Origin of the sequence: Dyella flava (genome assembly GCF_016904955.1) — a bacterium.
Taxonomy (GTDB): domain Bacteria; phylum Pseudomonadota; class Gammaproteobacteria; order Xanthomonadales; family Rhodanobacteraceae; genus Dyella_B; species Dyella_B flava.
Map to the genome: position 1 here is coordinate 457,019 of NZ_JADIKE010000039.1, position 55,613 is coordinate 512,631.

Annotated in this window: 56 protein-coding genes and 1 tRNA gene; 41 read left to right on the forward strand and 16 right to left on the reverse strand. The window is 59.2% G+C overall.

Annotated elements, in window-relative coordinates; genetic code table 11:
- Positions 1–76: 76 nt before the first annotated feature.
- Together ISP19_RS20415 and ISP19_RS20420 are read right to left on the reverse strand one after the other, a co-directional pair.
- Positions 77–1,069 (reverse strand): transporter, encoded by a 993-nt coding sequence (locus tag ISP19_RS20415; RefSeq protein WP_204684245.1) that lies wholly within the window; start codon positions 1,067–1,069, stop codon positions 77–79.
- Positions 1,069–1,656 carry a hypothetical protein gene (locus ISP19_RS20420; RefSeq protein WP_204684246.1) on the reverse strand — a complete coding sequence of 196 codons (588 nt, stop codon included), beginning with the start codon at positions 1,654–1,656 and terminating at the stop codon, positions 1,069–1,071. The genes ISP19_RS20415 and ISP19_RS20420 overlap by 1 nt, the downstream gene beginning before the upstream one ends.
- Before the next feature lie 113 nt (positions 1,657–1,769).
- Here ISP19_RS20420 and pdxR point away from each other — a divergent pair, with 113 nt between their 5' ends.
- The 18 genes from pdxR (at position 1,770) to ISP19_RS20510 (ending at position 18,300) form a co-directional block, all read left to right on the forward strand.
- Positions 1,770–3,251, forward strand: coding sequence for a MocR-like pyridoxine biosynthesis transcription factor PdxR (gene pdxR, locus ISP19_RS20425; RefSeq protein WP_204684247.1), 1,482 nt, complete (start codon positions 1,770–1,772; stop codon positions 3,249–3,251).
- A 124-nt stretch (positions 3,252–3,375) separates the two neighbouring features.
- Positions 3,376–4,374, forward strand: a complete 999-nt coding sequence (locus ISP19_RS20430; RefSeq protein ID WP_204684248.1) for a putative periplasmic lipoprotein — start codon at positions 3,376–3,378, stop codon at positions 4,372–4,374.
- Positions 4,375–4,620: 246 nt separating this feature from the next.
- On the forward strand, positions 4,621–5,406 hold the full coding sequence (locus ISP19_RS20435; protein WP_204684249.1) for a DUF5672 family protein: 786 nt from the start codon (positions 4,621–4,623) through the stop codon (positions 5,404–5,406).
- An 82-nt stretch (positions 5,407–5,488) separates the two neighbouring features.
- Positions 5,489–6,298, forward strand: coding sequence for an ankyrin repeat domain-containing protein (locus tag ISP19_RS20440; RefSeq protein WP_204684250.1), 810 nt, complete (start codon positions 5,489–5,491; stop codon positions 6,296–6,298).
- 596 nt (positions 6,299–6,894) lie between these two features.
- A complete protein-coding gene (locus tag ISP19_RS20445; RefSeq protein WP_204684251.1) occupies positions 6,895–10,266 on the forward strand; it encodes a LysM peptidoglycan-binding domain-containing protein in 3,372 nt (1,123 codons plus the stop codon).
- Position 10,267: 1 nt separating this feature from the next.
- Positions 10,268–10,573 (forward strand): hypothetical protein, encoded by a 306-nt coding sequence (locus tag ISP19_RS20450; protein WP_204684252.1) that lies wholly within the window; start codon positions 10,268–10,270, stop codon positions 10,571–10,573.
- 135 nt (positions 10,574–10,708) lie between these two features.
- Positions 10,709–10,984 carry an HNH endonuclease gene (locus tag ISP19_RS21660; protein ID WP_204684253.1) on the forward strand — a complete coding sequence of 92 codons (276 nt, stop codon included), beginning with the start codon at positions 10,709–10,711 and terminating at the stop codon, positions 10,982–10,984.
- Positions 10,981–11,463 carry an SMI1/KNR4 family protein gene (locus ISP19_RS20460; protein WP_204684254.1) on the forward strand — a complete coding sequence of 161 codons (483 nt, stop codon included), beginning with the start codon at positions 10,981–10,983 and terminating at the stop codon, positions 11,461–11,463. The genes ISP19_RS21660 and ISP19_RS20460 overlap by 4 nt, the downstream gene beginning before the upstream one ends.
- Before the next feature lie 21 nt (positions 11,464–11,484).
- On the forward strand, positions 11,485–11,922 hold the full coding sequence (locus ISP19_RS20465; protein WP_204684255.1) for a hypothetical protein: 438 nt from the start codon (positions 11,485–11,487) through the stop codon (positions 11,920–11,922).
- A 1-nt stretch (position 11,923) separates the two neighbouring features.
- On the forward strand, positions 11,924–12,187 hold the full coding sequence (locus ISP19_RS20470; protein WP_204684256.1) for a hypothetical protein: 264 nt from the start codon (positions 11,924–11,926) through the stop codon (positions 12,185–12,187).
- A 101-nt stretch (positions 12,188–12,288) separates the two neighbouring features.
- Positions 12,289–12,654, forward strand: coding sequence for a hypothetical protein (locus ISP19_RS20475; RefSeq protein WP_204684257.1), 366 nt, complete (start codon positions 12,289–12,291; stop codon positions 12,652–12,654).
- A 261-nt stretch (positions 12,655–12,915) separates the two neighbouring features.
- The gene (locus ISP19_RS20480; RefSeq protein WP_188801370.1) at positions 12,916–13,329 is read left to right on the forward strand and encodes an Imm70 family immunity protein; all 414 of its coding nucleotides are present in this window, start codon (positions 12,916–12,918) and stop codon (positions 13,327–13,329) included.
- 111 nt (positions 13,330–13,440) lie between these two features.
- The gene (locus ISP19_RS20485; RefSeq protein WP_204684258.1) at positions 13,441–13,821 is read left to right on the forward strand and encodes an HVO_A0114 family putative DNA-binding protein; all 381 of its coding nucleotides are present in this window, start codon (positions 13,441–13,443) and stop codon (positions 13,819–13,821) included.
- Between the two features lie 522 nt (positions 13,822–14,343).
- Complete coding sequence (locus ISP19_RS20490) at positions 14,344–15,297, forward strand: hypothetical protein (RefSeq protein ID WP_204684259.1); 954 nt, start codon at positions 14,344–14,346, stop codon at positions 15,295–15,297.
- Positions 15,298–15,366: 69 nt separating this feature from the next.
- A complete protein-coding gene (locus ISP19_RS20495; protein ID WP_204684260.1) occupies positions 15,367–16,341 on the forward strand; it encodes a hypothetical protein in 975 nt (324 codons plus the stop codon).
- Positions 16,342–16,897: 556 nt separating this feature from the next.
- Entirely contained in the window at positions 16,898–17,338 is a 441-nt protein-coding gene (locus ISP19_RS20500) for a transposase (RefSeq protein ID WP_204684261.1), read from the forward strand.
- A 173-nt stretch (positions 17,339–17,511) separates the two neighbouring features.
- Positions 17,512–17,973 (forward strand): type II toxin-antitoxin system Phd/YefM family antitoxin, encoded by a 462-nt coding sequence (locus ISP19_RS20505; protein WP_204684262.1) that lies wholly within the window; start codon positions 17,512–17,514, stop codon positions 17,971–17,973.
- Positions 17,974–18,300 (forward strand): Txe/YoeB family addiction module toxin, encoded by a 327-nt coding sequence (locus tag ISP19_RS20510; RefSeq protein ID WP_379945850.1) that lies wholly within the window; start codon positions 17,974–17,976, stop codon positions 18,298–18,300. It begins immediately after the preceding gene.
- 285 nt (positions 18,301–18,585) lie between these two features.
- On the opposite strand, the gene ISP19_RS20515 is transcribed toward ISP19_RS20510, so the two are convergent.
- The 3 genes from ISP19_RS20515 to ISP19_RS20525 form a co-directional block, all read right to left on the reverse strand.
- Positions 18,586–18,855 carry an XAC0095 family protein gene (locus ISP19_RS20515; RefSeq protein WP_204684263.1) on the reverse strand — a complete coding sequence of 90 codons (270 nt, stop codon included), beginning with the start codon at positions 18,853–18,855 and terminating at the stop codon, positions 18,586–18,588.
- A gap of 43 nt (positions 18,856–18,898) precedes the next feature.
- Positions 18,899–19,171, reverse strand: coding sequence for an XAC0095 family protein (locus ISP19_RS20520; RefSeq protein ID WP_204684264.1), 273 nt, complete (start codon positions 19,169–19,171; stop codon positions 18,899–18,901).
- A gap of 867 nt (positions 19,172–20,038) precedes the next feature.
- Positions 20,039–20,115 (reverse strand) — tRNA-Pro (locus ISP19_RS20525).
- 165 nt (positions 20,116–20,280) lie between these two features.
- Between ISP19_RS20525 and hisS the strand changes: the two genes are divergently transcribed.
- Genes hisS through ISP19_RS20545 form a run of 4 tightly spaced genes read left to right on the forward strand, consistent with a single transcriptional unit; the run spans position 20,281 to position 24,391 of the window.
- On the forward strand, positions 20,281–21,654 hold the full coding sequence (gene hisS, locus ISP19_RS20530) for a histidine--tRNA ligase (protein WP_204684265.1): 1,374 nt from the start codon (positions 20,281–20,283) through the stop codon (positions 21,652–21,654).
- A 26-nt stretch (positions 21,655–21,680) separates the two neighbouring features.
- Complete coding sequence (locus tag ISP19_RS20535) at positions 21,681–21,923, forward strand: hypothetical protein (RefSeq protein WP_204684266.1); 243 nt, start codon at positions 21,681–21,683, stop codon at positions 21,921–21,923.
- A gap of 49 nt (positions 21,924–21,972) precedes the next feature.
- Entirely contained in the window at positions 21,973–22,449 is a 477-nt protein-coding gene (locus ISP19_RS21545; RefSeq protein WP_343214687.1) for a GIY-YIG nuclease family protein, read from the forward strand.
- Between the two features lie 52 nt (positions 22,450–22,501).
- Positions 22,502–24,391, forward strand: a complete 1,890-nt coding sequence (locus tag ISP19_RS20545; protein WP_204684267.1) for an HAL/PAL/TAL family ammonia-lyase — start codon at positions 22,502–22,504, stop codon at positions 24,389–24,391.
- Between the two features lie 155 nt (positions 24,392–24,546).
- On the opposite strand, the gene ISP19_RS20550 is transcribed toward ISP19_RS20545, so the two are convergent.
- Positions 24,547–25,194, reverse strand: coding sequence for a DUF998 domain-containing protein (locus ISP19_RS20550; protein WP_204684268.1), 648 nt, complete (start codon positions 25,192–25,194; stop codon positions 24,547–24,549).
- A 207-nt stretch (positions 25,195–25,401) separates the two neighbouring features.
- Here ISP19_RS20550 and ISP19_RS20555 point away from each other — a divergent pair, with 207 nt between their 5' ends.
- From ISP19_RS20555 to hisIE, 9 genes are read left to right on the forward strand one after another with little or no spacing between them, the layout of a single operon-like run.
- Positions 25,402–25,737: a YerC/YecD family TrpR-related protein gene (locus ISP19_RS20555; RefSeq protein WP_204684269.1), complete on the forward strand. Its 336-nt coding sequence runs from the start codon at positions 25,402–25,404 to the stop codon at positions 25,735–25,737.
- Entirely contained in the window at positions 25,734–26,627 is an 894-nt protein-coding gene (hisG, locus tag ISP19_RS20560; protein ID WP_204684270.1) for an ATP phosphoribosyltransferase, read from the forward strand. Before ISP19_RS20555 ends, hisG begins: the two co-directional genes overlap by 4 nt.
- 12 nt (positions 26,628–26,639) lie before the next feature.
- Positions 26,640–27,947, forward strand: a complete 1,308-nt coding sequence (gene hisD, locus ISP19_RS20565; protein WP_204684271.1) for a histidinol dehydrogenase — start codon at positions 26,640–26,642, stop codon at positions 27,945–27,947.
- A complete protein-coding gene (gene hisC / locus ISP19_RS20570) occupies positions 27,944–29,020 on the forward strand; it encodes a histidinol-phosphate transaminase (protein ID WP_204684272.1) in 1,077 nt (358 codons plus the stop codon). The genes hisD and hisC overlap by 4 nt, the downstream gene beginning before the upstream one ends.
- On the forward strand, positions 29,017–30,081 hold the full coding sequence (gene hisB / locus ISP19_RS20575; protein ID WP_204684273.1) for a bifunctional histidinol-phosphatase/imidazoleglycerol-phosphate dehydratase HisB: 1,065 nt from the start codon (positions 29,017–29,019) through the stop codon (positions 30,079–30,081). The genes hisC and hisB overlap by 4 nt, the downstream gene beginning before the upstream one ends.
- Complete coding sequence (gene hisH / locus ISP19_RS20580) at positions 30,081–30,671, forward strand: imidazole glycerol phosphate synthase subunit HisH (RefSeq protein WP_204684274.1); 591 nt, start codon at positions 30,081–30,083, stop codon at positions 30,669–30,671. Before hisB ends, hisH begins: the two co-directional genes overlap by 1 nt.
- 4 nt (positions 30,672–30,675) lie before the next feature.
- The gene (gene hisA / locus ISP19_RS20585; RefSeq protein WP_204684275.1) at positions 30,676–31,404 is read left to right on the forward strand and encodes a 1-(5-phosphoribosyl)-5-[(5-phosphoribosylamino)methylideneamino]imidazole-4-carboxamide isomerase; all 729 of its coding nucleotides are present in this window, start codon (positions 30,676–30,678) and stop codon (positions 31,402–31,404) included.
- The gene (gene hisF, locus ISP19_RS20590; RefSeq protein WP_204684276.1) at positions 31,398–32,189 is read left to right on the forward strand and encodes an imidazole glycerol phosphate synthase subunit HisF; all 792 of its coding nucleotides are present in this window, start codon (positions 31,398–31,400) and stop codon (positions 32,187–32,189) included. The genes hisA and hisF overlap by 7 nt, the downstream gene beginning before the upstream one ends.
- Positions 32,182–32,814, forward strand: a complete 633-nt coding sequence (hisIE, locus tag ISP19_RS20595; protein WP_204684277.1) for a bifunctional phosphoribosyl-AMP cyclohydrolase/phosphoribosyl-ATP diphosphatase HisIE — start codon at positions 32,182–32,184, stop codon at positions 32,812–32,814. The genes hisF and hisIE overlap by 8 nt, the downstream gene beginning before the upstream one ends.
- A gap of 51 nt (positions 32,815–32,865) precedes the next feature.
- Here hisIE and ISP19_RS20600 read toward each other — a convergent pair whose 3' ends face one another.
- The 4 genes from ISP19_RS20600 to ISP19_RS20615 all read right to left on the reverse strand — a co-directional run bounded on the left by ISP19_RS20600 (position 32,866) and on the right by ISP19_RS20615 (position 36,032).
- On the reverse strand, positions 32,866–33,885 hold the full coding sequence (locus ISP19_RS20600; protein WP_204684278.1) for a C13 family peptidase: 1,020 nt from the start codon (positions 33,883–33,885) through the stop codon (positions 32,866–32,868).
- Positions 33,886–33,894: 9 nt separating this feature from the next.
- Positions 33,895–34,581 (reverse strand): acireductone synthase, encoded by a 687-nt coding sequence (gene mtnC, locus ISP19_RS20605; RefSeq protein ID WP_204684279.1) that lies wholly within the window; start codon positions 34,579–34,581, stop codon positions 33,895–33,897.
- 246 nt (positions 34,582–34,827) lie between these two features.
- On the reverse strand, positions 34,828–35,388 hold the full coding sequence (locus ISP19_RS20610; RefSeq protein WP_204684280.1) for a 1,2-dihydroxy-3-keto-5-methylthiopentene dioxygenase: 561 nt from the start codon (positions 35,386–35,388) through the stop codon (positions 34,828–34,830).
- Complete coding sequence (locus tag ISP19_RS20615) at positions 35,385–36,032, reverse strand: methylthioribulose 1-phosphate dehydratase (RefSeq protein WP_204684281.1); 648 nt, start codon at positions 36,030–36,032, stop codon at positions 35,385–35,387. The genes ISP19_RS20610 and ISP19_RS20615 overlap by 4 nt, the downstream gene beginning before the upstream one ends.
- Before the next feature lie 435 nt (positions 36,033–36,467).
- Between ISP19_RS20615 and ISP19_RS20620 the strand changes: the two genes are divergently transcribed.
- On the forward strand, positions 36,468–36,800 hold the full coding sequence (locus ISP19_RS20620) for a high-potential iron-sulfur protein (RefSeq protein ID WP_204684282.1): 333 nt from the start codon (positions 36,468–36,470) through the stop codon (positions 36,798–36,800).
- Between the two features lie 415 nt (positions 36,801–37,215).
- On the opposite strand, the gene ISP19_RS20625 is transcribed toward ISP19_RS20620, so the two are convergent.
- The 3 genes from ISP19_RS20625 to ISP19_RS20635 all read right to left on the reverse strand — a co-directional run bounded on the left by ISP19_RS20625 (position 37,216) and on the right by ISP19_RS20635 (position 41,434).
- Positions 37,216–38,670, reverse strand: coding sequence for an amino acid permease (locus ISP19_RS20625; protein WP_204684283.1), 1,455 nt, complete (start codon positions 38,668–38,670; stop codon positions 37,216–37,218).
- A gap of 78 nt (positions 38,671–38,748) precedes the next feature.
- Positions 38,749–40,233 carry an amino acid permease gene (locus ISP19_RS20630; RefSeq protein WP_204684284.1) on the reverse strand — a complete coding sequence of 495 codons (1,485 nt, stop codon included), beginning with the start codon at positions 40,231–40,233 and terminating at the stop codon, positions 38,749–38,751.
- Between the two features lie 229 nt (positions 40,234–40,462).
- The gene (locus ISP19_RS20635) at positions 40,463–41,434 is read right to left on the reverse strand and encodes a transporter (protein ID WP_204684285.1); all 972 of its coding nucleotides are present in this window, start codon (positions 41,432–41,434) and stop codon (positions 40,463–40,465) included.
- Positions 41,435–41,660: 226 nt separating this feature from the next.
- Here ISP19_RS20635 and ISP19_RS20640 point away from each other — a divergent pair, with 226 nt between their 5' ends.
- On the forward strand, positions 41,661–42,191 hold the full coding sequence (locus ISP19_RS20640) for an NUDIX hydrolase (protein ID WP_204684286.1): 531 nt from the start codon (positions 41,661–41,663) through the stop codon (positions 42,189–42,191).
- On the opposite strand, the gene ISP19_RS20645 is transcribed toward ISP19_RS20640, so the two are convergent.
- From ISP19_RS20645 to ISP19_RS20655, 3 genes are all read right to left on the reverse strand, one after another.
- A complete protein-coding gene (locus tag ISP19_RS20645) occupies positions 42,188–42,709 on the reverse strand; it encodes a 3-hydroxyanthranilate 3,4-dioxygenase (protein WP_204684287.1) in 522 nt (173 codons plus the stop codon). The two genes, ISP19_RS20640 and ISP19_RS20645, sit on opposite strands and share 4 nt — an antisense overlap.
- 203 nt (positions 42,710–42,912) lie before the next feature.
- Entirely contained in the window at positions 42,913–44,802 is a 1,890-nt protein-coding gene (parE, locus tag ISP19_RS20650; RefSeq protein ID WP_204684288.1) for a DNA topoisomerase IV subunit B, read from the reverse strand.
- 247 nt (positions 44,803–45,049) lie between these two features.
- Positions 45,050–46,849, reverse strand: a complete 1,800-nt coding sequence (locus ISP19_RS20655; RefSeq protein WP_204684289.1) for an aminopeptidase P family protein — start codon at positions 46,847–46,849, stop codon at positions 45,050–45,052.
- Between the two features lie 243 nt (positions 46,850–47,092).
- On the opposite strand from ISP19_RS20655, the gene cyoA reads away from it, so the two are divergent.
- The 8 genes from cyoA to ftsB all read left to right on the forward strand — a co-directional run bounded on the left by cyoA (position 47,093) and on the right by ftsB (position 55,596).
- Positions 47,093–48,019 (forward strand): ubiquinol oxidase subunit II, encoded by a 927-nt coding sequence (cyoA, locus tag ISP19_RS20660; protein ID WP_204684290.1) that lies wholly within the window; start codon positions 47,093–47,095, stop codon positions 48,017–48,019.
- Positions 48,020–48,022: 3 nt separating this feature from the next.
- Positions 48,023–50,038: a cytochrome o ubiquinol oxidase subunit I gene (gene cyoB / locus ISP19_RS20665; protein ID WP_204684291.1), complete on the forward strand. Its 2,016-nt coding sequence runs from the start codon at positions 48,023–48,025 to the stop codon at positions 50,036–50,038.
- Between the two features lie 3 nt (positions 50,039–50,041).
- Positions 50,042–50,668: a cytochrome o ubiquinol oxidase subunit III gene (cyoC, locus tag ISP19_RS20670; RefSeq protein WP_204684292.1), complete on the forward strand. Its 627-nt coding sequence runs from the start codon at positions 50,042–50,044 to the stop codon at positions 50,666–50,668.
- Position 50,669: 1 nt separating this feature from the next.
- Positions 50,670–51,038 (forward strand): cytochrome o ubiquinol oxidase subunit IV, encoded by a 369-nt coding sequence (cyoD, locus tag ISP19_RS20675; protein WP_204684293.1) that lies wholly within the window; start codon positions 50,670–50,672, stop codon positions 51,036–51,038.
- A 196-nt stretch (positions 51,039–51,234) separates the two neighbouring features.
- Positions 51,235–52,905: a CTP synthase gene (gene pyrG, locus ISP19_RS20680; RefSeq protein ID WP_204684294.1), complete on the forward strand. Its 1,671-nt coding sequence runs from the start codon at positions 51,235–51,237 to the stop codon at positions 52,903–52,905.
- Positions 52,902–53,735: a 3-deoxy-8-phosphooctulonate synthase gene (kdsA, locus tag ISP19_RS20685; protein WP_204684295.1), complete on the forward strand. Its 834-nt coding sequence runs from the start codon at positions 52,902–52,904 to the stop codon at positions 53,733–53,735. Before pyrG ends, kdsA begins: the two co-directional genes overlap by 4 nt.
- Positions 53,736–53,954: 219 nt before the next feature.
- Entirely contained in the window at positions 53,955–55,253 is a 1,299-nt protein-coding gene (eno, locus tag ISP19_RS20690) for a phosphopyruvate hydratase (protein ID WP_204684296.1), read from the forward strand.
- A 19-nt stretch (positions 55,254–55,272) separates the two neighbouring features.
- Positions 55,273–55,596 carry a cell division protein FtsB gene (gene ftsB / locus ISP19_RS20695; RefSeq protein ID WP_204684297.1) on the forward strand — a complete coding sequence of 108 codons (324 nt, stop codon included), beginning with the start codon at positions 55,273–55,275 and terminating at the stop codon, positions 55,594–55,596.
- Positions 55,597–55,613: the final 17 nt, after the last annotated feature.

The following is a 55,613-nucleotide window of genomic DNA, read 5'->3' on the forward strand; positions in this document are numbered from 1 at the left end:
GTTTCGAGCGTATAGGGAATGTGTGTATCGATGGCCGTCCACTTTACCCTCGATGGTCATGGGGTAACAAAAAACATTAATACACGTAATTGATTGCAATAGCCGGCGTCACCGTGTTGACGGAGTTATGTCCACCGAATGTCACGCGCGTGCCAAGCAGTACGCCAATCGCCGGTGACCAGTTGTATTCAATCGCCGGCGCCAGCCCGAATGCCGTGCTCGTACCCGAATTCAGCCGCACGTTTTGCGGATAGGGAATATTGCTCGGATCCAGCATGTCTTCACCCGCTACATGGGTATTGCCGTTGTGGCTGTAGATCGCATCCAGCGCCAATACCCAGCGTTGAGTAAGACTGTATTCGAACGCCAGATCGGCGAAGAAACCATTGCCAGGTTTGACGTTACCCTGGAAACCCGGTCCGGTGCCGTAAACGCTGACACCTTGCACATCGGCGCTGCGGGAGAACGCTTCCGACACATCGAAGCGCATGCGCAGAATGCGGCCGTTCGGCAGCCAGAAATACATCTGCGAATTGAGCGCCAGCGTCGTGGTGTAGGTGCCGCTGCCGAGGCCATCGCTGGGCCGGTTGCCCAGTTGATCGTATTTGCCGGTCGGCAGTGTTTCCTGCAATTCAATGGCCGTCGTCGGCACCCCGTTGCCCGGCTGGAATTCCGTCAAGCGGTATTGCGCCTGCACCGTGATATCGCCCATGCCGATGCCGGCACTGTTCGGTCCATTGCTGACCCGGTTATAGCCGAAAACCGGAATGATCCCGACCGACAACCGGTTGACCAGGCCATAAAGGATGTACGTGCGCGAGCCGAAGCTGTTCGTGTCCTGGCTGTGGATGTCGTAGAGATAGGGCTCGAACAGAAAATGTCCGGGCGGCAAGGTTTCGGCTGAGTTGGCCAGCATCGGCCCGGTCCACCAGGCCTCGCTCATCGATTCTTCGCTGATCGGAGCAGGCGGCAGCGCTGGTGTGGTCTGCGCACCTGCGGGAAATGACCACCACAGGCAGCCATGCAGGCACAACAGGCAGGCGATACCAGCGCGCCGCCGCGCGTTCATTATTGGATCCGCGTCAGGTTTGCGACGAAGTTCGGTTCCCAGGTCTTGCCGTTGTCATCCGAGAACGACTGCTCGAAATGATGCGAGTTGGGTTTGATCTGCGACCACACCGTGCGTACCAGAATCATCCGTCCCTGATAGGTTTCCTGATCGATCAGTTCACCGCGTCCATCCTTGAATTCACCAAACGCCGTTGTTTCGAGCACACCATCCTTGCTGCTGGCGAACGTCTGGTCCCACTGATGCGTCTGCGGGTTGTAAAGAAACAGCGTGAGTCCTTCCAGATGTTCGGTGGGACCACTGGCCTCGATTTCTTCCATCGATGCCTTGCCACCCCAGATTTTCCGCACCGTCACCGTGCCGTTGAGTTCGGCCCAGGTCTTCGAGCCGGTCAGCGGGTGCTGGAGGGTCATGATGTGCGTGTGCCAGGTGCCGATGTTGAAGTCGAAATCGTGTGTGCCATCGCGGAGGACCGGCGCGGCGGTGGCGCTGGACGCGGTGTCCCGCGCGCCTGCCGGGGTGGGCAGAGTGGCCGTGGCCGCGACCCAGGCAGCGCTGAGGAAAAGAGCCCTTCGGAACAGCTTCATGGCAAACCTCCCAGGTGAGCATCCGTATGCGTGGAGCGAAAGTTAGGCCGACTAGTGGTTTACGAAAATAGCCACTTGGGTATGATTCGATATAACCACTTGAGGCCAATCGCATGAAACGGATATCCGCAGGTTTCCTGCCACCGGTTGCGTTGGATGCGGCGGCTGGCACGCCCATGTACGACCAGTTGTCCGAGTGGTTCCGGCGCGCCATCGTCGGCGGCCATCTGCGGCCGGGGCAGCGTGTACCGTCGACACGCAGCCTGGCCAAGGAGCTGAGGATTTCCCGCGTACCGGTGCTTAGCGCTTACGAGCAACTGTACGCAGAGGGTTATCTCGAAACCTTCGTGGGCGCCGGCACCTGTGTTGCGCGATCGATACCGGGCCAGACGCTGAAACCGCACGGCGCAACCGAACGGCACACGCAGCTGCCAAACACGACGCAAACCGCGCCGCGCAAAATCGCGCAACGCGTGGATGGTTTACGCACACCGCCGCAAACCTGGGCGAATAATCAAGGCGCATTCCGCGTCGGCTTGCCGGCCATCGATCACTTCCCGGTCACAACATGGTCGAAGCTATTGCATCAGCATGCCCGCAAGCCGCCCATCGAGCAGATGGTGTACGGCGATCCGATGGGCTATCTGCCGCTGCGCGAAGCCATTGCCGAATACCTGGGCACCGTACGCACCGTACGCTGCGATGCATCGCAGATACTCATCACCACCGGCTCCCAGCAAGGCTTGCAGGTCTGCGTGCACGCCTTGCTCGATGCAAAGGATCGCGTCTGGATGGAAGACCCCGGCTATCCCGGTGCGAGGCAGGCATTAGGTACGATCGGCGCGGAGATCATTCCGGTTCCGGTCGACGAAGAAGGCTTGAATGTCGAGGAGGGCATTCGACGTCAGCGCAATGCACGTGCGGTCTACATATCGCCATCGCATCAGTTTCCCCTCGGCTACACCATGAGTGCCACGCGGCGCATGCAACTGCTCAGCTGGGCCTCGCGCAGCGGCGCATGGATCATCGAAGACGACTACGACAGCGAATACCGCTTCGGTGGCCGCCCGCTTGCATCGCTGCAGGGCATGGATACCGACGACCGTGTCGTCTACGTCGGCACATTCAGCAAGGTGATGTTCCCCGCCTTGCGCGTCGGCTACATCGTTGTGCCCAAGGACCTGGTCGGGGCGTTTGCTGCCGTCCGCGACGCCCTCGATACGTTTTCCCCCATGCTTTACCAGGTCGCGCTCACCGATTTCATCCGCGAAGGCCACTTCGCCCGCCACATTCGCCGCATGCGTGCACTTTACCTGGAGCGGCGAATTGCGCTGCTCGACGCGATCGACCAATACATGGATGGCCGGCTCGAAGTCATCGGCACCGAAGCCGGCATGCAACTCGCCGCCTTGTTGCCGCACGGCGTCGATGATGTAGCCGTGTCGATCAAGGCAAAGCAACTAGGCATTTCAGCCCGGCCGCTGTCCATCTCCTACGCCGAGCGGCCGGCGCGGGGAGGGGTCATTCTTGGGTATTCCGGAGTGGGGGTGCATGAGCTTCGCGAGGGCATTCGGAAGCTTAAAACGTGTATCTAGAGAGCAGCATGCCATCAGAAAGTGCATGGTTCGTTTTACAGGCTCTTCACAAATTTCGTGTCACGCCATTGCTAGTATCGCCAGCAAGGTAATACGGTTCCAGGGAAGACGAGCAGGGGGAAAAATGAAAAGGTCACTCATCATGGCGGCAATCGCCATGTTACTTGCCGGCTGCGCGCCGGTTTCGACAAAAAGCATCAATGCCGCCCAGGATTTGCAGGGTAAAAAACTCATCGTAACCAATCACGCCATACCGGATTTCAGCGCCAATACAGCAGGCAAGGCCATGTTCGGCTTGGTCGGCGGCCTTGCGATGATTTCTTCAGGCAATGAATTGGTAAGAACAGACGAGATTCCTGATCCCGCCGTTCGCATCGGCAATCGGCTGGCCAACGATCTTGCACAAAATCAAGGCGTCACCCTGGTGCCTTCGAGCGGCTTGGTTGCACCCAGTGGCAGCTCTGCCGACCTGATAAAAACCTATCCAGGCGCGGATTTATTGCTCGACGTCAAGACTTACGCCTGGTCCTACATGTACTACCCGACCAAGTGGGCGACTTATCATGTCTTCTATGCGGCGAATATACGTTTGTTAGACGGTAAAACCGGTGACGTCATTGCGCAGCAGACCTGCAAAACAGATCCAGTCGACCCGAACAACGCGCCTTCACTTGACGAGCTACGTGCAAATCAAGGTGCATTGCTAAAAAAGTTCTTTGTTCAAGCGGCGGATACCTGCGTGAGCAATGCCGAGCAGCAGATTTTAAATTTGGCTAGCCATTACAAGGCCGGCGCTCCACAAGTGGTGGAAACCCAGTCCATTGCGACTCCGGTAAGCACGGTCAATACCGCGCAACCCACACTCGCAGAGGCCGCTGCAAGTCCCCAGGCATCCGCGGCGCCCGTGACGCAAGTCGCCTCGATGTCGTCATCCACTTCTCAGGCTGACACCGCGGTCCTGCCATTGGCTCAGAATGTTGCAACTCAAATGGGTTGTGGCACGGTCCAGCCCAATGGCGACTCCACCTTCGTTGCTTCTTGCGGAACCTATAGCGTTGTGATCGGTTGTGATGGTGGCCAATGTCGCCCCATGCATACCGTCAACGTCAAGAACGACGAATAAGCAGTCTGCCGAAACTTAAAAGGGCCGTGCGGCGCTTAGCTGTGCGGCCTTTTTATAATGATGCCTTGATATCCGCATCTGGCTTTGGACGGACGTGTATACCCTTCAAATACCTTGTACGATGGCGCGCTCGGCTGATTGGATAAGCGGCCTGGCGGGGGCTGTCGGAGTGGAATCACTCGGGCCCTGTTGCTAGCTCAGGAGAGCGTTGTCCGCCCGGCATCCGGCAAGCTTTAAGGTCATGGTATGAAGAACGCAGTCGTTGTCATTCCGCTCTATAAAACGGATCTAAACGACAATGAATTATTGTCGCTGAAGCGATCACTGAAAGTGCTCGCCCAGCACCCTTTCGCCATTGCATGCCCCGACAGTCTGGACTTGAGTCCGCTGAATGCGATTCTCGATACGGTCAACCATGTTGTTAAACGGTTCCGAGACGATTATTTCAAAGGGCTCTCCGGCTATAACCAGTTGATGCTTTCCAGCACCTTTTACGAGGCGTTTGCCGAATACGAATACATCTTGATCTGCCAGACGGATGTGTTTGTCTTTGAGGATCGTCTAGAGCACTGGTGCAATCAGGGATACGACTACATTGGCGCCCCGTGGCTCGCATCAAGGCAGACGTTCTTCAACCGCCTGTTGTTCCGGATCAACAACGCGTTCAAGAAGAGAAAGAAGTCCACGGAGCACTACTTCAAAGTGGGCAATGGCGGTTTTTCTCTCAGAAAAACCGACGCGATGCTCCGCGCTGTCCAGCGCCGAAATGAGGGCATGGAGCAAGGCTTGCCCACGCTATCGAAGTGGCATCCGCAGAATCTTTATATCGAAGATCTCTACTTTTCGTTGGTGGCCCCCACACTGACGGAAATGAACATTCCCGACTATTTAAGCGCGGTGGACTTTTGCTTCGACCGGAAGCCCGATCTTGCCTTGAAGCTCAACCACGGCAAGCTGCCGTTTGCCTGTCATCGCTTTTATGATCCGAAGGCTAGTAAGTTTTGGCAGCCGATTGTCAGTAAATACATATAGTAATTAGCGTTGCGATGAGTCGGGAAAATGTTTTGACCCCTTTGGTCTTAGAGTCAAAGATCAAACCTTCGTTTACGTGTCCATGAAATCGAGAGCGGCCCAGTTTCTCTTTGATGAAGGCATTGAGATCATGTTTACATTGGTTCGTAAAGTTGGACTATGCATGGTTTTATTCGCCCTATCTATGCTTTGTCAGGGGCGTGACACGATGGAATTGGCCGGAAAGTCGACGAAGGATGTGTTCCATGATCCTCGCGTCGTAACCCTGATTGATGCGGTTGCCGACAACGATATGGATAAAGCCAAAGCGCTCCTAGCGGCGGGGAGTGATATCAATGCGACCGGCGAGGCGGGTCTGACGCCACTGATTTGGATGATTGGCCAGCACAACAACAAAGCTATTCATGAACTGTTGGAGCTGGGTGCAGACCCCAACAAGCCGTGGCAGCGAGGGGAGGCTCCTGTTTACATAGCTGCTTCCGGCGGTAACTTGCCGTTGCTGAATATGCTTTTGGACTATCACGGCGATCCTGATTCTCCGGCTCATGGAAGAAGTTCCATGATGATTGCAATGATGCAATTGCACTTTGATTGCGCGGAATTGTTGGTCAAACGTGGTGCTGACATCAATTTCCATGATGGCGTTATTTCCAGCATTTTCGCGCCTCTTTCAGTAGGGCGTTTCGACTGGGTGGTATGGATGCTTGAAAATGGCTATAGCCATGATCTGCAGCAGGCGCGCCGCGGTGTTATCCATCGCGTGGCTTCCAGTACACAACTGGAATGGAAGAATAAGGCGTTGGAAATTCTTAATCAGCGCATTGCGGATCAGGCCGAATCGGGGGGCCGAATCGGGGCCACCGGGGCCGAATCGGGACCACCCATGAATTAGCCCTTCGCTGATGCGGAATCGGGGGCACTCAGGTCAAAGCGAAGCGGGTCAAAGCGAAGCGGGGCCACCCACGGTCAAAGCGGAGCCAAAGCGGGCAAAGCGAGCAAAGCGGGGCGGCAGCAAAGCGGGGCCACCCATGAATTACGCTTGCTCGTGCATTGCGCTTGGCGTTTAAATAGTGGATGTCCCTGTTTTGTGCTAGTACAACCGGCACCACAACATCAACGTCCGCGCTAACGCCAACGCCGACGCCCGCACCAACGGCGACTCCCGCGCCAGCTCCTACGCCGGCACCGACGACCCTTAATCCTTCGCTGGTGGCGAGCCCCGACCTGCTGCCGCCACCGGGTGGTCCATCGCCAAGCCCCACCCCGGCGCCTACGCCCACGCCAACTCCCACGCCCACTCCGACACCTACCCCGGCGCCCGCACCCACGCCGGCCCCATCCACGACGCCCAACGTCGTTGCCAACTGGTACACCTACGATGCGGATGGCCGGGTAGAGATCGCTAACGGCAGTCTGGAGAATGGTCAGATTGTTGTCACCAGCGCGCTCAATTCCGGTGAGAACTGGTACGACGCGGCAGGCAATGTCATGCAGTACGAGTCCTATCAAACCCTCAACTCGCAGTCGCAAGAGATCGTCCAGAAGGGTTTCTATAATCAACTGAGCCAAATGGTGCTGGTACAAACGCAGACCGCGTCTGGAAGTGCTTTCGCGAATCAACAGGCCGATAGCTATGACACGGCCGGGCAACTCATCAGCCAGGTCACCTATCAGCTGCCCGGCAATACGGAAGAAGGCACCTTCGATGGCTCCCTCGTCTCATTCGACGATGGCGGATGGGTCAAGAGCGATGTCGTCTACACTTACAACGCCGACGGCGAGCTGACCGACCAGAGTACCTATGCCGAAGAGGCTGCGCAGACCCTGATCAATGAATATGTAACGTCCTCCGGGGTCACCAGCAGCAGCTATGCCACGGAAGATCAAGAGATGCCGGGCATGCCCACATCGGTGGGGTCTTGGTCAGATGGCGCACTCCTCCTGGACTCGGAAGTCGAGTACAACTCCTACGATGCCGACGGCAACCTGATTAGCTACCAGACCTCATACATACCGCAGGAGACGGTGCTCAATCCGAGCGGCACACAGAGCACGGATGACTACACCAATACCTATGTATGGCAGAACGCGGCGCTCAACAGCGGCACCGCAGAGACAATCACGAGCGATGGCAGCACCAGTACACAAAGCAACACCAATACGTACAACGACCTGGGTGAGCTTGTTGCGACCAATGGCGGTGTGAACGGGAGTTCGCAGACCAACTACATGGCATACACCGCCGATGCCCAGCTTCTGCAACAGACCACTACACCCACTGGTTCCAGCAGCAGCACCAGCGTCATAACGATGTATGCCAACCAGCAAAGTCTCGGTAGCGTCAATAGCGACGGCGCCATCAACGTGCTGGCGACCACCGGCGGTTTCACCAACAGCACCAATGGTACGCAGAACTACACGGTGAAAAGTGGCGACACGCTGCAATCGCTGGCGCAGGAGATCTACGGCGATAGCAACTACGGCTACATTATTGCGGAGGCCAATGGCCTGGAGCCGGGCAGTTCATTGACGGTAGGGATGACGCTGCAGATTCCGCAAGTCACGACCACGGCCAATAACGCAAATACCTTCCAGCCTTCCACGCAAAGTGCCGTTGCCAACGCGGGCCCCTCAGCCTGTGAAACGACGGCGGAAATCGTGGCGGCCTCGATTGAGACGGTGCTCAATCAGCAGTCGGCGTTTGCGCAAACGGTGGATCAGGCCGAAGAACAGGAGAGCGTGGCAGCGGCGGCCGCCGCTGCCCAAGCTGCCCGGCTAGCCGCTGAAAAGGTCGCGAACGGGGCCTATCGCTATGAATATGAGGAGATCCAGCAAACCCTGTCGACGCAAGCCAGCAAAGAGGCTGACCTCGCGACCCAGTATGCCCAGGCCTCCCAGCAGGCGCTCGCGCAAGGCAACCAGCAGGCGGCTGCGCAAGCCGCTCAGCAGTCGCTCGCCGCCGCCGCAGCGGCGCAGCGGGCCATACAGGGGTTGGCTGCTCAGGATCAGCCGGTTCATACGGACCTTTTGTCTGATAGTGGGGCTGTGCCCGACGGTGTGTATGGTACGGACGACGACGATAATGACAATTACTACTCGGGTCAGTTGGGAGCGCCTTCTTTTACTCCTGCTCCCCCTAGTGTTTGGGTGCCGCCTGGCTATAGCTTGGGCAGTTGGGGCAACGGTACGTCACCGGCACCCACTCCCGCGCCAGTATTAGCGCCAGCACCCGTATTACCAACAGCACCAGTACTACCATCGGCACCAGGATTGGGTCTCACTTTCAATAATCCGCTGCCACCTATACAGGTAAGCCAAAACATTGGGCCTGAGACGATTACTGCTGCGCCGCTGATCGTTCCTTCTGAGTCAGACTTGAATGATTTGGGGTCTACGATGCCTACGGCGTCGTTGGTTTCATTGGCAGGGAGTGATGTAACTGATCTCGAAGGGGGCTATCCGGCTGGGATTACCTATGGCAGCGAGATGCCACTGAACGGTCAAGCAGGTGGCCCGATGGTGGATTTCTGGAATGCGCCGGAAGGCTCGTTGATGGGGGTGGTTAACAATGCAAACAGCAGCGGAATATCAACCACAACATATGCAGGTCAAACGAACTTTACTGCTGCTCAGCAGGACGATATCAATAATGATTTAGTGGCTCCCGCTGGAACAGATGGGACGATATGGCCCGCTTATGTCGACGCTAATGGCATCGTAGAGCCTGTAGGTGTTCCGGAAACAGTCAATGGTAATCCGGTCACAGTCGACGGCAGAGATGTTGAGAATATCCTGGGGCCATCGGTAACGGCTGATGTCAACGCTCCCTATGGCTTGGTAGATCCAGATATTGCGGTGACGTTTACGGCACCAGACTTGGCCCCGCCTCCGTCTCCCAATCTCTACACCTATAGTAGTCCGGGGGGAGATCAAGCGATTTCATATGCGTCTATTTCTGATTCAATGCCATTGTGGACCTTCAATAGTGGTGGTTCATTACAGGACCCATACACGCCCGGAAGCGCTCTCAATCCGCAGCCAGATCTGACGCTTCCGCAAGAAAGCACCCCGTCGGTGATTGATCCATTGACTGGCGAATATGGTCCAATGCCGACTGTGGAGGACTCAACACCCTCGTTGTTGGCTCGGCAGGACCAGCAAGCTCAATTGAATAAGTTGGGCATGTTTTTGTTCTTCAGTAGCCTTCCATCGTATGCTAGTAAGATGGAAGCGCCGGAGTTTGGTCCCGGGCCGTACGCGGAGCCTTATGAACCGTCTGGACCTAATGTGAGTAGTGTTGATTCAGGCACAGAAGTTGCTCCGACAAATCCAGACGAACCTAACCCAGCAGATGCTGTTAATCCTTCTCCGGCTGACGTTAGTGCGACCGTTCCAAATGGTGTAACGGCTAATTCAATAACATTAGATGGATCTTCGGTCTTAAGTAAGAGTGAATTAAATCAACTAAGCTCCTCACAAGTTAATGAATATCTCCAGGGTGTTGTAAATAATTTAAATGTCACAACCACCGAAAATCAGGCGGTCTTTTATTCCGGAAGTGGTGCGGGTGCAAGTGCTCAAGATTTTGCAGCGGCCAATGGGAAGCTTACAATTGAAATGACCCCCGGCGGTGGTTGGCTTAATGACCTGGATTTATTTAATGGTGGTGTGTCCGGAGTTTCGCAATCACAAGCTCAGAATTTATGGATTCAAGCTTCAAGTAATTATGCGAATGGAGCTTCTGGATCGGTAGTTGGTATTCTTAATAATCCAAATCCGTTAGGGATATTTAATACGGTTGAATATCCGTTGCTACAAGCTAACCCGTCTGTCACTAATGTCATTACAGGTGGAAAGTAGTATGAATGATTTCGTAAAAATTAATGAGCAACACGTGAAAGAGTCATCTGGATATGAGGTCTATTCAGATGGAAGGGACTATTTACGCTTTAAGGATGGCAAGTGTAATTTTCGTATCCGACGCGAACTTGGTTGGAATCCAATAACGCGCAAGGGGCATGAGTACATTTACGTAAATGATATTTACGACGAAAATATGGCTAATGTCGCTTTGACGCCTGATGAGCGAAACCGCCTCATGGAAAAAGTGGTGGCTGCAATAAAATTCATGGACGACTTCGAGGTAAGCTTTGTGGAGCATGATTAAGCATGTGGTTTATTTAGTGTTCCAAGCGCGGGAGCCGATGCTGCTGATCAGGAAATCCAATTAGTTGGCGGTAGGGCGCCAATCAATAGCAAATACGCCGGGCAGACTTATCCGCTGGAAAATTTATCTCCAGAATTGCAGGTAAAATATCCGGACAGTGTCAGTTTTACGCCGCAAGGATTCCCTGACTTCTCGCCGTACTCGGTTGCCGAGGTACAGCTTGATGGCCTGACCGGAAATTATGCGAACGATGCAGCATTGTCGAATGAGGCAGTTGGCCTCGACGCAACTCCGCAGGGATACGTTTGGCATCACGTCGAAGATGGTGAAACCATGCAGTTGATCCCTCAAGATATACATAACGCTGTTCGCCATACGGGCGGTGCGGCAGTCATAAGGTACGGCCAATGAAGATCAACATAAGTAGAGTAGAAGTCCCACCTACAGCGGAACAGATTTCTTCCGCGGAAGCTGCGTTGGGCACAAAATTTACAGTTGAGTATCTCGACTTCCTTTTGAAGTTCAACGGCGCTGTGCCGGATGCGAACGTATTTCGTATTTCTGATCAAAATAGTGCTGGAGTGAATGCGTTTTTACCGATTGAAAAAGTTCCCTACGAGGCGAGCCTTATGGATAAGGACGTTGCAGCGGACTTTTTTCCAATCGCATATGCAGAGGGTGGCAACTATGTATGTATGCCGCTTTCATCAAGCAAGAATTCGGGCGTCTATTTTTTGGATCACGAAATACCGGGATTGGAGTCGCTCACCAAGCTTGCTGCATCATTAAACGATTTCTTGGATCTACTACGACCAATCGATCGTAATGAAGTCAAGTTGAAGCCTGGTCAAGTAAAGAAGGCGTGGATTGATCCAAGCTTTTTGAAGTGACAAGGAACATAAAAGCCCGCCATGTGCGGGCTTTTTGTTGTTCCAAGCACGACAGTCGACACTGCGGGATCTGATATCCACCCTGACATCCTTGCTGCTCAACAAGATCAGATTAATTCTGGTTACAACCCAGATAACTGGACCATGACAACATTGCCGAAAGGAAGCCTCGTATACGGAGGCTTGCCAGGTCAGTCCGCTTACTACACAACAGAGCAGACACTTCTGGATGGCAACTTTGATAGTGCGACCATATTTGACAGTCTTCAGGTGGCTCCACATCCTGAATTTGGTTACCGACCGGAAATGGGCGTCTATCAAGTTTTGGAAGATACGCAGGTTCCAACGGGTCAGGCTCTAGCAAACCCGGGTATTGGCTCGGGTGGAGCGCAGCAATTCTTCTTCGGCAATTACGGAACGCAATTGCAGCTAATCAATCAGATTCCTTTGGGGAAGTGAGATGAAGATCCAATCAGTTTCTATTGCAAGTGCTGTCCAAATTGCGATTGAAGAAGGAAATGCCGTGAAGGAAATTTCCGAAGGATGGACAAAGGTTGCTCAGGTGGTTCATATGACGGGCAAAATGTCTTCTGATACGCAAAGAAGGATTGAGTCCGAAGTGCCATCGCTTCGCTATTGGGAGTCAGCTGCGACTCCTCAGAATCCAGCAGCCGAAGGTTTCATATCTGATCAGGATAAAGTCGGGCTCTCTTTCCCTAGATAGCAACACTTTTAGCATATTCGACGCCCGCCTAATGCGGGCGTTTTGTTGTTCCAAACAGTGCAGTTGATGCGACGGCAGGTGGATCTGGATCTCCGTCGCAGTTGGTCAGTGGTCAAGCAGCCGAGGCTCAGCAGCTTGCAGCGTTGAATTCAACAGGGAAGGTTCCTTTTACCCCAACGCCAGATCAAGTAAACAGCGCGGCGTTCCAGGTAATCGTTGGTCCAGCTCAGTACACGGCCAGTGGTGATCTGGTGAGTACGATTTACGATGGTTTGAATGCAGATGGTCTTGCAGAGATCAAGACTGGATCTAGTACGCTCGACTCTTCTTATCAACTGAGGTTGCAGACATATGGGGCGCTTGTTAACGATACGCCGTTGACGATCTATACAAGCCGACCGGTCAATCCAACTTTCCAGAACTACCTCAATAACTGGGGAGTGTCTGTTCAACCCTTGCCGTATTGAGGTGACTGTTATGGAAGTTAAAGTTACAAAACACCAAGTTGCTCGGAGTGCAATGCCTGATGCAGAGGCATTCAACAGGATGTACTTGATCAAGAATGTGACGCGACTTAGATCCACCTATCAGATACGGTTGCTTGCGTTTAGGGCTGTCGAAAAAGGTATGCAGCTAATTTTGCGCGTTCCAGAAGCGTGCGTCTTCGACGATTCCCTAAACGAGCTGATAAAGAAGTGCGGCAAGTCTGTGGCAAGGGAGAACTACTGATGGGCCTTTACTTGTGCGCATTTGACGGCGACGAAGAGATTGACGGCGTTGAGGTGGGTTCTTACGCAGATTTCAATTTCTTCAGGGACGCGGTTATTGCTGCGGTGGAGGAAGGAGAGCGTGGAAGTCGATGCCCAACACTGGTAAGTCATCATGACAGTGATGGTGAATGGTCTCCCGAAGAAGCCTCGCGCCTTATTGGCGAGTTCGACCTGATAGGGAAGGCCTTGAGTGAGTTGCCGCCGGTGGAATTTAACTCTCCATGGAAGGGGAAGGTGGCTTCTTCGCTTGGTTTGAAACCAAAGAGCTTACTCGACTGCTTTTTTGATGTAGATGGAGAGCCTTTGGTGGATCGGCTTCGTGGTCTAGCTGAAAAAAGTATTCGGAAAGGTGTTCCGATCCTCTTTCAGTAGCATCTTTGAAAGCATCTGTCTTGCGCTGTTTCTCATTGGCGGTTTGCCGCGATAACGGCTCCAGGTTCCGCTTTGTGTTTGGCCAGTCATGATGAAATGGGGCTCAATGCCATGAAAGCCTCGAAAGTCATCGCGATCGGCGTCATGCCGCAAGCAAAGCTGCGTGAGCGTGTGCTTGCCATTGCGCGCGGTGACTACCGGCCGCAGGCGCGCGACCCCAAAATCTGGTTCACGTCGATGAAAGTGGCGGCCGACGTGCTCAGCGATGAAAACCGCGCCTTGCTGCGCACGATCGCCGAGACCCAGCCGGCATCGATCGCTGCGTTGGCCGCCGAGACCGGGAAGAAGGCTAGCCGCGTCTCGCGGACACTGCACACCCTATCGCGCTATGGACTGGTGGATTTATGGCCGTCGGGCACGTCGCTGCGCCCCGTTGCCAAAGGCGCTACCTACCGCATCGTGGTGCGTGAATCGGGGCCACCCATGAATTAGTCCTTCGCTGACGCAGGCGTGCGGCCTAGGCGGATTACGGCCGCTCCGGTCAAAACGCAATATGGCGACATGAGATATCCCCGCCATCACATCGTTGCTCCGGAAGCCGCTGGCTTCTTCCATTGCGTTTCCCGCTGCGTGCGCCGCGCCTTCCTTTGCGGAGAGGACGCGTACAGCGGACGCTCTTATGAACACCGAAGGGCCTGGGTAGAAGAGCGTTTGCTGATGTTGGCCGAGTGCTTTGCCGTCGGGCTCTATGCCTATGCGGTAACGAATAGTGGGTTTCTTGGTGTCTCGGTTTCTCCCCCGGTCGCCCGCATGGTCGTCCTGGATTGATGTTAAATCAGTCACTTAGCTGAATGAAACCGCCCCGGGTTTCCTGGAGGCTGTTTGGTTTGAGTCACGCAGCTTGGCGCAGTGAACTCATGGGAATCGGGGCCATCCATGAATTAGTCCTTCGCTGACGCAGGCGTGGGGCATTGGCGGATTACGACCGCTCTGGTCAAAGCGCAACATGGCGACATGAGATATCCCCGCCATCACATCGTTGCTCCGGAAGCCGCTGGCTTCTTCCATTGCGTCTCCCGCTGTGTCCGCCGCGCCTTCCTTTGCGGAGAGGACGCGTACAGCGGGCGTTCCTATGAACACCGAAGGGCCTGGGTAGAAGAGCGTTTGCTGATGTTGGCGGAGTGCTTTGCCGTCGGGCTTTATGCCTACGCCGTCATGAGCAATCACGTGCACGTGGTCCTGCATGTTGATCCACAGGCGGCCAACGACTGGTCCGATGAAGAAGTGGCGGAACGGTGGGTTCGGCTGTTTCCCGTGTACGTGGACGAAGTGATTGACGAACGGCTGTGCCGGGAGAAAGCCCAGCGTCTGCAGGGCGACCCGGAACGGATGGTGGAGCTACGCCGCCGGATGGGTAGCCTGTCGTGGTTCATGCGTTGCTTGAACGAGTCGATTGCTCGCCAGGCCAATCGCGAGGACGGTTGCACCGGTCGCTTCTGGGAAGGGCGATTCAAGTGCCAGGCCCTGCTGGATGAGCAAGCTGTTCTTGCGTGCATGGCTTATGTCGACCTCAATCCGATCCGTGCGGGCATGGCGAAAGAGCTAACAGCCTCGGAGCACGCCTCGATTCGCCGCCGGATACAGCACGGGCAGGCCAGGGCAAAGTCACTGACCGCATCGTTGCGCCCGCTGGTCGGCATGCCATCGTCTCCACGGCTTTCAGTGCGAGCCATCGATTACCTGGAATTGGTGGACTGGAGTGGCCGGGTTGTGCGTCAGGACAAGCGTGGATCGATCGCGCCTGAGGCCCCCTCGGTGCTTGCGCAACTTGGTATGCGTGAGTTGCAGTGGCAATCACAAATGCTGGGCATTGAAAGCCGTTATTGGCGCGCGGTGGGCACGGTGGAATCCCTGATGGCCAAGGCGAGGGCCTTGGGACAGGGGGAATCGGGGCCATCCATGAATTAGTCCTTCGCTGACGCAGGCGTGGGGCATTGGCGGATTACGACCGCTCTGGTCAAAGCGCAACATGGCGACATGAGATATCCCCGCCATCACATCGTTGCTCCGGAAGCCGCTGGCTTCTTCCATTGCGTCTCCCGCTGTGTCCGCCGCGCCTTCCTTTGCGGAGAGGACGCGTACAGCGGGCGTTCCTATGAACACCGAAGGGCCTGGGTAGAAGAGCGTTTGCTGATGTTGGCGGAGTGCTTTGCCGTCGGGCTTTATGCCTACGCCGTCATGAGCAATCACGTGCACGTGGTCCTGCATGTTGATCCACAGGCGGCCAACGACTGGTCCGATGAAGAAGTGGCGGAACGGTGGGTTCGGCTGTTTCCCGTGTACGTGGACGAAGTGATTGACGAACGGCTGTGCCGGGAGAAAGCCCAGCGTCTGCAGGGCGACCCGGAACGGATGGTGGAGCTACGCCGCCGGATGGGTAGCCTGTCGTGGTTCATGCGTTGCTTGAACGAGTCGATTGCTCGCCAGGCCAATCGCGAGGACGGTTGCACCGGTCGCTTCTGGGAAGGGCGATTCAAGTGCCAGGCCCTGCTGGATGAGCAAGCTGTTCTTGCGTGCATGGCTTATGTCGACCTCAATCCGATCCGTGCGGGCATGGCGAAAGAGCTAACAGCCTCGGAGCACGCCTCGATTCGCCGCCGGATACAGCACGGGCAGGCCAGGGCAAAGTCACTGACCGCATCGTTGCGCCCGCTGGTCGGCATGCCATCGTCTCCACGGCTTTCAGTGCGAGCCATCGATTACCTGGAATTGGTGGACTGGAGTGGCCGGGTTGTGCGTCAGGACAAGCGTGGATCGATCACGCCCCAGGCACCCTCGGTACTTGCGCAGCTTGGTTTGCGCGAGCTGCAGTGGCATTCGCAAATGCTAGGCATTGAAAGCCGCTACTGGCGTGCGGTGGGTACGGCGGAATCTTTGATTGCCAAGGCGCGGGCCCTGGGGCAGTGCTGGCTAAAAGGGGCTGGAAGGGGGCGACGCCCCGTATACGGGTAAGTTCGAGGGGCGATTAACTGGCAAGCATGTATTGGCGGTTGAGGAAGGAGCCGCCTCGGTGGCGAACTCGGGGTAAGCGACCTCGATCCATCGTGCGTTGTCGAAGTTGAGTTGCTGAAGTCGACAAGCGGATAAGCACCAAGGGACATGCTGTAAGTGCGGGAAGTACGAGCAAGCCTAGATACTGGCTCTGGCTTGCTCGTGCATTGAGCTTGGCGGTCAAATAGTGGATGTCCCTGTTCTTCCTTTGTGGAGCTTTCCGGGGCACCGCAAGATATCAAAGGCAATAGTGAAGGGGCCTCTAATGAGGTGGATGACATATATGCAAAACGTGTGTACGGAAAGACTAGACTAGATGTTCCCAAGTAATCTGCGGAAATAGCCGGCTAGATTTGATGTTCCAGACACTGTACTGCCTGAAGAAGAGCCGCCATTCAATCCAGCGGGTAGCGCAGGGTGCGTGGAATCGGGGCCACCCATGAATTAATCCTTCGCTGACGCAGGCGTGGGGCATTGGCGGATTACGACCGCTCTGGTCAAAGCGCAACATGGCGACATGAGATATCCCCGCCATCACATCGTCGCTCCGGAAGCCGCTGGCTTCTTCCATTGCGTTTCCCGCTGCGTGCGCCGCGCCTTCCTTTGCGGAGAGGACGCGTACAGCGGACGCTCTTATGAACACCGAAGGGCCTGGGTAGAAGAGCGTTTGCTGATGTTGGCCGAGTGCTTTGCCGTCGAGCTCTATGCCTATGCGGTCATGAGCAATCACGTGCACGTAGTCTTGCACGTTGATCCGCAGGCGGCCAACGACTGGTCCGATGAAGAAGTAGCCGAACGGTGGGTTCGGCTGTTTCCCGTGTACATGGACGAAGTGATCGACGAACGGCTGTGCCGGGAGAAAGCCCAGCGTCTGCAAGGCGACCCGGAACGGATGGTGGAGCTGCGCCGCCGGCTGGGTAGCCTGTCATGGTTCATGCGTTGCTTTCTATTGAGATAACGAATAGTGGGTTTCTTGGTGTCTCGGTTTCTCCCCCGGTCGCCCGCATGGTCGTCCTGGATTGATGTTAAATCAGTCACTTAGCTGAACGTCTTTCTTGGTTTACTTGCTCGCTTCGGTAGGCATGGCCTAACATCAAGTTGTACTTATAGGCGTACAAGTTGGAGAACCCCATGCGGACCATCAATTTCAGTGAGGCGCGCAGCAACCTGAAAAAGGTGCTCGATACCGTGACCGCAGACCACACGATCACCATCGTGACCCGCCGCGATTCGGAAGATGCGGTGATCATGTCGCTTGCCGATTACAACGCCATGCAGGAGACCCTTTATCTGTTTGGTAACCCGGTTAATGCGGAGCGGCTGCACGCTGCCATGGCAGAAGCGGAAGCGTCACTGCCAGAGGGAGCTCGTGTCCTGGGGCCGAAGCGGGGTGGTGGTGGTGCCCTTGCTGGGGTTATTGCCGAAGTCATCTCAAAGGCACGCTCCAAGGCAGTCAGGCTACGCGAGCGCGATGCGATCACAGCCGATGATGATGGCCGTCAACTCAAAAGCACGCCCCCGAAGCGCAAGGTCAAGGAAAAAGTTGCGTCCAAGGCCGTCAAGAAGGCGGCTACCTCGAAAAGGCGTGCATGAATGGCCATCCAGAAGGAAAGGGAAAACCTCTGGTGGATGGGCAAGGCTTGGGAGGATTACCTCTACTGGCAGGAAACAGATCCCAAGATGGTCGATGGCATCAATGAACTCATTAAAGAGATCCGGCGCGACCCGTGGAAGGGAAAGGGAAGTCCGGAGCCGCTAAAGGCCAATTGGGCGGGTTGGTGGTCCCGCCGAATTACCTTGGAACATCGCCTTGTTTACCGGCTATTTGATATGGATGGCTCTTCGAAGGGGCAAGGCAAGGCCGGGAAAATTACTGTGATCCAGATTGCGCAGTGTCGGTATCACTACCAAAAGAAATGAGTCGCAGTGGTTTATCGAACGGGTGCGGAGCTCACGAGTAATCCTGAGGTGTTCCCGCGTATTTCGAGCCTTCATTCACGCGAAAGCGGAGGCGTCCTGCAATAGCGAAGCTGGGCAATCCATGTTGCTTTAAGAGCAAGATGGATTGCCCAGCACCGCTGTTATGAGGCGCCTCAACTTTCGTGGGAATGACGGCGACGCGAGTTTTTTTTGCAATGCAGATGCTTTGTTTGAACGGCGAAAAATGGTGGCTCAGGAGCTAACCAACCTGACTGATCTCGACATTTAATGGCGCCGGTGCGTCCGAGAAGTCCGCGAGCTCATCCACTCCATCGCCGACAGCGCGTCATCGAGCTGCAGACCGAAGTTCTCGAAGCATTGCCCCAGCATAGATCGCTGGATTTCCAGCGGCTCGCATTCTTCGGCCTGCGTGGCGGCGAAGGCCATGTGGGCCATCAACAGGAGTTGATCGCGGATCTGCTCCAGCTTTTCGACGTTTTCTTCGCGCAGCAGATAGCCGTGTGGCGCTTTAGCCACGTCGCGTGGTTTGCTCATGGGGCACTCCGTGATGCGGATCGCGCGGGGGACTGGCGCTTGATCATTGCAGCGTCAGGTTTCGAGGCTCGATGTCGTTGCGTTGCTCCAGATGCGCCAGGGCATCGCCAATCAGTTTGCTGATGATTCGAAAGGTGAGTTGCATTTCCCAGCGGGGAATGGTCAAGGTCTCGCCTTCGTTGGCTTGCTGGTCTTCGTCGTAGGCGACGTTGGCCATGAGCAACAGCAGTTGCTGGAGGTTTTTCAGTTCGTCGTACTCTTTTGCGGACAGCAGGTAGTGCCGTGATCCGGTCGGGTCGCCGTAGGTGTCTTCCATGGGTGTTCTCCACACGTTTAGGTCGCCCGCGCATTGCGCGCGGGCGAAGGGACTGCAAGAAACATCCTGCTCGTTGGTCGGAATCAGCTGATTCCGGCCCATCGATTACCCACTTAGGGCTCGACGTCGCGCCGGCAGCGCGGCGGTGAAGCAAGGGGAATGCACCAGGGCGGGGTCACGCAAGCGTGCGGGTGCCGTAAGATCGAGCGTAGCCATTATTGACTCCTGTAGAGAGTTGATTGTGGTTAGCGGATCGTTTGGGTTGCAGCCCAGGCGATCCGCGCTTACTTCACTAGTGTCGGATGTGCCGTTGTCATCGCTGGGGATGGGCACGTCCGACATGCGTAATCTCTCATGGGTACGAGTGCTGCGGTATCAGGTGACGCGAAATATTCTGAAGGGGGATGTCGCTGTGGTTGCGCTGCCTGTTCTTGTATTCGTGCGGAAATAGTTCTGTTTCGCCTACATGCTGTGATGGTTGCCTTTCCCGCATTGGCTCCCTCTCCCCTTCGGGGAGAGGGGTGGGGTGAGGGGCTGGGCTTGCCTCGAGCGTTATGGCTTCGACGTGATGTTTCTCTGGATGCTCACGCTGCGCATCCACTTCATCGCGAGGTTGGCCCCTCACCTCAGTCCTCTCTCCCACAGGGACTAGCTTTGCGTCGCCCGGAGGGGAGAGGAAGAAAAGCATGGTGCGTTTCTTTGGATATTCATCGCTAGGTTGGCTCCTCACCTCGGTCCTCTCTCCCACAGGGACTAGCTTTGCGTCGCCCGGAGGGGAGAGGAAGAAAGCGGCCTCCGCTGGAGGGGAGATGAGGAAAAGCGGGGCAACAAAAAAGCCGGCGCAAGGCCGGCTTTCTCATGAAACATTGGTCGGGGTGACATGATTCGAACATGCGACTTCTACGTCCCGAACGTAGCGCTCTACCAGGCTGAGCTACACCCCGCGGGAGCCGCGTATCTTAACGGGGCTCGGTGAGCTTGGCAACAGGCGCAGAGCGGTTTGCGGGTGGGGTTTTGCCGCGGGTTGCGGGGCGGGGTGGCATGGGGGCTTCTGCTACGCTATAGGGCTGCCATCGCTCGGCTTTTTTTACAACATTCAAGAGGATTCCATGGCGCTTACCCAGGCCCGCACCATGCCCGGCGTGCTCGAGCTGCTGCCGCTCGACCAGATTGCTTTCCAGCGCATGCTCGACGTGATCCGTCGCAATTACGAGCGCTTCGGTTTCCTGCCGGTGGAGACGCCGGTGATCGAGTATTCGGATGTGTTGCTGACCAAGACCGGCGGCGAGACGGAGCGGCAGGTTTATTTTGTGCAGTCGACCGGCTCGCTGGAGCAGGGCGAGAAGCCGGAGCTGGCCTTGCGCTTCGACCTTACCGTGCCGCTGGCCCGCTATGTGGCCGAGCATGAACACGATCTTAGCTTTCCGTTCCGCCGCTACCAGATGCAGCGCGTCTATCGCGGCGAGCGTGCGCAGCGCGGACGTTTCCGTGAGTTCTATCAATGCGATATCGACGTGATCGGCAAGGACAGCCTGTCGATCCGTTATGACGCCGAGCTGCCGGCGGTGATCTACAGCGTGTTTCGCGAGCTGAACATCGGCGCGTTCACCATCCAGCTGAACAACCGCAAGTTGATGCGCGGTTATTTTGAAAGCCTGGGCGTGACCGATCCGGAGCAGCAGACCCTGGTGCTGCGCGAGGTGGACAAGCTGGACAAGCGCGGCGCTGATTACGTGCGCGAGACGCTCACCGGCGAAGCCTTCGGCTTGAGCGCGGCGTCGGCGCAGAAGATCCTCGATTTTGTGCAGGTGCGGTCCACCTCGCTGCAGGATGCCTACGCCAAGCTCGACGCACTGGGCGCCGGCCCGGAGACGATGGAGCAGGGCCGGGCGGAGCTGAAGGAAGTGCTGGGCCTGATCCATGCGTTCGGCGTGCCGGAAACCCACTACGCGTTGAATCTGTCGATCGCGCGCGGCCTGGACTACTACACGGGCACGGTCTACGAGACCACGCTGAACGATCATCCGCAGATCGGCTCGATCTGCTCGGGTGGCCGTTACGAGAATCTGGCTGGCCAGTACACCAAGTCGCATTTGCCGGGTGTGGGCATTTCCATCGGCCTGACGCGTCTTTACTGGCAGTTGCGCGAGGCGGGGCTGGTTGGTACTGCGCGCAGCACGGTGGATGTGTTGATTACGCAGATGGATCCGGGGCAGTTGCCGGCGTATCTGGCGCTGGCGGGTGAATTGCGCGCGGCCGGTATTGCTACCGAGGTGGTGCTGGAAGGCGGCAAGTTGGGTAAGCAGTTCAAGTATGCCGATCGTGCGGGTATTCGCTTCGTGGTGGTGTTGGGTGAAGACGAATTGGCCAAGGGCGTGGTGACGGTGAAGGATCTGCGGCGTGAGGATCAGTTTGAGGTGGCGCGCGGGGAGTTGATTAAAACCTTGCGTGTGGAGTTGGCGCAGGCTGAGGTTGGTGGTTAGGCGAGTGCGGTAGGGTGGAGTGCTTCTTGGATGCATTTCTTGAGAGTGCATTCGTTGCCGTCATTTCCACTCTTGCCGCCATTCTCAACCGTGACGTCATTCCCACCCTTGCCGCCACTCTCAACTGTGACGTCATTCCCACCCTTGCCGCTACTCTCATCCTTGCCGTCATTCCCGCGAAAGCGGGAATCCATTTTGAAGTTCGCCAAAGAGCACAATGGGTTGACCAGCTTCGCTGTTGTAGAGCGCCTCCGCTTTCGCGGGAATGACGGCAGTGAGAGAGATTGGCAGATTGGAGGGAAGACAAAGGAGGCATGGATGGCCCCAATGCAACCCGCTTTGAGCTGCGCCAAAGAGCACAATGGATTGACCAGCTTTGCTGTTGTAGAGCGCCTCCGCTTTCGCGGGAATGACGGTGCTGAGGTAGGTGGCAACGGCGCTGAGGTAGGTAGCAACGGTGCTGAAGCAGATTGGAACGATGGATTTAAGGAGGCATGGATGGCCCCAAAGCAACCCGCCGTGTACATCATGGCCAGCAAGGAACGTGGCACGTTGTATATCGGTGTTACGGGAAACCTCAGGCGGCGTGCATGGGAGCATCGCGAAGGCCTGGTGGAAGGTTTCACTCGGCGCTATGGCGTCAAACACATGGTCTGGTTCGAGCACCATCCAGATTTCCCCTCCGCCATAGCACGCGAAAAACAACTAAAGAAGTGGAATCGGGCATGGAAGCTGGATTTAATCAAAACAAGCAATCCCGCGTGGCGCGATCTCTGGGAGAATGTGCTGGATTGATCCGCGATTTCCCCCTTGCGCGGGGCAGACCTAACAATACGTTGGAGCTTTTGTGAACCAGACTATTCTCCTCGACGGCAACAGCCTCAGCCGTCAACAGCTTGTTGCCGTGGCACGGCAGGGTTATGGCGTCCGTCTTGATACGGAACAGCTCAAGCGCGTGCAGCGCGCGGCGGATTTTCTGGCAGACAAGGTGAGCTGCGGCGAGCCTACCTACGGTGTGACAACCGGCTTCGGCAGCAATGCGGACAAATTGCTCGGCGCCTATCGCCTGCGTGACGAGCTGCCGGGCGGCAATCCGCACAAGCCGGAAGGCACGTTGCTGGAAGAGCTGCAGCACAACCTGATCACCACGCATGCGGTGTGCGTGGGCAAGCCGTTCTCCGCCGAAGTGGTGCGCGCGATGCTGGTGATCCGCATCAATACGCTGATGCGCGGTCATTCCGGTATCCGTGTCGCGACGCTGGAAGCGCTTACCTCGCTGTTGAATCACGATGTGATTCCGGTAGTGCCGGAGAAGGGTTCGGTCGGCGCGAGCGGTGACCTGGCGCCGTTGTCGCATCTGGCGATTGTGCTGCTCGGCGGTGGTGAGGCGTTCTACAAGGGTGAGCGCCTGCCGGGCGCAGAGGCGCTGAAGCGCGCCGGTTTGCAGCCGATCCGGTTGTCGTTCAAGGAAGGTCTGGCACTGAATAACGGCACGGCGCAGATGCTGGCGACGGCGGTGCTGGCGCTGGACACGCTGGAATACCTGCTGGATACGGCCGATCTGGCCGCTTCGATGACGCTGGATGCGTTCGCGGGCCGCAGTGGCGCTCTGCGCGCGGAAGTGCATGCGCTGCGTCCGCATCCGGGGCAGGTGGGTGTGGCCGAGCATGTGCGCGAACTGCTGACCGGCTCCACCCTGGTGGATATTCCTTATCACCTGGTGCCGCGCTTCAAGCAGTGGAGCGCTGAAGCATGGAGCACGCCTGAAAACCAGGCATTGAGCTTCGATATCAGCTGGGACTGGGTGCCGGCCAATCAGCGTCACGGTCGCGAGGCGTTCTATAGTCGTTTCCTGCCGTTCAAGGGCGGCAAGAAGCATCAGCCGCAGGATGCCTACTGCCTGCGTTGCATGCCGCAGGTGCATGGCGCGGTGCGCGATGCCTGGGCGCAGGCATGCCGCGTGATCGATGTCGAGCTGAATGCGGTCACCGACAACCCGTTGATCTTCCCCGACAACACCGATGCTGCGTTTATCGAAGAGCAGGTGATTTCCGCCGGCCACTTCCACGGCATGCCGCTGGCGCTGGCGATGAGCTATGTGAAGGCAGCGATTCCGGTGCTGGCGTCGATCTCCGAGCGTCGCCTCAACAAGTTGGTGGATCCGGCTACCAATGACGGCTTGCCGGCGTTCCTTACCGGCAATGAAGACGGTACCGATTCGGGCTTCATGATCGTGCAGTACACCGCGGCGGCGCTGGTGAACGATCTGGCCACGCGTGCCCATCCGGCCAGTGTGTATTCGGTGCCGACCAGCGCGAATGCGGAAGATCACGTGTCGATGGGCGCCAACGAGGCGCGTCACGTGCTGGAGATGACCGAAGATCTCAGCCACGTGCTGGCGCTGGAGCTGTACACCGCGGCGCAGGCATTGGATTACCGCCAGGAAATGCTCAACGCAGCCCGTCGTCTTGCCGCGCATGGCGATTGGCAGGCGCTGGCTTCCAAGGTGTCGAATGCGCCGCGCGAAGGTAGCCCGCATTACGCGCAGTTCGTCGAGGAAGTGAAGCAACTTACCGCCGCGCTGTCTGGGGTGGGTGATTTCCATGCGGGCGAAGCGGTGCGCAAGGCGCATGATGCGTTGCGCAAGCAGATCCGTTTCATGCATCGCGACCGTGCGATGGATGGTGATGTGCGCACTGTGTGCGACCTGATGCAGCAGCGTGCATTTGCTGGCTGAAGCCACGTTGGGCCTTTACTCCCTCTCCCCTCTGGGGAGAGGGGTGGGGTGAGGGGCCGCGCTCGCGGGGAGCATCCAGAATCGTAGGTTGGGTTAGCGCAGCGTAACCCAACGATGTTTATCGCTTCGATGGAATTCCGTTGGGTTACGCTGCGCTAACCCAACCTACCCAACCTGCCCAACGTACGCTGTTGTTTTGGGTGGGCGGTGAGCAGTTGGCGTGCTGCCCAGGCCAGCCAGAGCAATATCAGCACAATCGCCAGCTTCTCCATCAAGCCATTCGGCAACCCCGACACCAGCACCTGAAACCACAGTACAAACGTCGCAGCCCAGGCGAGCACAACGCCGGGCAGGCTGCCCTGTTGCATGCGTGGATCACGCCGCCAGCGGCTCGACACCAGCAGCATGCCGAAGCTCAGCCATAGAAACGTGGCGAGCGAAGTGACTTTGTGGGTGACATGGGCCAGGCCGTAGTACGGCGTGCCATGGAACAGCTCGGTAATCGCCACCACCGGCAGAATCAGGCCCGCTGCCGCAAATAGCAGCGACCCCAATGCGGTGCGCCGGGCGGGTGTGGTTGCGATATACGTGGCCAGCGCGAAGGCGAGCAGGGCGATGGCCATCAGGTAATAGACCGCGCGCACGTAGACGCCGCCGGGGCCGGCCAGGTACGTGCTTAGCGGAATTTTTATCCAGTTCAGATCGGTGCGCCAGAACTGCGCGGCGGTACAGACCGCGGTGAACGCGATCACTGCGATGAGCATCAGATGGGGTGCGAATCGAACGACGGGCGAGTTGTTCATGGTTGCCTTGGGCTTGGTGCATCGTTTTTTCGGGTTCTTCGTCCCGTTAACGGACGAACGCGCGCGTGGCTTACGCCGCGACAGCAAGGCAGTGTGCCGGATTTTCCTGCGAATTCGCACACTTCCGTGGTGGGCGGCCGGCCGGGGTTGCGAGGGGCGGCAGGGCCGCGTATGATCCGCTCCACTGTATTAACGCATTAGTACATTATGAAGCGCAGATCGCTAGATCCCGAGACCCCGGACGAATCCGCCAAGGCCAGTCTGTGCCGCGCCTTGCTCTCGCTGAAAACCCCGGAGGAAATGGATGCCTTCCTCAATGACCTGTGCACGCCGGCGGAGCTGGAAGTGCTGATCGATCGCTGGCGGGTGGTGCCGTATCTGCTCGAAGGCGTGTCTTATCGTGAAATCCACGAGCGCACGGCGGTGAGCATCACCACCATCGGGCGGGTGGCGCGCTATCTGAACCAGGGCAATGGCGGCTATCTGGCTGCGGCCGCGCGTGCATCGCGCAATCGTGCGACTGCAAAAAGGGCCAAGGCATGAAACCGCGTGACCGCTTGCGCATAGCCATGCAGAAATCCGGCCGGCTGACCGAGCCTGCGCTGGATTTGCTCAATCGTTGCGGCCTCACGTTTCGCCAGAGCCGCGACAAGCTGTTCTGCTTTGGCGAAGGTGAGCCGGTGGATCTGTTGCTGGTCCGCGATGACGATATCCCTGGCCTGATCGCGCAGGGTGTGTGCGACCTGGGCATTGTCGGCCGCAATGTGCTGAGCGAGTTCAAAGGCGTGACTGGCGATGGCGCGGCTGCGCTGGCGGAATGGCGTCCACTGGGTTTTGGACGTTGCCGTCTTTCCATCGCAGTACCGCAGGATATGGAGTACCACACGCCGCAGGATCTGGCGGGCCTGCGTATCGCCACGTCGTATCCAGGGTTGCTCAACCAGTGGTTGCGCGAGAAGGCCGTCAATGCTTCGGTGGTGACCTTGGCCGGCTCGGTGGAGATTGCGCCGAAGCTGGGCACGGCCGACCTGATCTGCGACCTGGTGCAAAGCGGTGGCACCCTGGTCGCCAATCAACTGCGTGAAGCCGACGTGCTGCTGCAGAGCGAGGCAGTGCTAGCCGGGCCCGATGCGCTGCCTACGGATGAGCGCGGCGACATGATCGATTTGCTGCTCAAGCGCTTGGATGGCGTGATTCAGGTGCGCGAATCGCGTTTGCTGCTGCTGCAAACCTCACGCTCGTCGCTCGATGCGGTCACCCGGCTGCTGCCTGGTGGTCCGCAGCCGACCCTGCTACCGGTGGCAGGTCAGCCCGATCAGCTGATGTTGCAGGCGCTATGCGCGGGTGAAGTGAGCTGGCGTCAGCTGGAAGAAATCAAGAAGGCCGGTGCGCGCGAGATGTTTGTGCTGCCGGTGGAAAAAATGCTTGCCTGAGAGTGAGTCGGCATGAAGCGTATTGACTGGAACAGTTTGACCGAAATCGAGCGCGATGTGGCATTGGCGCGGCCCGCACAATCGCGTGCGGACAGCTTGCGCCATGGCGTCGAGCAGATCATCGCCACGGTGCGCAGCAAGGGTGATACGGCATTGCGTGAACTTTCCGCACACTACGATCGCTGCGTGCTGACCAGCATTGAAGTCAGTGATGCAGAGTTCGCCGCTGCCGAAGCGAAACTTTCGCCGGAGCTCAAAGACGCCATCCGCGAAGCGGCCGAGCGTATCGAGGTCTTCCACCGCGCCGCGGCACCGCAGCCGGTGGGGGTCAACACGGCGGTGGGTGTGCGCGTGGAGCGCATGTTGCGCCCGATTCATCGCGTCGGTCTCTACGTGCCGGCCGGTAGTGCGCCGTTGCCGTCAACTGCCTTGATGCTGGGTGTGCCCGCGCGGATTGCCGGTTGCCGCGACGTGGTGCTGTGTTCTCCCGCGCGCGCCGATGGTACGTGCGACGAGGCGGTGTTGTTTACCGCGCGAACGGTCGGCGTGCATCGCGTTTTCAAGTTGGGTGGCGCGCAGGCGATTGCGGCGATGGCCTATGGCACGGAAAGTGTGCCGCGTTGCGACAAACTGTTCGGGCCGGGCAATGCCTGGGTCACCGAGGCCAAATTGCAGGTGTCGGCCGATCCGGATGGCGCCGCGATCGATATGCCGGCCGGACCCTCGGAAGTGCTGGTGATTGCCGATGCCGATGCCAATGCCGTGTTCGTGGCGGCGGATCTGTTGTCGCAGGCGGAGCACGGGCCGGATTCGCAGGTGATTCTGGTCAGCCCGTCGTCGGCGTTGATCGACACGGTGGCAGCGGAAGTGGACCGCCAATGCGCGACCTTGCCGCGTGGCGCCATCGCGGAGCAGGCCTTGTCGCAAAGCCGCCTGATCCAGGTCGATTCGCTGGCGCAGGCGGTGGAGGTCAGCAATCGCTATGCACCGGAGCATTTGATACTGCAGGTAAATGCGGCGCGTGAGCTGGTCGAGAGTATCGAAAGCGCGGGCTCGATCTTTGTCGGCGCCTGGACGCCCGAGTCGGTAGGCGATTATTGCAGTGGCAGCAACCACGTGTTGCCGACGTATGGCTACGCGCGCAGCTACAGCGGTGTATCGGTGGCCAGTTATCAGAAGCAGATCACGGTGCAGGAACTGGACCCGAATGGTTTGCGTGCGATCGGCCCGTGTACCGCAACCTTGGCCGCAGCCGAGCAGCTTGAGGCGCATCGGCGCGCGGTGACCTTGCGCCTGGCGGCATTGGGTGCGCAGGTATGAGCGTGCTCGATCTTGCAAGACCGGAAATTCGTACCTTGCAGCCGTATTCGTCGGCGCGCATGGAAGCAGCGGGTGGCCAGATCATGCTCAATGCCAATGAGTCGGCGTGGGCGCCCAATGGCGATGGTGGCCTGGGTTGCAATCGTTACCCCGATCCGCAACCCGATGCGTTATTGCAAGCACTGGCTGAGTTGTACGGTGTACGACGCGATCAGTTGTTTGTGGGCCGCGGCAGCGATGAGGCGATCGACCTGCTGGTGCGTGCTTTTTGCCGCGCGGGCGAGGATGCCATCCTGATCCAGCCGCCGACGTTTGGCATGTATGCGGTCAGCGCGCGCATCCAGAATGCGGCGGTGCTCGAAGTGCCGTTGAGCAGGGATTTCAACCTGGATGTACCGGCTTTGCTTGCCGCGATCACGCCGGCGGTGAAACTGGTATTCCTTTGCACGCCGAACAATCCAAGCGGTAAATCGATTAGCCGGGAAGACATCGAGCGCGTGGCGCAAGCGCTGGCGGGCAAGGCCGTGCTGGTCGTCGACGAAGCCTATGTGGAATTTTCCGGCCAGCGGAGTGTGGCGGATCTGATCAATCGCTACGAGCACCTCGCCGTCTTGCGTACGTTGTCCAAAGCCTGGGCGCTGGCTGGCGCGCGCATTGGCAGTTTGTTGGCAAGTCCCGAGGTGATTGCGCTGATCCGTCGCATCATGCCGCCGTACCCGCTGCCTTTGCCGTGCGTGGCGGCGGCCATGGCCGAGTTGTCGCCGTCGGGGCGGGCCGAGGCACGTGAAAACATTGCCATCGTGCGCGAACAGCGCGGCATGATGCATACGGCACTAAGTCAGCTGCCGGGCGTGCGTGAAGTGCTCCTTTCGGACGCCAATTTTCTTGCGGTGCGCTTCGATGATGCCGGAACGGTTTACCGGCAGCTGCTGCAGGCCGGAATCGTGGTGCGCGACATTCGCCGTTACCCGTTTTTGCAGGACGCTTTACGCATCACCATCGGCACGCCGGAAGAAAATGCACGGGTGCTGGCCGTGCTGAACGAGACCATGTTGAACAAGGGCTGGGCATGAGCCGCAAGATTCTTTTTGTTGACCGCGATGGCTGCCTGATTGACGAGCCGGCCGACGAACAGATCGACAGCTACGAAAAGCTCGATCTGCTGCCGGGTGTGATCGCGGCACTGCAACGCATCGTGGGCGCCGGGTACGAGCTCGTGATGGTGACCAACCAGGATGGGCTGGGCACCGAGCGCTTCCCGCAGGCTCATTTCGACGGGCCACACGATTTGCTGATGCGCATTCTTGCCTCGCAGGGTATCCGTTTTCGCGACGTCATGATCGACCGCAGTTTCCCACATGATGGGCTCGACACGCGCAAGCCGGGCATTGGCATGATGCGTCAGTATCTGGCTGACGATGGCTGGACGCGTGCGGAATCAGCCATGGTGGGTGACCGCGAAACCGATCTGCAGTTTGCCGCCAATATGGGTGTACGCGGTTTCCGTGTGGGGCCGAATGGCCTCTCCTGGGAAAATATCGCTCATCAATTGCTTGACCGGCCGCGTATCGCGGAGGTCGTGCGCAACACCAAGGAGACGCGCATCAAGGTGTGCGTGGACCTGGACCGCGTGGCTGAACCGGTCGCGCATACGGGGCTTGGTTTCTTCGATCACATGCTGGAGCAGATCGGCAAGCATGGTGGTTTTGCGCTGCGGGTCGAATGCGACGGTGATACCAAGGTCGACGAGCATCACACCATTGAAGATTGCGCGCTTGCTTTGGGCCAGGCGTTGCGTCAGGCCTTGGGCGACAAGCGTGGCATTGCCCGCTACGGTTTTACCTTGCCGATGGATGAGTCGCAGGCGAGCGCGGCGCTGGATCTTTCCGGTCGCCCGTACTTCGTCTTCGATGGCCAGTTTCCGCGTGAGCGGGTCGGTGATGTGCCGACCGAACTGGTGCCGCATTTTTTCCGCTCGCTGTGCGACACGCTTGGCGCCAACCTGCATCTCGCGGTGAAAGGCGAAAACGCCCATCACATGGTCGAGGCCTGCTTCAAGGTGACGGCGCGCGTGCTGCGCCAGGCCATTCGCCGCGAGGGCGATGAACTGCCGAGCACCAAGGGAGCCCTGTAATGAGTGTGGTGCTGGTCGATGCCGGTGGCACCAACATCGGTTCGGTACGCTATGCCTTGCAACGCCTGGGTGTCGAGGCGGCGCTCACCGCGGATGCCGAGACGATCCGCGCTGCCGACAAGGTCATCCTGCCTGGTGTCGGGGCCGCGGGACCCGGCATGGCGAGATTGCGCGAGTTGCGGCTGGTCGAGTTGATCCGCTCGCTGACCCAGCCGGTGCTGGGCGTGTGCCTGGGAATGCAATTGCTTTGCGAGCATTCGGCCGAGGGCGATACCGAATGCCTGGGGGTTATTCCTGCATCGGTTCGGCGTTTCGAGGAAGCGCCCGGGTTGTGCGTGCCGCATATGGGCTGGAATCGTCTTTCGCCCATCGCAGCGCATCCCTTGCTGAAAAATCTGCAGGAGGGTGATTGGGCTTATTTCGTGCACAGCTATGCGGTACCGACGGGCGATTACACCTTGGCCAGCAGTCAATACGGTGATGTGTTTTCCGCGGTGATTGCCAGAGGCAATTTCCACGGTATGCAGTTTCACCCGGAGCGTTCGGCCGGCGTGGGCGCCCGGCTGCTGAAGAATTTCCTTGAGTTATGACGGCATGAAGATTGAAGTGATACCGGCGATCGATCTGCGCGGTGGCCAGGTGGTCCGCCTCAAGCAGGGCGATTACGCGCAGGAAACCCGTTACGCCAGCGATCCGACGGCGTTGGCTGCGCGCTATGCGGACGCCGGCGCACGCTGGTTGCATGTGGTCGATCTTGACGGAGCACGGGCAGGTGATCTGACCAATCTCGCAGTGATTGAAACCTTGGCCAAGGCCGGCATGCAGGTGCAGGCAGGTGGCGGTGTACGCACCGAAGACGACGTGCGCCGCTTGTTCAGCGCGGGAGTGACGCGTGTCGTGGTGGGCAGTGTGGCGATTCGCGATCCGGAGCAGGTGGCTGGCTGGGTGAGCCGGTATGGCGCTGAGCATTTCACCATCGCGCTGGACACGCGTCGTCATGGCGAACGCTGGACCTTGCCCAGCGCGGGCTGGATCGAAGAGGAAGCGCGCACGCTGGATGAACTTGCGCCCTGGTATGCGGCGCAGGGCGCGCGTCACTTGCTGTGCACGGATATTGAGCGGGACGGCATGCTCGCCGGTTTCAATCTTGAACTGTATCGGCACCTGGCGCGCACTGTGCCGCAATTAACGGTGCAGGCATCCGGTGGTGTGCGTTCGCTGGAGGATATCCGGGCTGCCGGCGAAGCCGGCGCAGGTGGCGTGATCCTTGGCCGTGCCTTGCTGGAAGGTCGCTTTACGCTGGAGGAGGCGCTGGCATGCTGAGTCGCCGCATCATTCCTTGCCTGGACGTGCGCGAGGGCAAAGTCGTCAAAGGTGTACGCTTTCGCGATCACATAGTGATGGGCGAAATCGTCGACCTGGCATTGCGCTATCGCGATGAAGGCGCTGATGAATTGGTGTTTTACGACATTACCGCCAGCCCGGAAGGGCGCAGCGTGGACCGCAGCTGGGTCGAACGGGTGGCGCGGGTGATTGATATTCCGTTTTGCGTTGCGGGCGGCATTCGTTCGGTCGATGAGGCGCGCGCGGTTTTGCATGCGGGCGCCGACAAGATTTCGGTGAATTCTCCCGCACTGGAGCGCCCGGAACTGGTGGATGAACTGGCGGCTGCGTTCGGCGTGCAGTGTGTGGTGGTCGGCATCGATTCGATGCGCGATGCCGATGGTGAATGGCGGGTGCGCCAATACACGGGGGATCCGTCGAAAACGCGTTCACTGTCGCGACGCACGACGGACTGGATGATCGAGGTGCAGAGCCGCGGCGCCGGTGAAATCGTGCTCAATTGCATGGATAGCGATGGTGTGCGCAAAGGCTATGATCTTGCGCAGCTGATGGTGGCACGTACCGTGTGTACCGTGCCGTTGGTCGCTTCGGGTGGGGCGGGTGCCATGGAGCATTTCCGCGACGCTTTCACCCAGGCGCGTGTCGATGGCGCGTTGGCGGCCAGCGTTTTTCATAGCGGTGCCATCGCCGTGCCGGATCTCAAGCGTTACCTGCAGCAGCAGGGTGTCGTGGTTCGCTTGCAGGAGACTTCCCGCGATGAATAGTGCAACGACGGATGTGAGCCGTATCGATCTCGGGCGGCTCGACTGGCCCAAGTCCGGAGGCTTGCTGCCGGCGATCGTGCAGCATTGGCTGACCGGCGAGGTGCTGATGCTGGGCTATATGAATGCCGAAGCGCTGGCGCAGACGCAGGCAATCGGCAAGGTCACGTTCTACAGCCGCAGCAAGCAGCGTCTGTGGATGAAGGGCGAGAGCTCCGGCCACGTGTTGGATGTTAAATCGATCCGCGTCGATTGCGATGCCGATACCTTGCTGGTGCTCGCTGAACCGCATGGGCCGACCTGTCATCTGGGCACGACCAGTTGTTTCGGCGACGAGGTCAAACCGCCATTGAGTTTTTTGGCCGAACTCGATGCCTTGGTGGAAAAGCGCAAGGCGTTGTTGCCTGAAGGCAGCTATACCACGCGCCTGTTCAAGGATGGCACGCGGCGGATTGCGCAGAAGGTCGGTGAGGAAGGGGTCGAGACTGCGCTGGCGGCGGTGGCGCAAGGCGCGGACGAGTTACTTGGCGAGGCGGCGGACTTGATCTTTCATCTCACCGTGTTGCTGCGCGCGCGAGGGTATGGGCTGGCGGATGTGACGCGCGTACTTGTTGAGCGGCACGCCTGAGCCGATATCGCTGGCTTAGCCCCGGATCAAGTCCGGGGCAACCAAGCCTTTTTACTGTGCGGTCGCCGGCGCGCTATTGGTTGACGGCGGTGGTGGCGTAAATGGCACCGCCGAGCCCGGCGTGACTTCCTTGCGCCACGCTGCAAGCTGCTGCGCAATGCCTGTGCCGACATCGATCTGCGGCTCGGATGGCGTCAGCTTCTGGTCCTTCTCCCAGCCTGCGATGTCATTCTTGGCCAGCTGAAAGGCACCGACGAAGTCATCGGTCTTGTTCAACCCATCGACCAGCCAGGCCTTGCCGAAATAGGTAATGTTGGAATCACTGCCGCAGCCGAACGAGCTGCGGTCGGTGCGCGCGGCGGTCAACACCAGGGTGCCGGGACCGCGCAGATCCGGCACGAAACCGCCGGAGTAGCAGGCATTGACCACCACCACTTTCCACTTGAACGGGCGCTTCTTCAAAATGCCGGCAAGGTCGGGTGCGCCGATCTGGTCCAGTGGCAGCGGATCCATGTCGACCAGCAGGTTGTGGTCTTCGTCGCCGTGCGAAGTCATGTAGAGCACCAGGATGTCTTCATCCGGTTTCATGATGCCGGCGAGCTGATTCAAGGTGTCTTCGAGATTGCTCCAGTTGGCCAGCGGATGCGATTGCAGAGTGCCGGGATTGTTTTCCAGCACGATGGCGTGCGCGGTGGGGCCGAAGCGTTTGGTGAACAGTTGTGCCGCGTATTCGGCTTCGTTGCGGAACACGTCTTCGCTGCCGTCGCCGGCAAAGGTCAGCAGATAGAGATTGGTCTTGTCCGGCACGCGGGGTGTCAGCTGTGCGAGTGCCTGATGGACCATGCCTGGCTGGGCGTAGATGACCTGCTCTGGCGAAGGCGCCTGGCTGGGCCAGTTGTCGCTGTCGTCGTTGTCGTCCGAGTCGGTGCTGCTCGCATTGGCAGGTGCGGCAGTGCTGCTGGATGCGACGGCGGGTGCCGGGTGGACCGGAGCGGCCGGATGCCGCGTGATCAGCAGCATCAGCAAAACGCCAGCGGCGAAGGCGAGCAAAGCGGTCAATACGGTGCGCATGCGTGCGGCTCAGGGCTGGATGGCGTCGAAACTGGTGTAAGCGGGATGGCGGGGCTGGGCAGGGACCTCCAGCGGCGGACGCAGGAGCCAGCCGGTTTGCAGTCCTGCCGAGCGGGCGGCATCCAGCTCTTCGGCGATGTCGGACAGGAACAGCACGTGTTCCGGCCGCTCGCCGATGGCCTCGACGATGCGCCGATAGGACTCTGCCTCGCGCTTGGGGCCGGTCTCGGTATCGAAGTAGCCGGCAAATACGGGGGTCAGGTCACCGGCTTCGCTGTAGCGGAAGAACAGCTTCTGCGCGGGCACCGAGCCGGAGGAATACACGTAAAGGTGCAGCCCATCGCCGCGCCAGGCGTGCAGGCGCGCGGCCACTTCGGGGTACATGTGGGCGCGGTATTCGCCTTCCTCGTAACCGTCTTTCCAGATCATGCCTTGCAGCGCTTTGAGCGCCGTGGACTTGCGGTCCTCATCGATCCAGCGCAACAGTAGCTCGATGACTTCCTGGCGGCTGGCTTCGATCAGGTCGGCTTCCTTGGCGGCTTCGTGCAGCCAGTGCTGCACTTCGGGCTTGTCCGCATGGGTTTCCACATAGGCGGGCAAACGCTTGCGCGCATAGGGAAACAATACGTCCTTGACGAAGCTGATCGAGCTGGTGGTTCCTTCGATGTCGGTGACGATGGCGCGGATAGAGGTCATGGGGGCATCGGGGGAAGGGGGCCCTAAAGCTTAGCGTGGGCGTGCCTAGCTGCAAGCGACCCGCATCGCGATTCCATTCAGCTGCGACCCAGTGCCTCTCCCCGCCGTGTGAAGGCGGGGCGAGGGACGCGTGTGGTTATACCTCCCGCCCCGTATGAAAGCCTGAAGGCGGCGAGTTCGTCGGGAGGATGGCTGGGGCGAGGTTGGCCCCTCACCCCATTTACCCCGACGGGAAGCTGGGGGCTCTTATGCGGCTGTCGCCAGCGGCTGCATGCGGGGGAAATTCAGGGCGATGTCGGAGCCGGTGAAGTTGGCCACCCAGCCTTCCTTGTTGGTGAACAGGCGGATGGCCACGAAGTAGGGCGCCTCGCTCATGTCGAACCAGTGGCGGGTGCCATCGGGCACGCCGATCAGGTCGCCCTGCTCGCACAGAACGTCGTAGATCCTGTCTCCGATGTGCAGGGTGAACTGGCCGGCGCCGGCCACAAAGAAGCGTACCTCGTCCTCGCTGTGGGTGTGTTCGCTGAGGAATTTCTGGCGCAGGGCGGCGCGGTCCGGGTGGTCCGGCGTGAGGCTGATCACGTCGACCGACTGGTAGCCTTCTTCGCGCATCAGGCGGTCAATGTCGCCACGGTAGGCGGCAATCACCTCATCCTGGCTGGCGCCGGGTTCGACCGGCTGGCTGGCCGCCCATTGCTCGAAGCGCACCCCGACCTTGGCCAGTTCGCGGGCGATGGCGGCGTGATCCTCGTGCACCGAGGGCAGGGCTTGCGGTTGTTCCGCTTCAAAGATGCGTAGGCGGCTCATGCGTTCAATCTCCTCAAATCGAGTTCGCAGCCAAGCAGGAATTCCAGCGCTTCAAGATGGCGGCGCGCTTCGGCCATGTCACGTCCCCAGGTATAGATGCCGTGACCGTTGATCAAGTAGGCGTCGAGGGGTTTGCCGGCATCGATCCAGGCTTCGACCTGGGCGACCAGCTCAGGCATGTGCTGGGTGTTGGGGAAGACGGGGATATCGAGCGCGCTTTCATGCGTGGTGTGGCCGCGGATGGCTTTTTGCAGTTCCCAGCCTTCCAGCTTGATCACGCCGTCTTTGGCAAACAGGCGCGATGCGACGCTCTGCGTGCGGGAGTGTGTGTGCAATACGACATTGACATCCGGCCAGCGGCGATACACCTGCGTGTGCAGTTCGGTTTCCGCGCTTGGGCGCGACTGAGTCCCGACAGCCTTGCCTTGCATGTTCACCAGCATGATGTCGTCGCGACCGAGCTTGCCTTTGTCACGTCCGGAGATGGTGATGGCAGCGTGTTCAGCATCCACTCGCATGGAGAAATTGCTGCTTGTAGCTGGCGTCCAGCCATGCAGGGCAAGTTCGCGCGCAGCATCGGCAATGGCGTCGGCGCGCTCGTTGAACAGCGCGGCGGAAATGGTGGCAGGCAGTTCTTGGCTCATGGCAAATGGACGTCCAAACGAAGCGTGACTATAGCATGGGAGTTGGGGATGCTCTGAATCATCTGCGCAAGTGTCACCGGCTTTGGGCGGCGAGGAAGGATTGGAGATAAGCAGGGCCGGCCCCGACGAATCGAATTTCAAATGCTGGGGTGATGTCCAGAAGGTTTGCAGGCTGCGTCGCGCGGCTTGATCGCGGAGAGGGCACATAGACGTGCGTGGCTCTGGGGAGCGAGGAAAAGGCGCCCGGCCTTCCCCGCGCTGCGCAACACAACCCTGCAAACCTTCTGGACATCATGCCACCTACGCAGCATGAATCAGGCATCCCAAAGGCCAAATGCGAGTTATTCGCGAAAGGGCTCTGGTGCGTCTCATGGGGGTACGATGCAGACCGATTCGTCGCGTTCCTGCGGCGTGCACATCGTGATGAGGATGGTTATGTCGGGACATAAAGATATCGAGTCGCGTCGTCGCTTTCTGAAGCTGGTTACGGGTACGGCTGCGGCGGCAGTAGTCGTCGGCAGCTTGCCGCGCATGGCGCGTGCGGACGACCTGCCGCATTTGTCGGAGGCCGATCCCACTGCCAAGGCACTGGGTTACGTCGAAGACGCCTCGGCCACCAAGGATCCGAAGCACAAGGCTGGCGACGCGTGTTCCAACTGCCAATTCTATTCGGGTGGTGCAACCGGTTTTGGTCCATGCCAATTGTTCCCGGGCAAGGCAGTGAGCGCGAAGGGTTGGTGCATTTCGCATACGCCAAAGAAAGCTTGACGCCTTCATCGTCATACATGCCTACAAAGGCCGGCCTTGGGTCGGCCTTTTTGTTGTCGTGTCGAATAAAAAAACGCCTGCACTGGGCAGGCGTTTGATGACAACGAAGGGGTATTACTGAAAGTGCTACCCGGACGCGTCAGGCTGAGGAGCTGGCTCGCCTGACGCGCCGGGTCGCGATCCGGGGCCCACTGCCAAGTGATCAACCCACGGGCTGATGATGATACTCCGGTTGGTCGAAATGGGGCGAACCGCGACGGGAAATTTGTGAGGGTCGAATTATTTTTTGTTTTAAATCAATGATTTGCTAGAAAAATTCAAAGCGATACATTCAAATCATTAAAAGGCTGTTTACGACAAGATATTGACTGTACGCCACAGATGTCGGCTTTTTGACGGAGATCGCCGACGATCACTACTTGGCTGAGCCATTGGCAAGACGCAGGCGACTATGGCGAACCCCATAGGTGAAATAAATCGCGAAGCCGATCAGGGTCCAGACCCCCATCAGGGCCCAGTTGAACCAGTCCATGGTGGACAGCAGGGCCAGGCAGCTGAGCACCCCGGCAGTGCAGATCACCGGCGCCCACGGCACACGGAAGGTGCGCGGCAGCTCGGGGGATGTGTAGCGCAGGATCAACACGCCTGCGCACACGGCGACGAAGGCGATCAGCGTGCCCATCGACGTAAGGTTGGCCAGCAAGTCGAGCGGGAACAACGCCGCGAGGACGGCAATGCCGACACCGGTGATGATGGTGTTCAGATGCGGCGTGCGGTGTTTCGGATGGATGCGATTGAACACCTTGGGCAGCAGGCCGTCACGCGACATGATCATGAAGATGCGCGGTTGGGCGATGATCATCACCAGGATCACCGACGACAGGCCGATCATGGCGCCGACCTCGACGATCAGGCGCAGCCAGCCGAGTTCAGGGTGCACCTTGATGGCCGTGACGACCGGCTCATCCGTACCGAGTTGCGTGTAGGAGATCAGGCCGGTCAATACGGCGGCCATCGCCAGATACAGCACGGTGCAGATGATGAGTGACACCAGCGTGCCGAAAGGAAGATCGCGCTGCGGATTCTTGCATTCCTGCGCCGCGGTGGATGTCGCCTCAAAGCCGATATAGGCGAAGAACACCATCGCGGCACCGCGCATGATGCCGTCCCACCCGTATTTGTGGTTGCCTTGTGCTACCGGGATGAACGGGTGCCAATTCGCCGGATTCACGTAGCGATAACCGGCGACGACCACGATGATGATCAGGCCAACCTTGAGCAGCACCATCATCAAATTGATGCCGGCCGACTCGCGGATGCCGATGTAGCACAGCCAGGTCAGTGCCAGCACGATCGCTACGGCAGGTAGATTGATCAGGTGTCCCGTCAAAACCAGTGCGCCGTTGGTGTACGCGAAAGGCGCATCGGTGAGGGTTACCGGCAACTCGATGCCGATATGGTCGAGCAGGCTGGTGAAATAGCCGGTCCAGCTCGCCGCCACCGCGGAAGCCGAGATGCCGTATTCCAGCACCATATTCCAGCCGATGAACCACGCCACCAGCTCGCCGAGGGTGGCGTAGGCGTAGGAGTAGGAGCTGCCGGAAATCGGAATCAGCGTGGCGAATTCGGAGTAGCACAGCGCGGTGAAACCGCTGCAGATGGCCGCAAGGATAAAAGAGATCAGTACGGCCGGGCCGGCGTGATCCGCCGCTGCCTGACCCGTGACGACGAAAATACCGGTGCCGATCACTGCGCCGATACCTAGCGCGGTGATCCCCCATGGGCCGAGCGTTCGCCGCAGGCTGGGGCCGTGGGAGCTATCGGCGTCATCGGAGAAGTCAGTCTTGCGGGCGAACAACTGTTTGAGCATAGGGCTCCCTGAAATAAAGCCGGCACGGTGTGAGTACCGTGCCGGACAGGATTTACTCGATCAGCGAGGCACGTAACCTCAGGTGGGCTCGGTGCCGTTGGCCAGATGGCTCTTGCGGTAGCCGTAGAGATAGTAGACGACCAGACCTACGATGCCCCAGCCGAAGAACACTTCCAACGTCTTGAGCGGAAGGTTGACGAACAGCAACAGACAGCCAAGTACGGCCAGCGGGCACACAAACCAGACCAGCGGTGTGCGGAACGGACGCTTGCGATCGGGCTGCGTTACGCGCAGCACCATCACGCCAATCGCCACCATCATGAAGGCGAACAGGGTTCCCGAGTTCGTGATGTCAGCCAACTGGCCGACCGGATACAGCGCGCCGAAGATGGAGACGAAGATGCCGGTGATGAGGGTAATCACATGCGGCGTGTGGAAACGCGGGTGGATCTTGGAGAGCGACTGCGGCAGCAAGCCATCGCGCGCCATGGTGAAGAAAATGCGCGTCTGTCCGTAGGTCATGGTCAGGATGACCGACGGTAGTGCAATGCCGGCAGCAAGTCCGATCAGGTTGCCCATCTGATTGTGGTTGAGCATGCGCAGCACATGGGCCAATGCTTCCTTGCTGCACACCAGTGCATCGGAAGCTTTGCAGGCGGCCGCCATTTCAGGTGTGCCGGGCTGCAGTGCCAGGCCATCGGGCCCCATGATCGGTTGAGCGCCGATCGAGCCGATAGCACTGTAGCTGACCAGCAGGTAGTAGACGGTACATACGCCGAGCGAGCCGATCAGGCCAATCGGAATGTTGCGATTCGGATTCTTGGTTTCTTCGGCAGCGGTCGAGACGGCATCGAAGCCAACGTAAGCGAAGAAGATGGAAGCGGCTGCGCCCAGCACGCCAATGCCGCCCATCGGGCTGCCCCAGCCGTTTGGCACAAACGGCTTGAAGTTCGGATCCTTGACGGCCGGCAGCGCGACGAAAATGAAAGCAGTCAGCGCGATAACCTTGATGATCACCAGAACGGTGTTGACCTTTGCCGACTTTGAGGTGCCGATGACCAGCAGGAAGGTGATCAGCAGTCCGATCAGGAAGGCGAGCAGGTTGAACGTGCCGCCATCCATCGGACCTGCGCGCAAGAAATCCGGGAGCCCGAGCCCCGCGTGCGCCAGCAAGCCATTCACATAACCCGACCAGCCAACGCACACCGTGCTGGCGGCAATGGTGTATTCAAGCACCAGCGCCCAGCCAACGACCCAGGCGAGACCTTCGCCGAGTACGCCATAGGTATAGGTGTAGGCAGAGCCTGCCACTGGAACCATCGAAGCAAGCTCGGCGTAGGCCAGCGCTGCCAATGCGCAGACGATGGCGGCAATGACGAAGGAGATCATCATGCCCGGGCCGGCTTTCTGCCCGGCCTCCGCCGTGAGTACGAAAATACCGGTGCCAATGATGGCGCCGATGCCCAACATCGTGAGCTGGAACGCGCCAAGCTGTCGGGTGAGTGCCTTTTTTTCGGCAGTGGCCAGGATCTGGTCAAGTGGCTTGACACGCTTGAATAGCATTAAATAAGTGCTCCCGTGAGAACGGACGTTTCGCTCATCGAGGGTGTGGCAAGCAGACACGACGAACCGACGTATCGGTCAACCATAGCCTAGCGATGGGCGGGGGGACAAGCTGCATTGCGGCTAAATGGCCGAACCAAGAAAGGATCCAGCAGCCTTGGGTGAAACATCGTCTTCTTACGAAGTCGGATGGCACTTGCGCAGGAAAGTGTTTTTCCGCGCAAGTGCCTCAGAACACCATGTTGAACGCAGCCATCGGTGTGATGAAGGCATCGTTGTTACGGCCGGCGAAACTAAACTGCACGCCGCCGATCAGGCCGAAGCGGTCATTGAAGTTGTACTCGATGGCCGGTGCCAGGCTGTAGACGTCGCGCGACGAGCTACGAATTTCAAGCACACCTGCACCCGAGGCGCCTTTCAGGATGGATGAGCCGGTACGGTTGTAGGCCAGATCCATCGCCAGCACCCATTGCGGATTGATGCTGTACTCAGCTGACGTGGAAATGCCGAACGCATCGCCCAGACGGATGCCACCGCGAAAATCCCGCGGCACGTCACTGGCATAGGTATTGGCGCCCCTTAGATCGACGCGGCCTGGCGGCAGGCTGTAGGACACCACAGCGCGGAAGCGCAGCGGGCGACCATTGGGTAGCCATGCGTATTGCTGCACCATCAGCGAGAACGTGTCGACATCGGCACCGTTGCCGATGGCGTCGAGCGGATTCTCTTCGAGCCGGTCATAGGCGCCGGTTGGGAATCGATGCGAATAGTTGACCGATACAGCCGGACCCTTGTTGCCTTCGCCTGGTGCCAGCAGCAGATATTGGGCGCCGACGGTGGTATCGGTGACGCCCCAGCCATGGGTGCTCGAGCCTCCAGACATCGTATGTGCCGCGCCGACCGTCGCTTGTACCTGGAAGCGATCGGTGATGCCGTAAAAGAACGGCACCAGCGTCTGCCACTGCCGTACGCTGGCGCCGGACGAGTGCTCATTGCCTTGGCTGTCGTAGAAAGAGTCACTCTTGTATTGCATCAAGTAGGGCTCGATCACCAGCGTGCCGTTGGGAACGGTCATCGGATTGGATGTCAGCAACGGCCCGGTAAAATTGAATGAGGAATCCGAAGCCATGGCATGACCACACCACAGGGCAGGGGTAAGCAGGAATGCGAGTGAACCGACTTTGCGTTTGAAGCGTGTCATCGGGGCGCCTTGATCGTGTCGTTGAGGGGAGGCATCGACTCGATCAGCGCGAGTCGACGTGCACGACTCAAGCTAATGATTGCGTTTTAGCTGATCTATCATATGAGTCCTAAAATCGCCCTGTTTCGGCAGGTTTCTTGGATTTTTCGATGATCTAAAAAGATCGATTGCGATTTTGTCCGATGGATTCGTTGTTCCACGGTTGAGCCATCACAAGGGGTTGTAAATGAAGTTGCGAGAGTTGTTGCATCGCTATGCCGATCATCATGTGGGCGATACACATGTCGCCGCCTGCATGGCTTTTCTGGACGAGACGGAGCGTCCTTTTGATCGCGAGCACCAGGCGGGACACTTCACGGGTTCGGCGTGGCTGGTCAGTGCCGACGGTGAAAAGGTGCTGCTGACGCATCACCGTAAATTGAACCGGTGGCTACAGTTGGGCGGTCACGCCGACCGCGACAGCGATCTTGCCGGGGTGGCCTTGCGTGAAGCGCACGAAGAATCAGGCTTGAGTGGCTTGCGCGTGGATCCGGAGATCTTTGATGTCGATCGCCACTGGATACCTGAGCGCAAAAACGAGCCAGGTCATTGGCACTACGACGTGCGCCACGTTGTGCACGCTGGTACTGACGATGCGTTTGTCGTCAGCGATGAATCCCTGGAGTTGGCGTGGGTATCGATTCGCGCCCTGGCCGATGCGGATGATACGGATGAGTCGCTGCGCCGGATGGCGCGTAAATGGCTGACGCGTCGTTAATCGTAGCGTGCGGGTGCAGGATTGAGATGGCCGCAGGCGTTGCAGGTGCGTTGCTCGCGTGACGCATAGAAACGATCGAATACCGGCGGGAAGTCGGTTTCGATGCTTTGCAGGACGAAGTATTCCTCGTAAAGCTTGTGATTGCATTTTTCGCAAAACCACAGCAGGCCGTCCTTCTCATGGGCGAGCCGGCGGCGTTCGATGACCATGCCGATGGAGTTGGGCATACGCTGCGGTGAATGCGGTACGCGCGGAGGCAGATAGAAGATCTCGCCGGCGCGGATCGGGATGTCGCGGGCAACACCATCATCCTGCACTTTGAGCACCATCTCGCCTTCGATCTGGTAGAAGAATTCCGGACCTTCGTCGTGATGATAGTCGGTGCGCGCGTTCGGACCGCCGACGATCATGATGATGAAGTCGCCATCGACGATGCATTTGTTTCCCACCGGCGGCTTGAGCAGGTGGCGGTGCTCGTCTATCCAGCGCTGAAGATCGAAGGGTGGCAGCAGGGACATGCGGCGGATCCAACGGATGAGGCCGCCACGATAACGCCGATACGGCGCTAGTGCCAGCGGTCACCGCGCAAACTTCGTCCTGGCAAACGTTCCAATCCATGAGCGCAAAAAAAGCCGCTTCAGGCGGCGTGAACATGGATGGTATGTCGGTAGTGCTGCTTGGCCATGCCCCTCACGGCTCGGGGCATGGCTGCAAATCAAAATCATACTTCCAGGGTGGCGAGATCGCCTTTTTCTTCCAGCCAGTTTTTGCGGTCGCTGGCGCGCTTCTTGGCCAGCAGCATGTCCATCAGCTTGGCGGTGCCTTCGTTGTCTTCCACCGTGAGTTGCACCAGGCGGCGCGTGTCGGGATAGATGGTGGATTCGCGCAGCTGCGACGGATTCATTTCACCAAGGCCCTTGAAGCGGGTCACGGTGACCTGGCCTTTGATCTTTTCGCGCTCGATGCGCTGAAGCATCGCCGCCTTTTCGTTTTCATCCAGGCAATAGAACACCTGCTTGCCCACATCGACGCGGAACAGCGGCGGCATCGCGACGAAGATGTGGCCCTCGCGCACGAGTGCCGGGAAATGCCGCAGGAAGAGGGCGCTCAGCAAGGTGGCGATGTGCAGGCCGTCGGAGTCGGCGTCGGCAAGGATGACCACTTTGCCGTAACGCAGTCCACTCAGATCGTCCTTGCCCGGATCACAACCGATCGCGACGGCGAGGTTGTGCACTTCTTCCGAGGCGAGTACGGAGGTGGATTCCACTTCCCAGGTATTGAGGATCTTGCCGCGCAACGGGAGGATGGCCTGGAATTCCTTGTCGCGGGCCTGCTTGGCACTGCCGCCGGCCGAGTCGCCTTCCACCAGAAATAGTTCGGTGCGGGTGAGATCGGTGGCGGTGCAGTCGGCCAGCTTGCCGGGCAGGGCGGGGCCTTGGGTGATCTTTTTACGAACCACCTGCTTGGCCGCCTTCAGGCGCGCGCTGGCACGCTCGATCGCGAGTTGCGCAATGCGCTCGCCGAGATCTACGTGCTGGTTGAGCCACAGACTGAAAGCATCATGCACTACGCTTTCAACGAGTGCAGCGGCGTTGCGCGAAGAGAGGCGTTCTTTGGTTTGGCCGGCGAATTGCGGATCCTGCAGCTTGGCCGAAAGGACAAAGGCGAGCCGCTCCCATACGTCTTCCGGCGCCAGTTTCACGCCGCGTGGCAACAGGTTGCGGATGTCGCAGAACTCGCGCACGGCGTTGGTCAGGCCAGTACGCAGGCCGTTGACATGCGTGCCGCCTTGCACCGTCGGAATCAGGTTGACGTAGCTTTCCTGCACCAGCTCGCCTTCAGGCAGCCAGGTCAAGGCGACGTCCAAACCTTCCGTTTCGCGCGCAATGTGGTGTACGAACAGGTCGGCCGGCAGGCACTCCGCGCCGTCGAGTTCGCCGCGCAGGTAATCGCGCAGGCCGTCTTCGTAATACCACTCGCTGACTTCGCCGGTGGCTTCATCGGTGAGCTTGACGTTGAGTCCGGCACACAGCACGGCTTTTGCGCGCAGCAGGTGCTTGAGCTTGGAGAGGGAGATCTTCGGCGTGTCGAAGTATTTAGGGTCTGCCCAGAAACGTACCGTGGTACCGGTTTTCTTCTTCGGTACGGTGCCGAGGGTTTCCAGCGGGCTGGAGCGATCGCCATGGGCGAAGGCCATGCGGTATTCGTTGCCGTCGCGGCGGATGGTGACTTCCACCTTGCTCGACAGCGCGTTCACGACCGAAACGCCCACGCCGTGCAGACCGCCGGAGAAGTTGTAGTTCTTGCCGGAGAACTTGCCGCCCGCATGCAGGCGGGTAAGGATCAGCTCGACGCCGGGGATGCCTTCTTCCGGGTGGATATCCACCGGCATGCCGCGGCCATCGTCCGTCACTTCCACCGAGCCGTCGGTGTGGAGGATCACCTCGATCGACTTGGCATGACCCGCCAGTGCTTCGTCCACCGAGTTGTCGATCACTTCCTGCGCCAGGTGGTTCGGGCGCGTGGTGTCGGTGTACATGCCAGGCCGGCGCTTGACTGGGTCAAGGCCAGAGAGGACTTCGATATCGGCGGCGTTGTAGCGACTGCTCATGCGTGGAAAGTCATAGAGGCTGGCGCGGGAGAATGGTTGGGTCGGTCTGGAACGTCAAGCGTGCGGCACGCTTTACTCCCTCTCCCCTCCGGGGAGAGGGTTGGGGTGAGGGGTCGCGCTTGCCTTGAACTACATGAACAACGTGAAGCCCGCTCTGATATTCAAATAGCGACATTCAAGCTTTCTGGCGAGGTTGTCCCCTCACCCCAGCCCTCTCCCCGGAGGGGAGAGGGAGTAAGCGTCGTGCTTAAATCGGTGCACAGTGCTTTTCGAGCCACGCCAGATCGGCATCTTCCAGCAGCGGTGCAAGCGCGGCGCGCACCGAGGCATGGTAATCGTCCAGCCAGGCCCGTTCATCGGGATTGAGCAAGCCAGGTTCGAGCGCACGGCGGTCGAACGGGCAGAGCGTCAGGGTTTCGAAGGCGTAGAACTCACCGAACTCGGTCAGATCGGCTTCGACCACCACAGCCAGGTTTTCGTGCCGGATACCGTGGCGGGCAGGCTTATACAAGCCGGGCTCGATCGAGCTGATCATGCCGGGTTCCAGCGGCACCAGCGCTCCGCCGGCTACCGGCGGACGGATGCCTTGCGGCCCTTCGTGGACATTAAGAAAGTAACCGACGCCGTGGCCGGTGCCGTGGCCATAGTCCATGCCGGCGGCCCAGAGCGGCGCGCGCGCCAGTGCATCGAGTTGCGGGCCACTCGCGCCTTTGGGAAAGCGTGCGCGTGACAGGGCGATCATGCCCTTCATGACCAGGGTGGCATCGCGTCGCTGTTCGGAGGTGGTCGGTCCCAGGGCAAGCACACGGGTGATGTCCGTGGTGCCGCCAAGGTATTGCCCGCCGGAATCGATCAGCAGCAGGCCGTGGCGTTGCAGGGTGTTGTGTGCTTCCGGTGTCGCGCGGTAGTGCGGCAGCGCGCCGTTTTCCATGTAGCCCGCGATGGTGGCGAAACTTTCGCCGACGAAGTTCGGTTGGGCCGAACGTTCCTCGCGCAGCAGGGTATCCACATCCAGTTCGGTCTGGGTCATGCCCGCGGTGAGGCGTTCTTCCAGCCGACGGAACGCGCGCGCCAGCGCAGCACCGTCGCGACGCATCACCTCACGGATATGGTTGAGCTCGGTCTTGCTCTTGCAGGCCTTGAAGATCGTCGAGGGATTGGCGCCTTCGATGCGCTTTACCTGCGGTTTGACTGCTTGCAGGACCGCGCTGACCACGCGGCCTGGATCGAACAGCAGCGTATGGCTTGCACCGAGTTCGCCCAGCGCGTCGCCGAGCGTGGCGTAGTCGGCGATGCGGACCTGCTCTTTCGCCAAGGCGGCAACCAGGCTGTCACTGAGTTTGCTGCGATCAATAAAGAGTGTCGATGCACCGTCTGCTTCCACCAGCAGGTGAGCAAGGAACACCGGGTTGCACTCGACATCGCTGCCGCGCAGGTTGGTCAGCCAGGCGATGTCATCGAGGCTGGATACCAGGTGATGGGTAGCGTGCTGCTTGCGTAGCGCATGGCGCAGCTTGTCGAATTTTTCGCCACGCGACATTCCAGCGTAATCCAACGCATGCTCGATCACCGGTGCCCTGGGCAGGGCGGGGCGCTCGGGCCAGATCATGGCCGGAAGATCCAGATCTACGCGCAGCTTGATGCCGACGCCGCCGAGCAGGTTCTCGATCTGTCGCTGCGTGCCGACGGAGATGCTGTCGCCCGCCACCGCAATGACGTCACCTTGATGAAGATGCTGTTGCAGCCAGGTGAGGTGCTCCGGCGCGTGTGCGATGCGCTGCTTCATCAGCGCAATACCAGTGCCTGCAAGCTGTTGTTCTGCTTGCGAGAAGTAGCGTGAGTCGGTCCACAGCCCCGCTTCGTTGGCGGTGACGAGCAAGGTGCCGGCCGAACCATTGAAGCCGGACAGCCACTCGCGCGCCTGCCAATGCGCGGGCAGGTACTCGGAAAGATGTGGATCAGCCGTGGGAACCAGGCAGGCAGCAACGCCGTGACGTGCCATGGCTTCGCGCAGGGCGGCAATACGGGCGGGAATCGGAGTGCTCATGGGCGCATGGTAGCAGCAGTTATGGCGGTCCTCTGCGCGCGTGCAAATTCAGTACTTTGCGTTCTCACGCACGCTGTTGATTCGGTTGTCGAGGTGAGTGCATCCACAACATCAAGCGAGATATTACGCGCCTGTTTCAGCCGCGACATTCTGCCTCGGGCTAGTCACAACTTGCTGCGGCGCGATATCCTTATGAAGTCGTCCCCACGACAAAATCCCTAACAGCCCGTCTAAGAGTCGTTCGTGAACAAGCGTTCCCTCGTGTCCGCCTTGCGTTGGTCATGCGCAGGCTTCGCCGTGTTTCTCGGCGGTTGCAACTTGGATGTCCTGTCACCGAAGGGTGACATTGGCATACAGGAAAAATCTTTGATCCTGATTGCCACGGGCTTGATGTTGGTGGTCGTGATCCCGGTCATTGCGATGACCCTGATCTTCGCCTGGCGCTACCGCGCTTCCAACACCAAGGCCACCTACGCTCCGAAATGGTCGCATTCGACCGGGATCGAAGTGGTGGTGTGGACGATCCCGTGCATCATCATCGCGATCCTCGCCACGCTTACCTGGCGCACCACGCATTCGCTTGATCCATACAAGCCGCTGGAGTCTCAGGCCAAGCCGATCACCATCCAGGCCGTGTCCATGGACTGGAAGTGGGTCTTCATCTATCCGGATTACGGCGTGGCCAGCGTCAACGAGCTTGCTTTCCCGGCCAACGTGCCGGTGAATTTCGAGATCACTTCCGATTCGGTGATGAATGCCTTCTTCATCCCGCAGCTCGGCAGCCAGATCTACGCGATGGCGGGCATGGAGACCAAGCTGCATCTGATTGCGAACGAGCCGGGCAATTACGCAGGCCTCTCCAGCAATTACAGCGGCGAGGGCTTCTCCGACATGCATTTCACCGCGATCGCGACGTCGGAGCAGGGCTTTGAAAACTGGATCAACAAGGCCAAAGCCAGCCAGCTGAGCCTGGACGGCCAGACCTATCACGCGCTGACACAGCCGAGCGAGAAGGTGCCGGTGACGTACTACACCAACGTCAAGCCGGGCCTGTTCAACAGCATCATCGCCCAGTACATGGGTGACATGAAGATGGACAAGATCGGCTCCGAGCCTGCGCAGGCCAGCGCCATCCCCTCGCATATCGATCAAGTCAAGGCTCCGGAGTAGGCCATGTTCGGAAAACTTTCTCTATCGGCCATTCCTTTCCATGAGCCGATCATTATGGGCACCCTGCTGATGGTGTCTCTGGGTATGGCGGCGCTGCTCGGCTGGCTGACCCTTACGCGCAAGTGGGGCTATCTGTGGAGCGAATGGTTCACCTCGGTGGATCACAAGCGCATCGGCATCATGTACGTCATCCTGGCGATCGTGATGCTCATACGCGGCTTTGCCGACGCCATCATGATGCGCGCCCAGCAGGCGATCGCCTCGGCGGATGCGGCAGGCTACTTGCCGCCGCACCATTACGATCAGATCTTCACCGCCCACGGCGTGATCATGATCTTCTTCGTGGCCATGCCGTTTGTGGTGGGCCTGATGAACCTGGTCGTGCCGCTGCAGATTGGCGCGCGCGACGTGGCCTATCCGTTCCTGAACTCATTCAGCTTCTGGATGACCGCTTCGGGTGTGGTGCTGGTCATGCTGTCGATGTTCGTGGGCGACTTCGCCGCTACCGGCTGGCTGGCTTATCCGCCGCTGTCGGAACTGAAGTTCAGTCCTACGGTGGGTGTGGATTACTACATCTGGGCGCTGCAGCTATCCGGCCTGGGTACAACGCTAAGCGGCATCAACTTCGTCGTGACCATTCTGCGCATGCGCACGCCTGGCATGAAGCTGATGCAGATGCCAGTGTTCACCTGGACGGCGCTGGTCACCAACATCCTGATCGTGGCGGCATTCCCGGTGCTGACCGTGGCGCTGGCGCTGCTGGCGGCTGACCGCTACCTGGACATGCACTTCTTCACCAACGAGCTTGGCGGCAACGCCATGCTGTACGTCAACCTGATCTGGATCTGGGGTCACCCGGAAGTGTACATCCTGATCCTGCCGTGCTTCGGTGTGTTCTCGGAGGTCGTCGCAACCTTCTCGGGCAAACCGCTGTTCGGCTACAAGTCGATGGTGTACGCCACCATGTGTATCGGCGTGCTGTCCTTCCTGGTGTGGCTGCACCACTTCTTCACCATGGGCTCGGGCGCCGATGTGAATGCCTTCTTCGGCATCACCACGATGATCATCTCGGTACCGACCGGCGTGAAGCTGTTCAACTGGCTGTTCACCATGTATCGCGGCCGCATCCGCTTCACCTTGCCGATGATGTGGACGGTGGCTTTCATGGTGACCTTCACCATCGGCGGCATGACCGGCGTGCTGATGGCGGTGCCGGGTGCGGACTTCGTGCTGCATAACAGCCTGTTCCTGATCGCGCACTTCCATAACGTGATCATCGGCGGCGTGCTGTTCGGCTGCTTCGCGGCGATCAACTACTGGTTCCCGAAGGCGTTCGGCTTCAAGTTGGAAGAGCGCTGGGGCAAAGCCTCGTTCTGGTGCTGGGTGGTCGGCTTCTATATGGCCTTCATGCCGCTCTATGTGCTGGGCCTGATGGGCATGACGCGCCGCATGAACCACTATGCAAATCCGGCTTGGCAGCCTTACCTGATCGTGGCCGCCGCTGGTGCAGGCTTCATCGCGCTGGGCATCGGCTTCATGCTGCTGCAGTTTGCGGTGAGCATCCGCAATCGCGCCGCGAACCGCGACCTCACCGGCGATCCGTGGGGTGGCCGCACGCTGGAGTGGTCCACCAGTTCGCCGGCACCGTTCTACAACTTTGCCGTGCTGCCGGAAGTGGAAGAACTGGATCAGTTCTGGGCGGACAAGGAGCACAAGCGCGCCTACAAGCAGCACCAGCGTTACGCCGACATCCATATGCCGCGCAATACCGGCGTGGGCCTGATCATGGCCGCATTCGGCACGGTCCTGGGCTTTGCCCTGGTGTGGCATATCTGGTGGCTCGCCATTGGCGGCCTGGTCGGAATGATCGGTACGTACATTAGCCGGGTCTACGACACGGATGTGGACTACTACGTGCCGGGCGCCGAGGTCGAGAAGATCGAGCGCGCTCGCCTGGTGCCGCTGCACAAGCTGATCGAAAACGTGGATCCGGCCTCGGCCGGCCAGAAGGTGGCTTAAGTCATGAGTTCTGCTGCTATTACCGCTAACCACGGCGTCGCCGCACACGGCGCTGATCACGAGCATCACGATGACGGCTCCAAGACCCTGCTGGGTTTCTGGATCTATCTGATGAGCGACTGCCTGATCTTCTCAGGCCTGTTCGCGACCTTCGCCGTGCTGGGGCACGCCACTGCCGGTGGCCCGTCTGGCAAGGAGCTGTTTGATCTCAAGTACGTGTTCGGTGAAACCATGCTGCTGTTGATCAGCAGCTTCACCTTCGGCCTGGCGATGCTGAACATGCACGCCGGCCACCGCAACAAGGTGATCGCCTGGCTGTTCGTCACCCTCCTGTTCGGTGCGGGCTTCGTGGGCATGGAAGTCTATGAGTTCCATCACCTGATTACCGTTGAACATGCGGGCCCGGACCACAGCGCGTTCCTGTCGGCGTACTTCGGCCTGGTCGGCACGCACGGCCTGCACGTCACCTGCGGCCTGATCTGGCTGGTGCTGATGATGCATATGGTGGGCAAGTTCGGCCTCAACGATGCGGTGCAGCGCCGTCTGTCGTGTCTGAGTCTGTTCTGGCACTTCCTGGATCTGGTGTGGATCTGCGTGTTCAGCTTTGTCTATCTGATGGGAGTGCTCTGACATGAGTCAGCATGGTCATTCCAATGCTCACCAGCACAATGCACACGGCACCCTGAAGTCGTATACGGTCGGCTTCGTGTTGTCGCTGGTCCTCACGGTGCTCTCGTTCGGTTGCGTGATGAGCGGAGCGGTGCCGCAGCACCTGGTGGTGCCGGGTATCGTGGTGTTCTGTGTCGTGCAGCTGTTGGTGCAGCTGGTGTTCTTCCTGCATATGGGGACTGCCCCGGAACAGCGCAGCAACCTGTCGATCGGTGTGTTCTCGCTGCTGATCATCGCCATCGTGGTGGTGGGTTCGGTGTGGGTGATGCACAACATGAACGCGCACATGATGCAGCCGGTGATCCAGTCCATGTCCTCGAGCATCGGCTGAGACTCCCGATCACGGCCCCGTCCGCAGTAGCAGGCGGGGCCAGGCTCCATAGAGCCGTTCAACGACGCCAGCTCGCGTCCCAGGCATCCGGCCTTCAGGGCCGCCCAGCTGAATTTTTTCAGCTCCGGTGGTGCAGCCATCTCGCGGTAGAAGCAATCTGCCGTTAAAATGCCGATTTCCAGCACGGCTGCTTTCCATGACCCCCCTGATTTTCGTCACCGGCGGTGTGGTGTCCTCACTTGGCAAGGGCATCGCAGCGGCCTCGCTCGCGTCCATTCTCGAGGCGCGTGGCCTCTCGGTCACCATGATGAAGCTCGATCCCTACATCAATGTGGATCCGGGCACGATGAGTCCCTTCCAGCACGGCGAGGTCTATGTGACCGACGACGGCGCTGAAACCGACCTGGACCTGGGCCATTACGAGCGGTTCGTCCATACCAGGCTGACCGGCAAGAACTCCATTACCACCGGCAAGATCTACGAATCGGTGATCCGCAAGGAGCGCCGCGGCGATTACCTGGGCGCGACTGTTCAGGTCATCCCCCACATCACCGATGAGATCAAGCATTGCATCCATGAGGCCACCCGTGGCTTCGACGTGGCCCTGGTCGAGATTGGCGGCACGGTAGGCGATATCGAATCCCAACCCTTCCTTGAGGCGATCCGCCAACTGCGCATCGAGCATGGCCCGGAAAAGTGCCTGTTCATGCACCTGACCCTGGTGCCGTACATCAAGGCGGCCGGCGAGATCAAAACCAAGCCGACCCAGCACTCCGTGAAGGAGCTGCGCTCCATCGGTATCCAGCCGGACATCCTGCTGTGCCGTTGTGAGCAGCCGCTGCCCGATGGCGAGCGCCGCAAGATCGCCCTGTTCACCAACGTGCCGGAACCGGCCGTCATCAGCGCGGCCGACGTGGACATCATCTACAAGCAGCCACTGTGGCTGCACCAGCAAGGCCTGGATGACATCGTCGTCAAAAAGCTGGGTCTGGACGCCAAGCCGGCGGACCTGTCCGGCTGGCAGCGCACGGTCGAGGCGGTGGAGCATCCGAAGGATGAGGTCACCGTGGCTATCGTCGGCAAGTACGTCGAGCACAAGGATGCCTACAAGTCGTTGGGCGAGGCCCTGCGCCACGGCGGCATCAAGCAGCAGACGCGTGTGAACCTGCAGTGGATCGACTCCGAGCAGATCGAAGCCGAAGGCGCGGCCAAGGTACTGGGTGTGGCCGATGCGATCCTGGTGCCAGGTGGTTTCGGCAAGCGCGGTTTCGAAGGCAAGGTGCTGGCGGCCAAATACGCCCGTGAGCATGGCGTGCCGTACTTCGGCATCTGTTATGGCATGCATGCGGCGGTGGTGGATTTCGCCCGCAACGTTGCCGGCTTGCCCGATGCCGACTCCAGCGAAAATGATCGCCACACACCCAATCCAGTGATCGGACTGATCACCGAGTGGACGACGGCGTCCGGTGAGGTCGAAACCCGCTCTGAGCGTTCGGACCTGGGCGGCACCATGCGCCTGGGGGCGCAGGAATGCCGCTTGAAGGCCGGTACCCTGGCGCGCCAGCTCTATGGTCAGGACGTGGTGCGCGAGCGCCATCGCCATCGCTACGAATTCAACAACCGCTATCGCCAGCCCTTCGAGGACCTCGGCATGGTGATTTCCGGCAAGTCGATGGACGATCTGCTGGTGGAGATCGTCGAGCTGCCGCTGCAGAAGCACCCGTGGTTTCTCGGCTGCCAGGCGCATCCGGAGTTCACTTCCACTCCGCGCGATGGCCACCCCCTGTTTATCGGCTTTGTCCGCGCTGCACGCGAATACAAAGCGGTGCGTGACGGCGAGAAGCTGGCCAAGGAGTCGGTGGCATGAAGTTGTGCGGTTTCGAAGTCGGCCTGGACCAACCGTTGTTCCTGATCGCCGGCCCTTGCGTGGTGGAGTCGGAACAATTGCAGGTCGATACCGCCGGAACGCTGAAGGAAATCACCGGCAAGCTCGGCATGCCCTTCATCTTCAAATCCAGCTTTGACAAGGCCAATCGCTCTTCGGGCAGTAGCTTCCGCGGCCTCGGCATGGAAGAAGGGCTGCGCATCCTGTCTGAAGTGAAGCGCCAGCTTGGCGTGCCCGTGCTGACCGACGTGCATGAATACACGCCGATGAATGAAGTGGCGGCGGTGGTGGACGTGCTGCAGACGCCGGCCTTTCTGTGCCGCCAGACCGATTTCATCCAGAAGGTGGCGAGAGCGGGCAAGCCGGTCAACATCAAGAAAGGCCAGTTCCTCGCTCCCTGGGACATGAAGAACGTGGTCGCCAAGGCCAAGGACGTCGGTAACGACGACATCCTGGTCTGCGAGCGTGGTGCCAGCTTCGGTTACAACAACCTCGTTTCGGACATGCGCTCGCTGAGCGTGATGCGCGAAACCGGCTGCCCGGTGGTGTTCGACGCTACCCATTCGGTGCAGCTGCCGGGCGGGCAGGGCACCAGTTCCGGCGGTCAGCGCGAATTTGTGCCGGTACTGGCGCGCGCGGCGGTGGCCGTGGGCATCGCCGGTCTGTTCGCGGAAACCCATCCGGATCCCTCCAAGGCGCTCAGTGATGGACCGAACGCCTGGCCACTCGGCAAGATGGAAGCCTTGCTGCACACTTTGCTGGAGCTGGATGCTGTGACCAAGCGTCACGGTTTCCTTGAGCAGCATCTGTAGTACATCCCCGCTCCCTCTTCGGGGAGAGGGCTGGGGTGAGGGGAGCCTCGCGTGGAATGTGCTTCCGCGCATAGGTAACAAAGAGCATGACGCAAGCACATGATGTGCATGCCAGGCTCGGCTCTTCACCCTGACCCGCTCTTGCGACGGGACGGGTATTGAGCCGACGGGCTTGCAACATCTGTAGCTATCAACCTATTTCAAAATTCCAGGAATGCCATGAGCACGCAAATCACCCGCATCCACGCCCGTGAAATTCTCGACTCCCGCGGCAATCCCACGCTCGAAGCGGAAGTAACTCTGGCGGGTGGTGCCTTCGGCCGCGCAGCGGTACCCAGCGGCGCCTCGACCGGTACGCGAGAAGCGGTGGAATTGCGTGATGGCGACAAGTCGCGTTATTTGGGCAAGGGTGTGAAAAAGGCCGTCGCCAACGTCAACGGCGAAATTTTCGATGCGCTCAAAGGCGTCGATGCGGTCGACCAGAAAGGTCTCGATGCCAAGCTGATCCAGCTCGACGGCACCCCGAACAAGGGTCGTCTTGGCGCCAATGCGCTGCTGGGTGTTTCGATGGCCGCCGCGCACGCCGTGGCAGCCTCGCGTCACGAGCCGTTGTGGAAATACCTTTCCAACGGCAAGCCGGGCGCACTGCCGGTGCCGATGATGAACATCATCAACGGCGGTGCGCACGCCGACAACAACGTCGACGTGCAGGAATTCATGATTCTTCCGGTGGGGCTGCCGAGCTTCTCCGAAGCACTGCGCGCCGGTACCGAAATCTTCCATGCGCTCAAGAGCGTGCTGAAGGGCAAGGGGCTCAATACCTCGGTGGGCGATGAGGGCGGCTTTGCGCCGAACCTGCGCTCCAATATCGAGGCGCTGGATACCATTCTCGAAGCCGTGAACAAGAGCGGCTACAAGATCGGCAGCGACATCCTGCTTGGCCTCGACGTCGCCAGCTCCGAATTCTTCAAAGACGGCAAGTACGACCTGGAAGGCGAAGGCAAGGTTTATTCGCCGGCCCAGTTCGTCGACCTGCTGGCCAGCTGGGCGCAGCAGTACCCGATCGTCACCATCGAAGACGGCATGGCCGAAGGCGATTGGGATGGCTGGAAGCTGCTTACCGACAAGATCGGCAACAAGGTGCAGTTAGTCGGTGACGACATCTTCGTGACCAATCCGAAGATCTTCCGCGAAGCCATCGACAAGAAGATCGCCAATGCCATCCTGATCAAGGTGAACCAGATCGGCACTCTGTCGGAGACGCTGGAAGCCATCGCCATGGCGGACGCCGCCAAGTACGCCGCGATTGTGTCGCACCGCTCGGGCGAAACTGAGGACACCACCATCTCGGACATTGCCGTCGCCACCACCGCCACCCAGATCAAGACCGGTTCGCTGTGCCGCACCGACCGCGTGGCCAAGTACAACCAGCTGCTGCGCATTGAAGAGCAGCTCGGTAGCGCGGCGCGTTATGCTGGCCGCAACGCCTTCCCGAATCTGTCTCATCTGCCCGGTTAAAGCGAGGTAGCGTCCATCCATGTTGCGCTGGGTCGCCTTGGTCCTGCTGCTGTTGCTGATCGGACTGCAGTTCAAACTGTGGTCCAATCATGGCGGCATGTCCGAGGTGACCAGCTTGCGCGCGGCGGTGAAAAAGCAGAGCGACGAAAACGACAAGCTCGCTCAGCGCAATCAGGCGCTCGCCGCGGATGTGAGTGATCTCAAGCACGGCGAACAGGCCGTCGAGGCGCGCGCGCGCGCCGAGCTTGGGCTGATCAAGCCCGGCGAAACGTTCTATCAGGTCGTGCCGAAGTCGGCGGCCAGCACGGCTGATCCGGCCACTTCGGCTAGCAGCGGCAACTAAGTCGGCAGCCTGGGTTG

Excerpts from the sequence above, each read along its gene's own strand:
- ISP19_RS20415 (WP_204684245.1), bottom strand. The coding sequence starts at position 1,069 with ATGAACGCGCGGCGGCGCGCTGGTATCGCCTGCCTGTTGTGCCTGCAT.
- ISP19_RS20420 (WP_204684246.1), bottom strand. The coding sequence starts at position 1,656 with ATGAAGCTGTTCCGAAGGGCTCTTTTCCTCAGCGCTGCCTGGGTCGCG.
- pdxR (WP_204684247.1), top strand. The coding sequence starts at position 1,770 with ATGAAACGGATATCCGCAGGTTTCCTGCCACCGGTTGCGTTGGATGCG.
- ISP19_RS20430 (WP_204684248.1), top strand. The coding sequence starts at position 3,376 with ATGAAAAGGTCACTCATCATGGCGGCAATCGCCATGTTACTTGCCGGC.
- ISP19_RS20435 (WP_204684249.1), top strand. The coding sequence starts at position 4,621 with ATGAAGAACGCAGTCGTTGTCATTCCGCTCTATAAAACGGATCTAAAC.
- ISP19_RS20440 (WP_204684250.1), top strand. The coding sequence starts at position 5,489 with ATGAAATCGAGAGCGGCCCAGTTTCTCTTTGATGAAGGCATTGAGATC.
- ISP19_RS20445 (WP_204684251.1), top strand. The coding sequence starts at position 6,895 with ATGCAGTACGAGTCCTATCAAACCCTCAACTCGCAGTCGCAAGAGATC.
- ISP19_RS20450 (WP_204684252.1), top strand. The coding sequence starts at position 10,268 with ATGAATGATTTCGTAAAAATTAATGAGCAACACGTGAAAGAGTCATCT.
- ISP19_RS20460 (WP_204684254.1), top strand. The coding sequence starts at position 10,981 with ATGAAGATCAACATAAGTAGAGTAGAAGTCCCACCTACAGCGGAACAG.
- ISP19_RS20465 (WP_204684255.1), top strand. The coding sequence starts at position 11,485 with ATGTGCGGGCTTTTTGTTGTTCCAAGCACGACAGTCGACACTGCGGGA.
- ISP19_RS20470 (WP_204684256.1), top strand. The coding sequence starts at position 11,924 with ATGAAGATCCAATCAGTTTCTATTGCAAGTGCTGTCCAAATTGCGATT.
- ISP19_RS20480 (WP_188801370.1), top strand. The coding sequence starts at position 12,916 with ATGGGCCTTTACTTGTGCGCATTTGACGGCGACGAAGAGATTGACGGC.
- ISP19_RS20485 (WP_204684258.1), top strand. The coding sequence starts at position 13,441 with ATGAAAGCCTCGAAAGTCATCGCGATCGGCGTCATGCCGCAAGCAAAG.
- ISP19_RS20490 (WP_204684259.1), top strand. The coding sequence starts at position 14,344 with ATGAGATATCCCCGCCATCACATCGTTGCTCCGGAAGCCGCTGGCTTC.
- ISP19_RS20495 (WP_204684260.1), top strand. The coding sequence starts at position 15,367 with ATGAGATATCCCCGCCATCACATCGTTGCTCCGGAAGCCGCTGGCTTC.
- ISP19_RS20500 (WP_204684261.1), top strand. The coding sequence starts at position 16,898 with ATGAGATATCCCCGCCATCACATCGTCGCTCCGGAAGCCGCTGGCTTC.
- ISP19_RS20505 (WP_204684262.1), top strand. The coding sequence starts at position 17,512 with ATGCGGACCATCAATTTCAGTGAGGCGCGCAGCAACCTGAAAAAGGTG.
- ISP19_RS20510 (WP_379945850.1), top strand. The coding sequence starts at position 17,974 with ATGGCCATCCAGAAGGAAAGGGAAAACCTCTGGTGGATGGGCAAGGCT.
- ISP19_RS20515 (WP_204684263.1), bottom strand. The coding sequence starts at position 18,855 with ATGAGCAAACCACGCGACGTGGCTAAAGCGCCACACGGCTATCTGCTG.
- ISP19_RS20520 (WP_204684264.1), bottom strand. The coding sequence starts at position 19,171 with ATGGAAGACACCTACGGCGACCCGACCGGATCACGGCACTACCTGCTG.
- hisS (WP_204684265.1), top strand. The coding sequence starts at position 20,281 with ATGGCGCTTACCCAGGCCCGCACCATGCCCGGCGTGCTCGAGCTGCTG.
- ISP19_RS21545 (WP_343214687.1), top strand. The coding sequence starts at position 21,973 with ATGGCCCCAATGCAACCCGCTTTGAGCTGCGCCAAAGAGCACAATGGA.
- ISP19_RS20550 (WP_204684268.1), bottom strand. The coding sequence starts at position 25,194 with ATGAACAACTCGCCCGTCGTTCGATTCGCACCCCATCTGATGCTCATC.
- ISP19_RS20555 (WP_204684269.1), top strand. The coding sequence starts at position 25,402 with ATGAAGCGCAGATCGCTAGATCCCGAGACCCCGGACGAATCCGCCAAG.
- hisG (WP_204684270.1), top strand. The coding sequence starts at position 25,734 with ATGAAACCGCGTGACCGCTTGCGCATAGCCATGCAGAAATCCGGCCGG.
- hisD (WP_204684271.1), top strand. The coding sequence starts at position 26,640 with ATGAAGCGTATTGACTGGAACAGTTTGACCGAAATCGAGCGCGATGTG.
- hisC (WP_204684272.1), top strand. The coding sequence starts at position 27,944 with ATGAGCGTGCTCGATCTTGCAAGACCGGAAATTCGTACCTTGCAGCCG.
- hisB (WP_204684273.1), top strand. The coding sequence starts at position 29,017 with ATGAGCCGCAAGATTCTTTTTGTTGACCGCGATGGCTGCCTGATTGAC.
- hisH (WP_204684274.1), top strand. The coding sequence starts at position 30,081 with ATGAGTGTGGTGCTGGTCGATGCCGGTGGCACCAACATCGGTTCGGTA.
- hisA (WP_204684275.1), top strand. The coding sequence starts at position 30,676 with ATGAAGATTGAAGTGATACCGGCGATCGATCTGCGCGGTGGCCAGGTG.
- hisF (WP_204684276.1), top strand. The coding sequence starts at position 31,398 with ATGCTGAGTCGCCGCATCATTCCTTGCCTGGACGTGCGCGAGGGCAAA.
- hisIE (WP_204684277.1), top strand. The coding sequence starts at position 32,182 with ATGAATAGTGCAACGACGGATGTGAGCCGTATCGATCTCGGGCGGCTC.
- ISP19_RS20600 (WP_204684278.1), bottom strand. The coding sequence starts at position 33,885 with ATGCGCACCGTATTGACCGCTTTGCTCGCCTTCGCCGCTGGCGTTTTG.
- mtnC (WP_204684279.1), bottom strand. The coding sequence starts at position 34,581 with ATGACCTCTATCCGCGCCATCGTCACCGACATCGAAGGAACCACCAGC.
- ISP19_RS20610 (WP_204684280.1), bottom strand. The coding sequence starts at position 35,388 with ATGAGCCGCCTACGCATCTTTGAAGCGGAACAACCGCAAGCCCTGCCC.
- ISP19_RS20615 (WP_204684281.1), bottom strand. The coding sequence starts at position 36,032 with ATGAGCCAAGAACTGCCTGCCACCATTTCCGCCGCGCTGTTCAACGAG.
- ISP19_RS20620 (WP_204684282.1), top strand. The coding sequence starts at position 36,468 with ATGTCGGGACATAAAGATATCGAGTCGCGTCGTCGCTTTCTGAAGCTG.
- ISP19_RS20625 (WP_204684283.1), bottom strand. The coding sequence starts at position 38,670 with ATGCTCAAACAGTTGTTCGCCCGCAAGACTGACTTCTCCGATGACGCC.
- ISP19_RS20630 (WP_204684284.1), bottom strand. The coding sequence starts at position 40,233 with ATGCTATTCAAGCGTGTCAAGCCACTTGACCAGATCCTGGCCACTGCC.
- ISP19_RS20635 (WP_204684285.1), bottom strand. The coding sequence starts at position 41,434 with ATGACACGCTTCAAACGCAAAGTCGGTTCACTCGCATTCCTGCTTACC.
- ISP19_RS20640 (WP_204684286.1), top strand. The coding sequence starts at position 41,661 with ATGAAGTTGCGAGAGTTGTTGCATCGCTATGCCGATCATCATGTGGGC.
- ISP19_RS20645 (WP_204684287.1), bottom strand. The coding sequence starts at position 42,709 with ATGTCCCTGCTGCCACCCTTCGATCTTCAGCGCTGGATAGACGAGCAC.
- parE (WP_204684288.1), bottom strand. The coding sequence starts at position 44,802 with ATGAGCAGTCGCTACAACGCCGCCGATATCGAAGTCCTCTCTGGCCTT.
- ISP19_RS20655 (WP_204684289.1), bottom strand. The coding sequence starts at position 46,849 with ATGAGCACTCCGATTCCCGCCCGTATTGCCGCCCTGCGCGAAGCCATG.
- cyoB (WP_204684291.1), top strand. The coding sequence starts at position 48,023 with ATGTTCGGAAAACTTTCTCTATCGGCCATTCCTTTCCATGAGCCGATC.
- cyoC (WP_204684292.1), top strand. The coding sequence starts at position 50,042 with ATGAGTTCTGCTGCTATTACCGCTAACCACGGCGTCGCCGCACACGGC.
- cyoD (WP_204684293.1), top strand. The coding sequence starts at position 50,670 with ATGAGTCAGCATGGTCATTCCAATGCTCACCAGCACAATGCACACGGC.
- pyrG (WP_204684294.1), top strand. The coding sequence starts at position 51,235 with ATGACCCCCCTGATTTTCGTCACCGGCGGTGTGGTGTCCTCACTTGGC.
- kdsA (WP_204684295.1), top strand. The coding sequence starts at position 52,902 with ATGAAGTTGTGCGGTTTCGAAGTCGGCCTGGACCAACCGTTGTTCCTG.
- eno (WP_204684296.1), top strand. The coding sequence starts at position 53,955 with ATGAGCACGCAAATCACCCGCATCCACGCCCGTGAAATTCTCGACTCC.
- ftsB (WP_204684297.1), top strand. The coding sequence starts at position 55,273 with ATGTTGCGCTGGGTCGCCTTGGTCCTGCTGCTGTTGCTGATCGGACTG.